Raw genomic sequence first — 55361 nt, forward strand, 5'->3', positions numbered from 1 at the left:
TGGCCCGTTGGTCAAGCGGTTAAGACGGCGGCCTCTCACGCCGCAAACGTGGGTTCGATTCCCGCACGGGTCACCAAACCTGCGCCTTTAGCTCAGCTGGTAGAGCAACTGATCTCAACCTGCGGTTGAGATCGGGATATGATTTCAGTCCTGTCCGCGGAGCGGACAGATGACAAAGAGTCAGTTGCTCCGTCAGCGTCCGCGCGAGGCAATGCAAGAACCACCCCAGATGCGCCTTTAGCTCAGCTGGTAGAGCAACTGACTCTTAATCAGTGGGTCCCCGGTTCGAATCCGTGAAGGCGCACCAATCTCTATGGAGCGTCTGAGGGCGCTCCATAGAGAGCCCTTAAAAATTGAGTGCTTATCGTTGAGAAGAACGGTAAGGAGAAGAAAGTTATTGAAGTTTCTTTTGCTTACTTTTCTTTTCAAAGAAAAGTAAGTTGGTGTTGATTGCGGTGAGGGTCCACCCGTTCCCATCCCGAACACGGAAGTTAAGCTCACCTGCGCCGAAAATACTTGTCTGGAGACGGACCGGGAAGATAGGTAACGCCAACACAAAGAGCGGACAGCTTAGGCTGTCCGCTCTTTGCTTTACAAAAAATCAGCAGCCGTCATAGACAGCTGCTGATATAGGTACTGACATCAAAGGAATCTAGGCTGCTGTCCTTCCGCAGGTACAGGGGATGGTGGGGATGTCCCTTTTTGGAGCGGGCACCGGCGGAATACCAACAGGCGCCCAAATCGTTCCCAATCTCCACCATGTCCCGCAGGCAGTCGGCCAGATAGCTGCGCTTCTCAATGATCGCGCCCCAGGCGGCCCAGACGGCAGGTGTGCCGGTTTTAGTCTGCTCCAGGGCCCAGCGGAAGGCCGCCATATTTTCCTGGTGCAGGGCGGGATTGCATACCTTCTCCATATCATCAGGGCGTGTAGCCCGCTGGGCGTATACATTGAACATGATAAAGCTGTCATAGCCATTGCCCAAAGCGATGCGCTCCACCGATTTCAGGGTGTTGTCTAGATCGTTGGGCGCGGCGGTGGAGGGATTGATGCCCACGCAGATCAGCGGACGGCTGCCCCGGATGCCCAGGATGTAACGGTAGTCGCAGTAGCGGTTGGGGACGTAGAGCCAGCGGTCCACGTCATAATCGGCCTGAGGCAGCAGAGCCTCCTCCAAGGCCAGGGAAAAGGACTGGATGTCCTGCTGGGCGGTGTCGCAGGTGGGAATATGCATATCAAAACCTCCTGAGGAAGAACGGCTTGTGAGGCGCGTCGCTCCATGGTATACTCACCCTATCAGGATACAGGCAGGAGAAACAGAATGCAATACCGAAGTGTGAAAAAGGGAATCTTCCAGGCCAGACCCAACCGCTTTATCGCCCATGTGGAGGTGGACGGCAGGCTGGAGGTAGTCCATGTGAAAAATACTGGCCGCTGCCGGGAACTTTTGGTTCCGGGGGCCACGGTCTATCTGGAGGAGAGCGGCAACCCGGCCCGCAAGACCAGATATGATCTGATCGCCGTGGAAAAGGGGCGGCTGCTGGTCAATATGGACGCTCAGGCCCCCAACAAGGTGTTTCAGGAGTGGGCGGAGGGGGGCGGCTTTCTGTCTGGCCTGACCCTCCTGCGGCCGGAGACCACCTGGGGTAGCTCCCGCTTCGACTTCTACTGGGAGGCGGGAGAGCGCCGGGGCTTTGTGGAGGTCAAAGGGGTCACCCTAGAGGAGAACGGCCACGCCCGCTTTCCCGATGCGCCCACGGAGCGTGGGGTCAAGCACCTGGAGGAGCTGATCCGCTGCCAGGCAGAGGGCTACGAGGCGGCTGTCTGCTTTGTGATCCAGATGGCGGGAATGAAGGATTTTGCCCCCAATGATGTGACCCATCCGGCCTTCGGCGCGGCGCTGCGGAAGGCCGCCGGGGCAGGTGTCCAGGTGCTGGCCCGGGGATGCAGCGTCACGCCGGATACGCTGACCATCGCGGAACCGGTAAAGGTATGCCTCTGAAATGAAAGTATTATATTAAAAACTTGCAAAAATGAATATTGTAAGTAGAAAAATTTCTGAATTATTTCCAAATGTGCAAGAACAATCTTGACGGATGCAGAAAAAGAGCATACACTGCATCCATCAAGCAGAGACGCTCGTTTCGCCGAGGAAGGCGAAGCGGGCGTTTTTGTTTTCAGGGAGGAATGAGTGTATGTATTCGTCAGTGAACACGATCTGGGTGCTGTTGGGCGCCGCGCTGGTCTTTTTCATGCAGGCCGGCTTTGCCATGTGTGAGGCGGGATTTACCCGGGCCAAAAACACGGGCAATATTTTGATGAAGAACCTGATGGATTTCTGCATCGGCACACCCATCTTCTGGATGCTGGGCTTCGGCCTGATGTTCGGAAGCGCGGGGGCGTTGGTAGGTGGCTTTGATCCCTTCGTACGGGGCGACTATTCCGCCATCCTGCCGGAGGGGGTCCCCTTCTTCGCCTTCTTCATTTTCCAGACGGTGTTTTGCGCCACCGCCGCTACCATCGTATCGGGCGCTATGGCAGAGCGCACCAAGTTTATTTCCTACTGCATCTATTCTCTGTTGATCTCCGCTGTGGTCTATCCCATCTCCGGCCACTGGATCTGGGGCGGCGGCTGGCTGTCCCAGCTGGGCTTCCATGACTTTGCCGGCTCCACCGCGGTGCATATGGTGGGTGGCGTGGCTTCCCTCATCGGCGCCAAGATCCTGGGGCCCCGCATCGGCAAGTATGACAGGAACGGCAAGCCCCGGGCCATTCTGGGACACAACCTCTCCATCGCTGCGCTGGGTGTGTTTGTGCTGTGGTTCTGCTGGTTTGGATTCAATGGCTGCTCTACCGTGTCCATGACCGGGGACGACACCCTGGTGGCCGCCGGCAGCATCTTCGTCACCACCAATATGTCGGCTGCTGTGGCTTGCGTGACCACCATGCTCTTTACCTGGATCCGCTTCAAGAAGCCGGACGTCTCCATGACCTTCAACGCCGCTCTGGGCGGCCTGGTGGCCATCACCGCCGGCTGTGACATGGTATCTGTGGAGGGTGCGGCCATCATCGGTATCTGTGCCGGCATCGTGCTTCCCCTGGCGGTGGAATTCTTTGATAAGGTGGCCAAGATCGACGATCCTGTGGGCGCCATTTCGGTCCACGGTGTGTGCGGCGCTATGGGCACCCTGCTTACCGGCCTGCTGGCGGTGGACGGCGGCCTGTTCTACGGCGGCGGTCCCAAGTTCTTTCTCACCCAGTGCCTGGGCGTGGTCAGCGTCATTGCCTGGGTGGCGGTGACTATGGTGATCATCTTTATGGTGATCAAGCACACGGTGGGTCTGCGGGCCTCCGCTATTGAGGAGCTGGAGGGCCTGGACATCCACGAGCACGGCCTGCCTACCGCTTATGCTGACTTCAGTCAGTCCACCAGCATGACGGCGGTGGCCAAGCCGGACGCCTATCCGGAGCCCTATGTGGCTGGTGAGAGCCCGGTGCCCGCGCAGGTCCCCGAGCGTGCTCAGCCTGCGGAGCGCACCAAGTCGGAAGCCAAGCTGACCAATGTGACCGTCATCTGCAACCAGTCCAGGTTTGAGGAGTTGAAGAGCGCCATGAACGGCATCGGCGTAACAGGTATGACGGTAACTCAGGTGCTGGGCTGCGGCATCCAGAAGGGCAAGACGGAGTATTACCGCGGCGTGCCCATGACCATGAATCTGCTGCCCAAGGTACAGGTGGAGATTGTGGTATCCAAGGTGCCGGTGGCACAGGTGGTGGATACCGCCAAGCAGGTGCTCCATACCGGTGGGATCGGCGACGGCAAGATCTTCGTCTATGATGTGGAGGATGTGGTCAAGGTCCGTACCGGCGAACACGGATATGACGCCCTCCAGGGCGAGGAGTAATGAGACAGCCCCCCGGACTTGTCAAAGTCCGGGGGGCTGTGGTATATTGGTAGAAATCATCACAGGGAGGAATGGGCATGGAGTCGGCCTATCAAATCTTCGCCGCAGAAATCACAGCCAAAGGGAAGGGCTATCTGGTCATCCAGCACTGCCGGACCGGAGAGCTGGACGAACTGCTGTGCCGGGGCCGACAGGAACTGCTGAGCCTGGGTGCAACGGAACTGCTTGTGACCTCTCGGGACCCCAGTGCACCGTTGGAGGAGGGCTGTCTGGGAGAGTGCCGCCTGGAGTTTGTTCGCGATCTGCTGGAGCTGCAGCGAGATCTGTCCCAGCTGCCCGGCCAGCCCCAGCGCCTCAGCCTGGAGCCCCTGACCCGGGAGCGGGGCGGGGCCTGGCTGGCCCTGCACAACGGATGCTTTTTTGAAATGCCCAATTCGGCTACTTACGGTCCCCGGGATCTGGACCGGGCCCTGGAGGAGGGCCACCGCTGCGGGTTTGCGGTGGTCAACGGGGTGCGAGTCGGGGTGTATGAGCTGGACCTGACCCAGGAGGTGCCGGAGATCGAGGGCATCGCGCTGCAAAAGGATGTCCGTGGACAGGGCCTGGGGCGGGAACTGCTCTGGGGGACTATGGCTCTGTTGGCGGAGGAAGGGTTTGACCGGTGTAAGCTGCTGGTGGCCAGCGACAATGAGAGCGCCTTTTCCCTCTACCGCCGGACGGGCTTCAAGGCGGCGGGTATCCGGAGCAAGTGGTTTCGGATGCTGCCCAACTGAATGGCAAAAGCGGTCGCCGTGCTATGCACGGCGGCCGCTTTTTATGCTGTCAGCGGTTGGCAGAGATCACCTGGTCCCACTGCTCCGCCGTCAGTGGCTGGGAGAGCCGCAGGGAGCAGGTGTGGCTGCCGTCGGTCCACAGAGCCAGCACATAGGACTGTTCTGCGTCCCCCTTCAGGGTAACGGCCAGGCCATCCAGGTCGTAGGAGGTCTGAGCGGCATAGGCGGTGTAATCGCCGGAGTTGTCTTCGGTCCCGGCGGATTTGCGGAAGAGAGCCCATTGGGAGTCACCCTCACAGCGAATTTGAGCCAAGGTATCACCGTAGGCGGTATAGGTGCTCTGCTCCACCAGGAAGGGCAGCGCATTCAGGTCGGATACGGAGAATCCAACCAGATCCGAGAGGGCCTGGGCGGAGGATACTTCCTGGAGATTTGGGACCACAGTGATTGGACCGGATGGGGTCTCCACAGGCTGGGGCGAGGCGATCCGGGGCAGGACCGAGATCCCTGCCAGCACTACGGCCAGACAGGCGGCGGTAGCAAGCGTACGCCGCAGAAGAAGCGGGGTGCGGGAGGAGGGGGCGGGCTGTCCGGCTGATTCCAACTGCTCCAGGATGCGGGACCGCATGGCATCGGTCACTACAAGGTGGGACATGATCTCGTCATATTTCCGGGCCAAAGTCATACGCCTCCTTCAAGATCTCTTTCAGCTGAATGCGGCCTCTGCGCAGATCGGAACGGATGGTGGACTCTTTCCGGCCCAGGATGGACGCGATCTGGGCGGTGGAGCAGCCCTCATGATAGAAAAGGTGGATGGCAGCCCGGGAATGTTGGGGAAGAGCCTTGACGGCCTCCCATACAAAGGAGAGGTCCTCCCGCTGTTCCGCGGCCAGCGTGTCCCGCAGCTCATCGGCGGAGCGAAGGCGGTTGTACTTCAACCGGTTTTTGCTCAGGTTGGCGGCCACTCGCAGCAGCCAGGCCTTTTCGTGCTGGGGGCTCTCCAGCACAGGAGCGGTACGCAGAAATTGCAGCAGGGTGTCCTGGAGTACCTCCTCGGCGTCACTTTGATTGTGAAGGTAGGAATAGGCCAGACGTAGAATACTGTTGCCATAGGCGTCCAGCATCCGGGCAGCCTGAGCGTTGGCAGTTTGCCGGACGGCCTCCTCCTCCGCCTTCCGGGCAAAGAGCAGTCGAAGAGCGTGCAGGATATGGGCGCGCAGGCCGGGCCGTCTCAGGCGGCAAGCAGCGGTCATTCCCATCGACTCCTCCCCCTTCTGTGGTAATGGAACGCTGGCGTCATGCCACGGATGCCACCAGTGTGAGCATAGCGTCCCGGCTCAGGCCGGCGGCGCTCTGAATGGCATAAGTATAGCCTTCCGTAGTCCAAACCGCAACCTTAACCGTGTCTCCGTCCCCCTTCAGGGTAACCTCTGTTCCGTGAGAGGAAAGGGTGTCCACCTGAGGATAGGCGGTATAGTCGCCGCTGATATCCTCCTGCCCCACCGCCTTACGGATAGTGAGGTTATCTTCACAGAGGACCTGGATCATCTGATCGGGCAGCACAGAGATGTGCTCCGGGGTGCAGCCGTCAGGCAGGGTCAGAGAGAAACCAGCCTGATCCTGGGCCTCCGCCAGCGTGCCGCATTCCACAAAGGGATTGGGGATCTGAGTGGAGGAATCAGTCTGGATGGAGATGGTGCCGCTGTCGCCGGTGATGGCGTCCTCCTGGTTGCCCAGCAGGGCGTCAAAGAGGGCCAGGGGTGCATAGGTAGTACCATTCACCGCATAGGGAGGGCAGCCCAGAGAGAAGGGGGCGCTCATACCCACCATATCTTCCAGACTGGTGGTAATCACATAGCGGTCCACCCCAAGGGTCACATCGGTGTGTACCTTGCCGGTGTCCACCCGGATCTGTTCTCCAGACCAGGTCACGGTGAAGCCCAGCTCTTCCGCCAGAGCACGGAGGGGAACCATCACGCTTCCCCGAATTTCGGTATCGGTGCCGTTGACCTGGATAGCATAGCCAGAGGGAGAGGCGGTCTCGTCCACAGCAACGGGAGCGGCCAGAACAGGCAGACAGAGGGAGCCGGCCAGGGCCAGGGACAGCAGAGTGGGAACAAGCTTTTTCATAGAAATCTTCCTTTCCGGTGAATTGCGGGAGAGCCTTTGCTCTCTCGTTGTGACACCCTAGATACAACTGGGCGAAAGGAAATGTTGCATGAAACGAAAAAATGTCCGCTGCGATAGGCAGCGGACATTTTGGAATATCAGAGTGTGAGCCGGATCTCATCGCCATCTTGGGTGTGGATATCCACCAGAGAGACGCCACGGCACTGTCGCCGCAGCCGCCGCGTCAGGCGGAATACCTCCGCACGCCGGTGAGGGGGAAGCGTCACATAGCGGCGGCAGGCCCACAGGGCAATGGTGAGCCCTGGTTTGCTCAGGATAAGCCAGGTGGGCAGAAGCAGGTGGAGGCGAAAGGCCTTGGTTTTGATGTGCAGACGCATTTATTCCACCACGACTTCCACCAGATCGCCATTGCTGCTCTCTACCTCCACCAGCTTTCCCAGTGCGCCGCCCTCAATGAGGGAGAGAAGGGCGTTCAGGTCCAGCTGACAGAGCCATTCGCTGCCCCGGAATTGAGGCAGGTCCAGGTTGAGCTGAGCGGCAATGCGGACCAATGCCAGGGGCAGATTGACATTGATTTTATCCCCCTCCCCTGTGTGGACCCGGACACGGAGGAACAGCTCCTCTGCGCTTTTCCGAGCCTCCGGGGGAACATACTGCACGTCGGTGCGCTGCCCTCGGATCAGCTCGTCCAGAGACAGGTGGAAGTAGTCGGATAGGGCGGTAAGGACGGAGAGATCGGGGACGCTCAGGTCATTTTCCCACTTGCTCACCGCCTGGGGAGAGACTCCCATCTGAGCGGCCAGTTCCTCCTGAGTCAGGCCGTCCCGCTTCCGAAGGGCGCTGATGCGCCCGCCGATGGTCTGGTTCATAGGTATCCTCTTTTCTGCGTGTGGTTTTCACAGGATGTATTATAGAGTGTTTCCGCAGAAAAGGGAAGGTAACGGCGGTTGGAACTTGCAACCAGCGGTAGAACAGCAGTACAACGAGCGGTTGAGAACGGTTAGGGTGTCTGCTCCCACCGGCAGCCACGGGCCTGCCCTGTGATGGTGCCCAGGCAGTCCAGGTGATCTTCCTCCGACACCTGAAGATCAGGATAAGCCAGACTGGGGGCCAGCAGCCGGGTGACGCCCCTGCGGCGGCAGAGCCGCCGGAGCAGGACTTCCTGATTATAGAGGTATATACCATATTCCTGCGCGGTAGGGGGGCGTTGGGCACACAACAGAACGGCGCCGGAGGGATAGACCGGTTCCATGCTGCCATCGCTGAGAAGCACGGCAAAGTCCGCCTCCCGAGCGGCGGCGTCAACCTCCGGGATCAGAATGGCCCGGACCGGCGGGGCATCGGTGGAGCCGGTGGTGTAGCAGAAGGTACGCTTCACCGATACGGTCCCGATGGATTTGACGCAGGCCGCACTCATCAGGGCCAACATGACCCCAGCAGTCCGCCGCCGTTGGGGCTCCAGCCGCCGCAGCGCCAGCAGCAGGCGGAGCTCCTCGGGGGAGAGCAGGACCACGCCGTCCTGGCTGTTGGCGGTGACGCAGCATTCCGGGGGCAGCTCGTCGTCCAGCAGATATCGGATGGGTACCCGCAGTACACGGGTGATCCGATCAATAGGCCCTATCGCCGGATTTTTCGTCTGTCCCGACAGAATTTTATTCAGCGTACCAAGAGGCACACCGGACAGACGGGAGATATCCTCCGACGTCAAGTGGCGCAGTTTTTTTACATAGGCCAGCTTTTCCACCATCAGAGACATGGGCGCACCTCCAGAGAACCCCCAACCGAATGCGGTCAAAACCTCCCGGTCAGTGGACAAAATAGTCTGTTGGCATTGACAATTTATGCAGAATACATTATATAGAATATGCAGAGGGACGAAAATACAAGATATAGACACAGAGGGGAGCGGATGTGGAAAATTACCGTAACAAACAGTATAATACCTTTTGATAGGGAAAAAGAGCGAAATATGTCGTGAAACCATGAAATCATAACCAAAAGCAGAGAAAATGAGGAGAGAGGAAACCATGAGTAATTGTCGTATAAAGTACCATGTATATCTGGACAGGGCTTCCCGCCCTCAGATGTATGGGATCCGGAGCCACAACGGAATCTGTGTCGGACGCATTTCCACCGACTTTCAGGAGGTCAACCGGCTGGCAGAATGCTGCAATAGTGCGGGGCTGTCTCCGGTCCATCTTGCTGATGTTGTGGAAGATTTTCGGCGCTCCTGAATGGGAGAAAATAGGTCCAGATACTTGACCGCCGCACTGGAATCAGGTAAACTGAGACCGGCAAACGGCAATCGAGTGAAGCAGAGTAAAAAGCCACCCGCCAGGGTGGCTTTTTCGTCGTGTTCAAAGGGGGAAAAGAAGCATGGAGCAAACACAGAAAAAATGCGCCCTGTTCCGCTTCTGGAAGCGGGAGCCGGTGCTGTGTATTGCCGCAGTGTGCGCGGCGGCCTCCATTTTACTCAATCCGCCGTCGGCGGACTATCTCAATTATATTGACTGGCGGGTGCTGAGCCTGCTGTTCTGTCTGATGGCGGTGGTGGCTGGCTTGCAGGAGTGCGGCGTGTTCGCGGTGCTGGCTCAGCGGCTGCTGGCCGGCGAACGGAGAATGCGGTTTGTGACCCTGGCACTGGTGCTGCTGCCCTTCTTTGTGTCCATGCTGGTGACCAACGATGTGGCCCTCATTACATTTGTGCCCTTTGCGGTGCTGGTGCTTGGACTGATTGGCAGAACGGAGCGGCTGATTTATATTGTGGTGCTCCAGACCATTGCCGCCAATCTGGGCAGCATGGCTACTCCGGTAGGCAACCCTCAGAATCTGTATATCTATGCCAACTATGAGCTGACCGCCGGTCAGTTCTTTGCCACCATGGTGCCCCTCACCCTGATTAGCCTGGTGGGGCTGGTCATTGCGGCCCTGTGTGTCAAGCCGGAGGGGATCCGGGTCACCTTTTCGGAAAAGGCCTCCATTCGCAGTCCTGGACGGTTGGGATTGATGGCAGGATTGTTTGTGCTGTGCCTGCTGTCGGTGTTCCGGGTGCTGCCCTATCCGGCCCTGCTGGCCGTGGTGGCGGCGGGTATGCTGATCTTTGACCGGCCTCTGTTCCGCAAGGTGGACTACGGCCTGCTGGCCACCTTCTTCTGCTTCTTCCTTTTTGCAGGCAATGTGGGAGCCTGTGCTCCCGTGCGGGAGGCGCTGACGGCGGTAATGGCGCAGAACACAGCTCTGGCCTCCGGCATTACCAGTCAGGTCATCAGCAACGTGCCGGCGGCGGTACTGCTGTCCAACTTTACCACCGACTGGCACGGGCTGCTCATCGGCACCAACATTGGCGGCCTTGGAACACCCATTGCATCTCTGGCCAGCCTGATCTCCATGAAGGCCTATCTCAAGTCCCCCGGCGCCCGGGCCGGCCGCTACCTGCTGGTGTTTACCCTGGCCAATGTGGCAGCCCTTGCCATTTTGACGGGCAGCGTGGTGCTGATGGGGCTGATTTTCCCCGGATAAGCGGATTTTGAACCCAATATAAGCGGATTATAGCTTGTATTTGATCAAAGAACATAGTATAATAATATACTGCTTCTTTTGCGTATTGCGGCGGGCCGGGGATCACCGGCAGCCTTGTTGGCCGGATCACCGGACCCGGCCCATATTCGATTAGAGAGGGTTCGGCATGACATGAATCGTACGTTGGAACATATCCTTCCCCGGGTGCAGAAGCCTGCACGCTATACCGGCGGCGAGTATAACGCGGTGGTGAAGGACCGGCGCCAAGTGGATGTGCGCTATGCACTCTGCTTCCCGGATACCTATGAGATCGGAATGTCCAATCTGGGTATGCGTATCCTTTATGGAGTTATGAACCAGATGGACGGCGTTTGGTGCGAGCGGGTGTTCGCACCCTGGGGCGATATGGAGGAGGAGATGCGCCGGGAGGGCATCCTGCTCTATGGCCTGGAGAGCGGCGACTCCATCGCAGACTTTGACCTGATTGGGTTCTCCCTGGGCTATGAGATGGCATATACCAATGTGCTTAATATGCTGGATCTGGCCGGACTGCCCCTGCGCTCCGAGGAGCGCTACGGTCTGTCTCCCATTGTGATCGCCGGCGGCACCTGCGCCTACAACCCGGAGCCCCTGGCCCCCTTCGTGGACATCTTTGTGCTGGGCGAGGGCGAGGACGTGAGCGTAGAGATCATTCAGCTCTACCGCAAGGCCCGGGAGGAGTGCTGGAGCAAGGATGAATTCCTGGCTGCCGCTGCTCAGATCCCCGGCCTGTATGTGCCCTCCCTGTATGAGGTGTCCTACCGTCCTGACGGCACTCTGGAGCAGGTTGTTTCCCATGAGGGCGCCCCTGCGGTGGTGACCAAGCGGATCGTCCAGGATTTTGACAAGAGTTACTTCCCGGTGAAGACCATTGTGCCCTCCACCGAGATCGTCCATGACCGGGTGATGCTGGAGCTGTTCCGGGGCTGTATCCGGGGCTGCCGGTTCTGTCAGGCGGGCTATGCCTACCGGCCGGTCCGGTCCCGTGACCCGGAGATCCTGCTGAAGCAGGGCATTGAGGCTTGTAAGGACTCCGGCTATCAGGAGATGACGTTGTCCTCCCTGTCTACCAGCGATTACCGGCCTCTGGAGCACCTGTGCGACGGGCTGCTGGACTGGTGTGAGCCCAACCGGGTGTCCCTGTCCCTGCCCTCCCTGCGGGCGGATAACTTCTCTCTGGGACTGATGGAGCGGGTGCAGCACGTCCGTAAGTCGGGCCTTACCTTTGCACCTGAGGCGGGCACCCAGCGCCTGCGGGACGCCATCAACAAGAACGTCACTGAGGAGGACCTGCTTCGGTCCTGCCGCACTGCCTTCTCCGGCGGCTGGTCCAGCGTAAAGCTCTACTTCATGCTGGGTCTGCCCACCGAAACTGACGAGGATGTGCTGGGTATTGCCGACCTGGCGGAGAAGGTCTACAAGACCTGGAAGGAGGTCACCCCCAACCCCAAGCGGGGTGTGACCATCACAGTGTCTACTGCCTGGTTTGTGCCCAAGCCCCACACCGCCTTCCAGTGGGAACCTCAGATCACCATGGAGGAGTATCAGCGGCGGGTCAAGCTGCTGCGGGAGCATATGCGGGGCCGGTCCATCAAGTACAACTGGCACGACTCCCAGACCAGCTTCCTGGAGGCGGTCTTTGCCCGGGGCGACCGGAAGGTGGCTGACGTCATTGAGACCGCCTGGCGGCAGGGCGCCAAGTTTGACGCCTGGAGCGAGTATTTTGACTTTGACCGCTGGCTGGCCGCCTTTGAGGCCTGCGGCGTGGACCCCGCTTTCTATGCCAACCGTACCCGTGAGAAGGACGAGCTGCTGCCCTGGGATGTGACCAGCGTGGGCGTGACCAAGAACTTTCTGTGGCGGGAGCGGGAGCGGGCCTATGAGGCTGTCATCACCCCCGACTGCCGGGTCCAGTGCACCGGCTGCGGTGCCAATAAGCTCTATCCGGGAGGAAAATGTGATGCATAGACTGGCATTTACCAAGGCGGACACCGCCAAATTCATTTCCCACCTGGATCTGATGCGTACCTTCCAGCGGTCCTTCCTGCGGGCGGGTATCCATATCAAGCATACCGAGGGCTTCAATCCCCACGCATTCGTTTCCATCCCCCTGCCCCTGTCGGTAGGCTACTCCAGTAGCTGTGAGGTGCTGGAGTGTCAGGTGCTGGACACGCCTCTGGAGGAAGTTCCCCAGCGCATGAACGCCGCCCTGCCCGCTGGTATCACTGTCCAGCGGTGCTATGAGGGTGTGCGCCCGGTGAAGGAGCTGTACTATGTCAACTATATCGTCACCCTGGAGTATGAGGCTGGCGCCCCCTTCGGGGCGGAATCCGCTATCCGGGGCCTGCTGAGCCGGGACAGCCTGGTGATGGAGAAAAAGAGCAAAAAGGCCAAGTCCGGCAAGGTGGAGGTAGACTTGATCCCCCTTATTGCCAAAGCGACCGTGGAGGAGCGGAGGGATACCATCGCGCTGGACCTGATCCTGAAGGCCCAGAATCCGGGCCTGAATCCGGAACTCATTGTGTCGGCTATCCGCACCTACTGTCCCGACGCTGCCCCCGATTATGCGGTGTTTCACCGCCGGGCGGTGCTGGATGAGAGATTCCAGAACTGGGAATAATTAAATCAAAAGGAAAACGGACTTTTCGCCTTTGGGCGGAAGGTCCGTTTTTGATGGGAAACGAGCGCTCATTTTTGAAGAATCGATAATTGACAAGGGCAGAGGGGAGGGCTACAATGAGGCCTGTTGTACCGGCAGGACTGTGCCGGTGTGGAAATCCCTGAAGCGAGGCGAGCGTAGCGATGAAAATACTGTGTCAATTCGGCGTTATTTTTGGGGTATGCTGGGTAAGCCAGATCCTGGAACAGCTGCTGCCCATTCCTTTCCCGGCCAGCGTAATCGGCATGGTGCTGCTTTTTGCGCTGTTGGCCACCGGCGTACTGAAGCTGGAGCACGTTCGGGAAAAGGCCGACTTCCTGCTGGCTAACATGGCCTTCTTTTTCCTGCCCGCCGGGGTCAGCGTCATGAACTACTTTGACGTATTGAGCAGTGCGTTGGTACCCCTGCTGGTGATCTGTCTGGTGACCACGGTGCTGGTGTTTGGAGCCACCGCTCTGAGCATCAAGCTGACTCTGCGGCTGATGGGAAGGGGGAAGAGCCATGGTTGAGTGGACCAATTCCCCTTTCTTCGGGGTGGCGCTGAGTGTGCTGGCCTTCTGGGTCGGGGTGAAGATCCAGAAAAAGACGGGGCTGGTGGTGTGCAATCCGCTGCTCATCGGCGTGATTCTGGTGATCGGACTGCTGCTGGCTCTGGGGATTCCCTACGAGAATTACGACCAGGGAGGCAGCCTTATCAATCTCTTCCTCTCTCCTGCCACTGCCTGTCTGGCGGTGGCCATCTACAGCAAAGTTCAGCTGCTGAAGGAGAATTGGCTGCCCATTCTGGTGGGCTGCGTGGTGGGCTCCCTGGTGTCCATGGGGAGCATCCTGGGGCTGTGCCGCCTCTTTGGGCTGGATGATGCTATGACGGCCTCTCTGCTGCCCAAGTCGGTGACTACCCCCATTGCGGTCAGCGTGGCCCAGGCTCACGGCGGCATTCCCTCTATTACCGTGGTGGCGGTGATCCTCACCGGTATCCTGGGCAGCATCCTGGCCCCCCTGCTGATCCGCCTGTTCCGGGTGAAGGACCCCATTGCCGCGGGCCTGGCCATCGGGGCCTGCTCCCATGCGGTGGGTACTTCCAAGGCTCTGGAACTGGGCGAGACCGAAGGTGCCATGAGCGGTCTGGCCATCGGGGTATGCGGCCTTGTGACCGTGCTCTTTTCTCTGATTCTGCTATAAAAAAAGATCGGGCGCATTGCGCCCGATCTTTTTTTACAGATCGATGGGGTCCACATCCACGGGATGGGTCTTGCGGTACTCCTTGGTCCACTGGGACAGCTGGAAGATGGTCCACAGATCGGACACGCCGGCATACAGCAGTACGATGCCGATGACCCGGAAGAGGGCAGCCTCAGCCAGCAGGGGGTGGAACACCACAAAGATGCCCAGGCCGGCGGAAACCAAAGAGAGGATCAGGTTGATATTCCAATGGGAGTAATCCATCCGCTGCAGCTCCAGGGTGCGCTTGACGCTGAGCAGAGCGTCAATGGCGATATACAGGCCCAGGATCACAGGAATAACGCCCTGAATCAGCGGGGGATAGATGACCATGACAGCGCCGATGGCGGCAGCCACGATGCCCAGGAACAGTCCCAGGAAAGCGCTTCCCTTCCGGTCCTCGCTGCGGTAGAAGCCCACAATGGCAAAGATACCGTAGAGCAGCAGAATGGCGCCGAAGGCATAGCAGATGATATCCATGACAATGGTGGGCCACAGGATGAGTACGATGCCCAGAATCAGGTAGAGGATGGAGAGAAAGACAAAGCTGACCGTCATATTTTTCAGACGTTCTTTCATAATAAGACCACCTTTCTCCAGTGTTACAGGCTTGGGGCCTGCCAGCCCTTGCATACATCGATCCAGCCGACGCTGTTGGACAGCTGGGCCAGCTCGTCACAGTTGAGCCTGACGGCGGAGGCTGCGTTGCCGGCGGCGGGGTAGATGGTGTCAAACCGCTGAAGGGAGATGTCCAGATAGGTGACGGTGTTGGGGTGGGTGATGCCAAAGGGACACACGCCGCCGATCTGATGGCCGGTAAAGGTTTCCACCTGCTCCGGAGTCAGCATAGTGGCCTTGTGGTGGAACTGAGCCTTGAATTTGGCATTGTCGATCTTGGCGTCACCGGCGCAGACGATGAGCACGGCGCCGTCCTCATGAACGAAGGAAAGGGTTTTTGCAATGCGGGCGGGCTCGCAGCCTACGGCCTGGGCGGCCAGCTCGACAGTGGCGCTGGACACGTCAAACTCCCGGATACGGTCCTCGTAGCCCCGCTGGCGCAGATAAGTGCGGCACACTTCAATGGACATTTTACTTGCCTTCTTTCTTGGCCTCAGCCTTGGCCAGGAACCGGTCAGCCTGAATCATGAAGCGCTGATGCTCTCCCTTGCCGATGGGACCGGCCTCGTCAAAGGCGGCCACGGTATAGGTGAGCTTGCGGCCCTCCACAGCGGTGACCTCTGCCTCGGCCCACACCTTCATACCCACAGGGGTGGCGGCGTCATGGCTGACGTTGAGCAGGGTGCCTACGGTACCCTGCCCCTCTTCCAGCTGGGCCTGCACCGCATTGACGGCGGCGTTCTCCATCAGGGCGATCATGGAAGGGGTGGCGAACACAGGGACCAGACCGCTGCCCACGGCGGCAGCTGTATTTTCAGGGGTGACCACGGTTTCGGCCCGGCCCTTCATACCTACAGTAATGGACATATGCGCGACTCCTTTTTTCTAAAATCAATTCGTGCGTGTACTATTTTACATCAATCCCCAGCATAAGGCAAGCAGAAAGCCGCACATTGCTGTGCGGCTTTCCGGAGATGAGATTTAGTTGGAGGCCAGCATGAGACGGGTCCACTCGGAGTCGTAGAGGGCCAGGGTCTCGGCGGGCAGGTTCTTGAAGCTCTCACACTTGGAGAGAATGCTCTCATCGGGGTAAGCGTAGGGATCACCGGACACCTCGGGGTCCAGCTCCTCACGGACGGAGAGCAGGGGGGAGGAGTACCAGATCTCCTCACAGTTCTTCAGACCAGCGGCGGTGGAGCACATATAGTTGATGAAGATCTCGGCGTTCTCCTTGTTCTCGGCGTTCTTGGGGATGCACATGGCGTCCACATACAGGTTGGTGCCCTCCTCAGGCAGGCAGAAGGCCAGATCGGGGTTGATCTCCTGCATGGTCAGGAAGTCGCCGTAGTAGTAGGCGCCGATGGCGGCAGAGCCACCCTGCATCTTCTCAAAGATCTCGTCCATGACGTAGGACTGGACCAGGGGCTTCTGCTGAATGAGCAGGTCCACGGCCTCCTTAATCTGAGCCTCGTCGGTGGTGTTGTAGGAGTAGCCCAGGTACTTCAGGGCCACGCCGATGGCGTCCCGGGAGTTGTTGAACATGAGGATCTGACCGGCATAGTTCTCATCGAACATGGTGCCCCAGCTGGTGGGGGCCTCCTCCACCATGGTGGTGTTGTAGATGATGCCCAGCAGGCCCCACATGTAGGGCACGCTGTACAGGTTCTCCGGGTCGTAGTCCGGGTTCTTCAGAGCGGGATCGATGTCCGCAAAGTTGGGAATGTTGTCGAAGTTCAAAGGCTCCAGCATATCCTCTTCGATCATACGGGAGATCATATAGTCGGAAGGGATGACCACGTCGTAGCTGGCACCGTCGTTTTTGAGCATACCGTACATGGACTCGTTGCTCTCGAAGGTGTCGTACACGACCTCAATACCGGTCTCGGCGGTGAAGTCCTCCAGCACGGACTCGTCAATATAGACGCCCCAGTTGTAGACGTTGACGACGCCCTTGTCGGCGGCGCCAGGTTCGTTGGCATCACCGGAGTTGGTGCCACCGCAGCCGGCCAGAACCAGACTGAGGGAGAGTGCGGAGGCGGTCAGAAGTGCGAGAGACTTTTTCAATTTCTTTCTTTATCCCCTTTCGGAAATGATGATTATAACAGCCCGGAGGGCGTGTTACCAGACAGCGGGCTTACCGGCCCGGGTTGAGCTTGGCCTTCCGGCGGGCGGCAGCGTTCTCCTGGCGCACCTGTCGGATGTTGACGGTCAACAGCAATGCAAACACACAGATAAACATGAGGGTGGACAGGGCGTTGATCTCGGGAGTCACCGGCTTTTTCACCGCGGTGTAGATCTCCACCGCCAGAGTGGTGACGCCGGAGCCCTTGGTGAAGTAGCTGATCACAAAGTCGTCGATGGACATGGTGAAGGCGATGATCAGGCCGTTGAGCACGCCGGGCATGATCTCAGGCAGGATGACTTTGCGGAAGGCGTAGAAGCCGGAGGCGCCCAAGTCCTGGGCCGCCTCATATACGTTGGGGTCCAGCTGCCGCAGTCGGGGCATCACCGACAAGATCACATAGGGTGCGTTGAAGGTGATGTGGGCCAGAAGCAGGGTGCCGAAGCCGGTGCGCCAGCGGACACCCAGCCACTGGCTGAGGAAGCTGTCGTTAAACACACCGATGGCGAACACGAAGAGCAGCATCATGGACACGCCGGTGATGATGTCCGCGTTGGTCAGGGGAATGTTGTTGATGGACATACACACACTGCGGGAGCGGCGGCGCATACTGTAGAAACCGATGGCGGCTGCGGTGCCCAGAATGGTGGCAATGAAGGCAGCCAGCACCGATAGGATAATGGTGGTCCGCAGGGCCCCCAGCAGGCGGGTGTTATGGAACAGCTCTACATACCAGTCCAGGGAGAAGCCGCCCCAAACCCGGTTGCTCTTGGTGGCGTTGAAGGAAAAGATGATGAGCAGGATGATGGGGGCGTATAGGAAAACATACACCAGCAGGGTAAATACCCGGGAGGGAATCCGATGCTTTCTCACAGCACAGCCACCCCCTCTTCACCTTCGCCGAAGCGGTTCATAATGGCCATCAGGATCAGCACGATCACCATCATCACCAGGGCGATGGCGGAGCCCAGATGGGGGTTGTAGGCGTTGCCCAAAAACTGCATTTCGATCAGGTCGCCCAGCAGCAGGGTCTTGCCGCCGCCCAGCAGGCGGGACAGGGCAAAGGTGGACACCGAGGGAATGAACACCATGGTCACACCGGAGAGCACGCCGGGGAGGGACAGGGGGAAGATGACCTTCCGGAACACCATGGAGCTGCTGGCGCCCAGGTCCTGGGCGGCCTCGATGACCTTGGGGTCAATCTTGTCGATGACCGAGAAGATGGGCAGCACCATAAAGGGCAGGAAGTTGTACACCATGCCCAGCACAATGGCGCCCTGGGTATTGATCATGTGGAAACAGGTCAGATTGGTGCCGAAGATGGCGTTCCACAGATCGAAAAAGCCGATGGCCGACAGGAACTGATTGATGAGGCCGTTGTCGTCCAGGATGGACATCCAGGCGTAGGTCCGCAGCAGGAAGTTCATCCACATAGGCAGCATGATAAGCATCATGGCTACCTTGCGTACCATCAGCTTTTCCCGGGACAGGAAGTAGGCCAGGGGGTAGCCGATGAGGATGCAGATGGCGGTAGCCACAAAGGCCAGGACAAAGGAGTTGCGGAAGGCGGGGACGTAGGTCCCCATGTTGCTGAAGTTGTCCAGGGTAATGCTGCCGTCCTGACCGGTAAAGGCAAACACCACCACCAGAATGAGGGGGGCCACCACGAAGATGGCCATCCAAACCACATAGGGCGCGGCCAGCCACTTATTCTTCATCGTCGCTGTCCTCCTCCAGCCGGTCCTCGTTGAGCTCGTCATACTCGGAGGAGTAGGAGCTGTAGTCGCCGAAGGTGCCGGAGTATTGGCTCTTCTTCATGATATGGAAGCCGTCGGGGTCGATCTTCACCCCAATCTTTGCCCCCACAGGGGAGTAGTCGGTGGTCTGGATGAGCCACTTGAAGCCCCGGAAATCCACGATGATGTCGTAGTGGATGCCTTTGAAGGTGACCTCGGTGACGGTGCCGGTGAGCTGGCCCTCGGCCTCGGGCACGATGTCGATGTCCTCGGGGCGGATGACCACGTCCACCGCCTCGCCGGGGGCGAAGCCCTTGTCCAGGCATTTGAACTTCCGGCCGTACATTCCAACCACATAGTCCTCGTGCATGATGCCGTCGATGATGTTGGACTCACCGATGAAGTCGGCCACAAAGGCGTTCTTGGGCTCGTTATAGATGTCCTCGGGGGTGCCGATCTGTTGAATCTTGCCCTCGTTCATCACCACGATGGTGTCCGACATGGTGAGGGCCTCTTCCTGATCGTGGGTGACATAGATAAAGGTAATGCCCACCTGCTGCTGGATGCGCTTGAGCTCGATCTGCATATCCTTACGCAGCTTCAGGTCCAGGGCGCCCAGAGGTTCGTCCAGCAGCAGAACCTGGGGGCGGTTGACGATGGCCCGGGCAATGGCGACGCGCTGCTGCTGGCCGCCGGAGAGAGAGTTCACCGACCGCTTGCCGTAGCCGGCCAGGTTGACCAGGGCCAGAGCCTCCTCCACCCGCTCCTTGATCTCGGACTCAGGGACCTTGATCATCTTTTTGGGGTCCTTGGGATCGGGCACTTTGTTGACCCGCAGGCCGAAGGCCACGTTTTCAAAGATGTTCATGTGGGTGAACAGGGCGTATTTCTGAAAGACGGTGTTGACCTTCCGCTTGTGAGGGGGAACGTCATTAATCCTCACGCCGTCAAAATACACGTCGCCGGAGGTAGGCTTCTGAAAGCCGCCAATGATACGAAGCGTCGTGGTTTTGCCGCACCCGGAGGGACCGAGCAGCGTGAGGAACTCCTTGTCATTGATATAAAGGTTGATGTGGTCCAAAATGACGTCGTCGTCAAATTTCATGAAGCAATCCGACAGGCGGATCAGTTCCTTGGACATTTATCCTCCCCCATTTCTAAACGGTAGTAAAGGGCGTACCCAAACCGGCGGTTGGGTACGCCCTTATGACGAAACAAATATATATGGAATTGCGAAAAATGTCAATAATAAAACCGCTTTTTTTTCAGGGATTTTACGGCCGCTAACTTTGATGCCGAGTATGGTGGCAACAAAGTTATCAGAGGATTATCATATGAGGTGAATAAAAGGGACATAGGCAGCTCTTTTGCTGTTAAAACAGATTGAACGGCCTGGGACAAACAGGTATAATAGAAGCTGAAAAAAACTTTTTTATGTGGCTGGAGCGGCAAAGATCCGGGGGATGGTAACTGTGAAAGAATGCTATCATGATAAAAAACGGATTATTGCCTGTTTTGCCAGTGTGATGTGCGGAATACTCATCCTGACCGGCGTATGGTGGGGGAGCCACGCCCAGGCATTCCGGGTCTTGCTGGAGCAGCTGCCGACGGCCGACGGCTGCGGAATGCAGTTTTATGTGAGCGATGAGGACGGAAAACGGGAGCGGAGGACCATTGACGATCCGCAGGACCGCGCGGCGGTACTGGCCGAGGTGGAACGGTTGGATTTTTCCAGGCCCAGGCTGTCAGACGATCTGTGGGACGCGGCGGAATATTATAGCTGCTTCTGGATAGAGATCTATGGGACGTCGTACCTTCTGGAGCTTCAGATCCCATTGGACGATCCGCAGCAGGCCCTTATCCGGGCCGACGGAAAGGCGTTCCATGTGGAGGGCGGCGAGGCGTTTTTGACGGCCCTGGAAGGCTGGTTGTACGAGTAGAGAGATGGAAACAAACAGTCTGCGGCGCCCTGACCGGGCGCCGCAGACGATTTTCTATTCTTATTCCCCAAAATATTCCGCCACAAAGTCCACGTTTTCCACCGTGAACACCTTACCTCTTAAATACTCCAGAAGTCCCGCGTCGGTGGGGAAGGTAAACTCCAGCTTGTAGGAGTACAGGGCCTGGAAGGAGCGGCCGTACTGCTTGTTGTCCCGCTCCCGGCCGTACTTGCCGTCCCCCAGCAGAGGGTGACCGGCGGCGGCGAACTGGGCGCGAATCTGGTGGGTGCGTCCGGTTAAAAGCTCGCACTCCACCAGGGACAGTCCCCGGTTGACCTTTAAAGTCTTATATAAGGTAGCGGCGCTCTTGCCGCCGGGCACCGGCTTGTGGAACACCTTCACCTGGGCGCGGCTCTCATCCTTCAGCAAAAAGCCCTCCAGCTTGCCCTGAGGCGGGGCCATGCGCCCGTGGATGATGGCCAGGTAGAACTTGGCGATCTCCCGATCCTTGATCTTCTGGTTGAGGATCCGCAGGGTCTCGGCGTTCTTGGCCGCCATAACGATGCCGCCGGTGTTCCGGTCGATGCGGTTGCACAGGGCGGGGGTGAAGGAGTGCTCGTCCCGGGGATTCCACTCCTTCTTTTGATAAAGGTAGGCCTGGATGTGGGTAATGAGGGTGTTGACCTTCTCGCGCTCGTCGGCGTGGCACAGCAGGCCGGGCCGCTTGTTGAGGAGCATCAGGTTCTCATCCTCATATACGATGTCCAGCTTGGGCTTGAACACCGCCAGGAAAGCATTATCTTCCCGGGGCTGGTCAAAGAACTCATCGTTGATGTATAATTGCAGCAGGTCCCCCACCTGGAGCCGCACATCCCGGGCGGAGCCCTTGCCGTTGACCTTCACTCGCTTGAGGCGGATGTATTTCTGAGCCAGGGGAGCGGGGAGGAGAGGCAAGGTCTTGCCCAGCCACCGGTCCAGCCGCTGCCCGGCGTCATTTTTTCCAATGGTAAATTCCCTCATAGTGACCTCCAGTACGTCAGAGACGTATCTTTTAAGCAGTCCCTATTATACTGAACAGGCTGCCCCAGCGCAAGTGGGGCGGGGATTTGGCCTGAAAAAAGTGGTAGAAAAAAGTTGAAAAAAAGATTTGACAACCGGAAGTATTTTCGCTATAATATTCCGCGTACCGTTATGAGGAGGGTATTATGCGCTTTCATCTGAAGGAGATACTTCACGTACCGGGCGCGTCTCTGCCCTTTGAGTCCCAGTTGGACCTGTCGGACTTGGATTTCTATGGGGAGCGGCCCTTTGCCCATCCCATCGTGATCCATGGGACGGTACGCAATATGGCGGGTGCGCTTATGCTGGAAGGAAGCGCGGACACCACCCTGGAACTGGTGTGTGACCGCTGCCTGAAGCCCTTCCGTCAGGAGTTGCGTCTGCCCGTCAGCACTCTGCTGGCAGAGACCCTGGAGGATGAGGAGAACGACGAGATCGTGCTTCTGGAAGACGGCGCCGTGGATCTGGACGAGGTGTTCACCACGGCTTTGGTGCTGTCTATGGATTCCAAGCACGTCTGCTCGGAGGACTGCAAAGGCCTGTGTGCCACTTGCGGCGCCAACCTGAACGAGGGCCCCTGCGGATGCAGAAAAGAGATCGATCCACGTTTGGCTGCACTTGCGCAGCTGTTGGATAAAGATGAGTAAGATTTGCCCGGCCAGGGCATGAACCTAAGGAGGTGTCATAGATGGCAGTCCCTAAGAGTAAAGTGTCCAAGCAGCGCCGGAATAAGCGCCGCAGCTCCGTGTGGAAGCTGGAGACTCCCGGCGTCACCACCTGCCCCAAGTGCGGTGCGTTCCGTCTGCCCCACCGGATGTGCAAGAGCTGCATGAGCTACAATGGCCATGAGCTGGGCAAGGTGGAAACCGCTGAGGCGAAGTAAATAGCCGAAAAAGAACGAGGGGAGACAAGCCCCTCTTTCTTTTTGCCCGGAAATCGGGTAAAATGAAGTGAAATGCCCTATATACCATAGGATCCCGGGAAGGAGCGTGCCCATGAGCCTGACAAAAATTGCATCGGTGGACCCCCACAGTCCGGCCCGAAAGGCGGGGGTGCGCCCGGGGGAAACCCTGACCCACATCAACGGCCATCCCATTGTAGATGTGCTGGACTATAAGTTCTACGCCTACGACCCCAAGCTGGAGCTGACCCTGACAGAGCCGGAGGGAGGCAGCCGTACCCTCCGCATCCGCAAGGCGGAGGGAGAGGATTTGGGGCTGAATTTTGAGACCTACCTCATGGACCGGGCCCGTTCTTGCGCCAACAAGTGCATCTTCTGCTTTGTGGATCAGATGCCCCCCGGAATGCGGGATACCCTTTATTTTAAGGATGACGATGCCAGACTGTCCTTTTTGATGGGCAACTATATGACCCTCACCAACCTGTCCAAGCGGGAAATTCAGCGGATCATCGATCTGCGGATCAGCCCCATCAATATCTCGGTCCACGCCACCGATCCCGAACTGCGCACCGCCATGCTGAAAAACCCCCGGGCGGGGGAGTGCCTGGACATCATGTCCCGGTTTGCCCAGGCAGGGATCGAGATGAACTGCCAGGTGGTGGCCTGCCCTGGCATCAATGACGGCTCCGCTCTGGCCCGTACCATGGAGGACCTGGGCCGGCTCTATCCTGCGGTGACCAGCGTGGCGGTGGTGCCGGTAGGTGTGACCAAGTTCCGGGAGGGACTGTGCAGCATCGAGCCCTATACCAAGGAACAGGCTGCTGCGCTGATCGACCAGGTGGAGGATTTTGCTGCCCGCTTTATGGAGAAAAAGGGTACCAATCTGGTGTGGTGCTCCGATGAGTTTTACCTCATTGCCGGACGGGCGCTGCCGGGGAAGGCTTATTATGAGGATATGGACCAGCTGGAAAACGGTGTGGGAATGCTGCGGCTGCTCCTCCATCAGGCCTCCATGGCCCTGGAGGAGGAAGAGCCGGAAGAGACGGAGCCCTTTTCCATTGCCACCGGCCTGTCCGCCGCCCCCTTTGTGCAGGAAATTGTTGACAACGCCCGGAATCAGTGTGGTAATATAAAAGGAACGGTCTATCCTATTATCAATCGTTTCTTTGGGGAGACCATCACGGTCTCCGGCCTGATCACCGGAACCGACCTGATCGAGCAGCTCAACGGCAAGGATTTGGGCAAGCGGCTGCTCATCCCGGATAATATGCTCCGGGCAGGAGAGCAGGTATTTCTGGACGACGTGACCGTGGAGCAGGTGGAGCAGGCTCTGGGCGTGACTGTGGTCCCGGTGCCTGCCGACAGCGGCTTTGACCTGGCGGATGCCATCCTGGGCCGGGAAGTAACAGCCCAATGCCCCGTTCTCCCACCGGAGGCGGAGTATTATCGATATAACCCGTAAAGGGAGGGAAAACTACCATGAAACCCTTAATTGCCATCGTGGGACGGCCCAACGTGGGCAAGTCCATGCTCTTTAATAAGCTGGTGGGCCAGCGGCTGTCCATTGTGGAGGACACCCCCGGCGTCACCCGGGACCGGCTGTATGCCGAGGCCGAGTGGCTCAACCGGAAGTTTGACCTGGTAGATACCGGCGGTATCGAGCCGGGCACCGACAGCGAGATCCTGGCCTTTATGCGCCAGCAGGCGGAGATCGCCATCCAGAACGCCACCGTTATTATCTTCCTGTGTGACGTCAAGACCGGCCTCACCGCCTCTGACCAGGAAGTGGCCAATATGCTGCTGCGCTCCGGCAAGCCGGTGGTGCTGGCGGTGAACAAGATGGACCAGGTGGGCCACACCAACCCGGACATCTACGAATTCTATAACCTGGGTCTGGGCGATCCCATCGCCGTGTCCGCCGTCCACGGCCACGGTACCGGTGATCTGCTGGACGAGTGCTTCAAGTACTTCCCCCCGGAGGACGAGGAGGAAGAGGACGACGACGTCATCAAGGTAGCCATTATCGGCAAGCCAAACGTGGGCAAGTCTTCCCTGGTCAACCGGATTTTGGGGGAGAAGCGGGTCATCGTCAGCGACATGGCAGGCACCACCCGGGACGCGGTGGACAGCTACTTTGAGAACCAGAAGGGCAAGTACCTGCTCATCGACACCGCCGGAATGCGGAAGAAGTCCAAGGTGGACGATCCCATTGAAAAGTTCTCCGTGCTCCGGGCCACCATGGCCATCGAGCGGGCCGATGTGTGCCTCATCCTGATCGACGCCAACGAGGGTGTGACTGAACAGGATACCAAGGTGGCCGGTCTGGCCCATGAGGCGGGCAAGGCCTGTATCATCGTGGTCAACAAGTGGGACTCCATCGAGAAGGACGACAAGACCATGGACCGGATGCGCCAGGATGTGCGCCGGGACCTGTCCTATATGACCTATGCTCCCATCGTCTTTATCTCCGCCCTGACCGGCCAGCGGGTGGACCGGCTCTTTGACCTCATCAACTATGTCAATGACCAGGCCTCCCTGCGGATCACCACCGGTATGCTCAACTCGGTGCTGGCTGACGCCACCGCTCGGGTGCAGCCCCCCACGGACAAGGGCCGCCGACTGAAGATCTACTATATGACCCAAATCGGCATCAAGCCTCCCCACTTCGTCTGCTTCTGCAACGATGCCAAGCTCTTCCACTTCTCTTACCAGCGCTATCTGGAAAATCAGATCCGCTCTACCTTCGGACTGGAGGGCACGCCGGTGCGGCTCACCATCCGGCAGAAGAGCGACAAGGAGGGGTAAGTCCATGCCGGCAGCTTCGATGGAAATGATCCTTTTGGTGGTGGCTGCAGTGGCGGTCATTGCCTACTTCTTCGGCTGTTTCAATGGGGCGGTCATTGTCTCCAAGTATATCCTGCGCAACGACGTGCGCAAGCATGGCAGCGGCAATGCGGGCCTGACCAACTTCTACCGTACCTTTGGCGGTCCCCTGACTCTGGTGGTCATCCTGACCGACGTGCTGAAGGCGGTAATCGCCATCCTGCTGGGTCAGTGGCTTTTCAGTATGGTTACTCCGCCCCAGGACTGGCAGGCCATCTGGCCGGTGCTGGGTAAATACTGGGCCGGTACCTTCTGCCTGCTGGGCCATATGTTCCCCTGTATGTTTGGTTTCAAGGGCGGCAAGGGTATTCTGTCCGGCGGTACCATCGCCATTATGATGGACTGGCGTATCGCGCTGGTGGTGTGGGGCGGGTTTATTATCCTGGCCGCCATTACCAAGTGGGTCTCCCTGGGTTCCATCTGGGCGGGGGCCTCTTTCCCCTTTGCCAGTTGGTTTGTCTATCAAAATCTGGTGATTCTGGTGATCGCCATTTTGATCGGTGGACTTGTGGTGTGGAAGCACCGGGGTAATCTGGTGCGTATTCTGAAGGGCACCGAGTCCAAATTCAGCCTGCATCATAAATTGAACGGGGGTACTTCGAAGTGAAGATCGCGGTACTGGGAAGCGGCGGCTGGGGCACGGCCCTGGCGCTGGTGTTGCTGGAAAATGGTCATGATGTGACCTTGTGGTCCTATACGGAGGAGGAGTCCGCCGTACTGCGTCAGACGGGAGAGAACCCCATGCTGAAGGGTGTAGCTCTGCCCAAGGAGCTGAAGCTGACCTCTGATCTGGTCTGTGTGAAGGGCTGCGGCGCGGTGGTGCTGGCCACCCCGTCCTTTGCCGTACGTACTACGGCTAAGGCCGCGGCGTCTCTGCTGGAGCCCGGTGCGGTGTTGGTATCGGTGTCCAAGGGCATTGAGAAGGATACCTCTCTCACCCTCACCGACGCCATTGAGCAGGAGGTGGGCGATGCCCATCCCATCGTAGCCCTCTCCGGTCCCTCCCATGCGGAGGAGGTGGGACGGCATATCCCCACCGTGGTGGTGTCCGCCTCCAAGGATCGCTCCGCCGCGGAGCAGGTCCAGGACCTCTTTATGAATGAGCGCTTCCGTGTGTATGCCTCCGACGACGTGGTAGGCGTGGAGCTGGGCGCAGCGCTGAAGAATGTCATCGCTCTGTGTGCCGGTATCAGCGACGGTATGGGCTACGGTGACAACACCAAGGCGGCCCTGATGACCCGGGGCCTTACCGAGATCGCCCGGCTGGGCGTGGCCATGGGCGGCCGCCGGGAGACCTTTGCCGGCCTGTCCGGTGTGGGTGACCTGATTGTTACCTGTACCTCCATGCACTCCCGTAACCGCCGCTGCGGTATTCTGATTGGTAAGGGCACTCCCACGCAGCAGGCGGTCAAGGAGATCGGTGCTGTGGTGGAGGGCTACTATGCCGCCGCCAATGCCCGTACCCTGGCCCGGAAGGTGGGTGTGGAGATGCCCATCACTGAGGCGGCCTATCAGGTGCTCTACGAAGGTAAGGACCCCCGCCAGGTGATCGTGGATCTGATGACCCGGGAGCGGAAGCACGAGCTGGAGGATAGCTGGGTTTAAGGCCTCCTAAAAAAATTTCAAAAAATCGAAAAAAGTACTTGCATTCCTCTAAGAGGTGTGGTAATATAATCAAGCCGTCTGAAACACGGCGGCGATCTCCGGGTGTGGCGAAGTTTGGTATCGCGCTTGAATGGGGTTCAAGAGGCCGCTGGTTCGAATCCAGTCACTCGGACCATCTAATGGTAATCCGAATTACATTATCCAAGTGGGTAATGTAATTCGGATTTATCATTTTTGTTGAAAATATGTTTTGGAGAAGCGATAGGGAATATTCCCTATCGCTTTCTATTTTATCACATATGTGTTATTCTTAATGAAACGGATATGTTTATAACTTAGAGGGGGAACTAACATGAGAAAGCACATGAAAAAGATCCTGATTGCTTTGCTGGCCTTAATTGTCCTTTGTGCTGGTGTGTGGCGTTTGCGGCCGCATTCTTTAGCGGATATCATTTCTGTTGATGAAAGTGCAATTATTAGTCTTGCCTGTACTGCAAATATCAGTGGAGTTAGCAAGGATGGAACGCCATTTATTGATAACTATGAATTGCAAGCGCTAACAGGCGGCAGCAAGGATTTTATCGCAATCATCGATATATTAAATCAATCTGGATACCAGCAGAACTTTCAAAATTTATTCCCCTGGGCAATCACATCTGTCAGTTCAAATGGCAGTTCTATGAATGCAAACATTTTCCTTGTATGGGGGAGCACAGAAAAGGAAACGTGTTTTTTGACGGTTTACGACGATGGAAAAGTAGTTGTTAGTTTGGGAGAGAATAATGGATTTTTAGTTTATCATGCAACGGATCGTTCTATGTTGGATCAGCTTGTGAACTATGTGCAAGAACATGGGACAAAAACTGATAAATGATATGATTAAGGCGGGAACATCGCTTCAGATGTTCCCGCCTCTTGTTGTTCCTGTTTTATCTTATTCCGTTCCTGGGATACGAAAGAGATCGATCACAGGAAAAGGCTGCTGCAGCCCTGAACCGCCAGGAACAGGACCCCGGCAGAGAGCAGGGGTGCGATCTTGCTTGCCGGACTGGAGGCCAGACGCTGACAGATGGCGGTAAACAGGAAGGTCAGCACCATAAACGCAGCCCAGCTCACCAGGGCAAACCGGAGCAGCTCCTGACCGGACATGAGACCTGCCGCCAGAGGCAGCAGAACGAAGGTCAGCGCGCTGAGCAGCGCTGTCACAGGCCAGCAGCGCCCCTCCACCGGCTTCCCGGAATAATGCTCGAGAATCAGGGCCACCAGGGAGATCCCGCTGACCAGCATCAGGTCCAGCGGCGGCAGGATGGCGGCGGGAGCAAAGGCGTGCTCTGCCAGATAGCCCAGAAATACCAGGCCCGCAACCACAGCCAGGAAGGTATTCAGACGATAGGTATTTTTCATCACATCAACCTCCCCATTCGGTGGCGCTGGAGCCAATATCCGCGCCGGTTACAAAGGCACTGGCTGAGGTAACAGCCTTGGCCACCGCCTTGGAGGTAACGGTGGCGCCGGTGAGGGCGTCCACATTTTCGCCTACGGTAAAGGTGGTGCCATTCCAGAGGAACTGAGACAGGAAGGATACATCGGAGAGGGCCTCCATGCCAAGCCCGTAGGTCTCCTGCATATCCCGCACCACCAGACTGGCAATGGTGCCGTCCAGATTGACGCCTACCAGCATGGTGATATCGCCGGCATATCCGGCGGTGACCGTTTCGATCACATAGCCGTTATCTGCCTTGTAGACCGCGGAGATAGCATCGTCCTCGCCGGTGTACTCCTCCTGGACAAAGGATTCTGCGCCGGGCAGAAGGCTGGAGAGGATGGACTGCAGCTCCTGTTCCTTGTTTTCCTGAGCAATGGGGGAGAGCACGGTGGTGCCCAGGAACAAAACCAGGGCGGCGATGAGAAGGGCAGCCACAGGCTGGATCAACTGTTTTACGTTCACTGTACGCCGCCTCCTTTCACAGTACCAAAGCGCTTGGGGGGTGTGAGCCGGTCCAGGCTCCAGGCACAGGCGTTCATCAGCAGGATGGCATAGGTGACCCCTTCCGGGAAAAGTCCGTAGTAGCGGAAGCAGACGGTCAGTACGCCGCATCCCACGCCGTAGATCAACTGGCCCATGGGGGTAACAGGGGAGGTGGCATAGTCGGTGGCCATAAAGAAGGCGCCCAGCAGCACGCCGCCGCCCATCAGGCTGTAGAGCATCCACAGGACGGGGTCCTGGCCTTTGGAGAAGATCAGGGTAAGCAGTGCCACAGAGCCCAGGTAGGCCACCGGAATGCGCCAGGAGATCACCTTGCGCAGCAGCAGGTATCCGCCGCCCAGCAGCAGGGCCAGGGCGGACACCTCGCCGATACAGCCGCCCATATTCCCCAGAAATACATCCAGCAGGGACTCCGTAGGCAGCGCAGGCATCTGCATATGGTGCAGAGGGGTGGCGGAGGATACGATGTCCACTGAGACCGACAGCGGGTCCAGGGAGGTACCAGGCGCCGCATAGCGGACCATCCAGCTGGGCCAGAACAGGACCAGGAAAGCCCGGGCAGCCAGGGCAGGGTTAAAGATGTTCTGTCCCAGACCGCCGATCAGCCCCTTGACCACCACAATGGCAAAGACACCGCCCACAGCCGCCAGCCAGTAGGGGGCGGAGGCGGGGAGGGTCATAGCCAGCAGAACGCCGGTCACCGCTGCGGACAGGTCCGGCAGGGTGTTGCTCTGCCGGGTGACCATGCGGTAGAGCCACTCAGAGAGCAGGCAGGCCAGCACGGTGACCGCAGTCAGGACCAGGGTTCTGATACCAAAGAACCACACACCGGCCACAAGGGCGGGAATCAGCGCGATCAGCACCGATCCCATCAGACGGCTGGTGCGGGACCCGCTGTGAATGTGCGGAGAGGATGTTACAAGCAGTTTCATGCTTTCTTTGCCTCCTTCAGCTGCTGTTTGCCCGCACGGAACCGCTCCACCAGCGGGAGCTGTGCCGGGCAGGTGTAGCTGCAGCTTCCGCACTCGATACAGTCCGACAAATGCAGCTTCTCAAGTTCCTTCCAGTTCCCGGCCTGTTCAAAACGGTACAGGTACAGAGGCTGCAGGTGCATGGGACAGACGGACACGCACTTGGCGCAGCGGATACAGGTCTGGGTTTTGGACTGGGGAACTGTGGCTTTCAGGCACAGAATGGCGTTGGTGCCCTTCAGCACCGGCACGGCCAGGTCCTTTTGGGCAAGGCCCATCATGGGGCCGCCGGACAGCACTTTTTGGGTGTCCTCCGCCATGCCGCCGGCAGCGTCAATGGCCTGCCCGAAGGAGGTACCGATGCGGAAAATCATATTCTTGGGCGCCGCAGCTCCGTCGCCGGTGACCGTCACGATGCGGCGGGTGACCGGTTTTCCCTCGTATACCGCCTGATAGACGGCGGCAGCGGTGGCTGCGTTGAACACGGCGCAGCCCACGGTGGCGGGCAGCTTGCCCGGAGGGACCTGTCGGTTGGTCACGGCCTGGATCAGCTGCTTCTCCGCGCCCTGGGGGTAGCGGGTGGGCAGTACCCGCAATTCGATGGATGAGTCCTTGGGCAGGGCGTCCCTCAGGATGCGGATGGCCTCCTGCTTGTTGTCCTCAATGGCGATCACCGTATGCTTGGGTGCGAGGGTATGGATCAGGGTCTCCGTTCCCCGGATCACCTGCTCCGGATAAGTACAGATGAGGGTATCGTCCGCCGTAATATACGGCTCGCACTCACAGGCGTTGATGATGACATAGTCCACCTGGCCCAGTGCGGAGAAGGCCTTCACGTCTGTGGGGAATGCGGCGCCGCCCATACCCACGATACCTGCATCCCGGATGATGCGGAGGATCCCGTCTCCAGAGAGATCCTGGTGGGTCAGATGGGGCTTTAAGGTGTCGTCCGGTGTGTCTGTATAGTCATTCTCGATCACCACGGACAGTGCTTCGCTGCCGCCGGGGTGCGGACGGGGCTCCACCGCCACCACTTTACCGGAGACAGAGGCATGGATGGGGGCGCAGATTCCTTCGCCATCGCCGATCTTTTGTCCCATTTTGACCTGATCGCCCACCTTGACCACGGGGGTGCAGGCTGCGCCGATATGCTGGACCATGGGCAGGACGACCTGCGCCGGCAGGGGTGCGGGAATGGGGGCCGCGCCCCGGGAGAGAGCTTTATGTCCCTCTGGGTGGATACCACCCCAAAACAATTTTCTCATTCTTTCCACCTCGATGATATGAGCGCTTTGGCTATATGCGGATATACGCCTGAAATCCGGGGCTGTACAGGATGGTTCCGTCCTGACGCACCCACATGGCTTCTGCCTGGAAGGCGTCCAGCAGGGCCTGTCCCTCCTCCTGGGGCAGGGTAAAAAGGGCGGTAGAGAGGGCGTCTGCTACACCGGAATCCCGGCACAGAATGGTGACCGAGCGCCAGTAGCCGGCAGGATAGTTGGTGTCAGGATCTATGATATGGTGGTATGGAACGCCGTCCACGGTAAAATACCGCTGGTAATCTCCGCTGGTGACCACAGAGACATCTTCCACATAGATGGTATGGAGATATTGCTCCGGATCTTCCGGGTCCTGAATGCCTACCACCCACGGCTGGCCGCTTTCCGGCTTTGGGCCGGTGGGACAGACGTTTCCGCCTACACTGATGAGCAGCCCAGAGGGGGTGTTCCGGCAGACCTGCTCCACCGCATAGCCTTTGGCAATGGCGCCAACATCCAGTTTGACCTCCGGATCAGACAGGAAAACGGTGCTTTCTTCCACGTCAATCTGGATGCTGTCGATATCCGTGTGGGCTGCGGCCTGTTCCAGGGCAGTCTGGTCCGGCAGCGCTGCCCGGCTGGGGTCGGCTATGCCGGTTTCCCGGGCGTCATGCCACAGGCGGAGTACGCTGCCCATGGCGATGTTGACCCTGCCTTCTGTCTGGGTATACAGCTCCTTGCTGAACAACAGCAGATCAATGATCCGCTGATCCACCTTGATGGGGTGTTCCCAGCCGTGATCGTTGATGGTCTTGATGTTGTTGATTCCCTCGTACTCGTTGTAAATGTCGTAGAGCTGATGATATTCCAGCAGTTCATCATGGAAGGCCTGGGCCGTGTCGGTAAAGGCCTCCTCGGTTTCGGCATATCCCACGATGGTGGTGACGGTGTCAAACAGAGTCAGAAATGTGGCCTCATAGCGGTTCAGCCCAGTGTCATTAGACTTTGCGGGGGCTGCTGTGCACCCGCAGAGCAGAACCAGCAGGAGGATCAAAGTGGCCGTTCGCTTCATATAACCTCTACTTTCCAAATAACAGGCGTATCAAGCTGCTGCCTGAAGAAAACTCAGGCGGCGGCTTTTGCAATCAGGGCCTGGAACTCCCCGATGGCAATGGTGACCGAGGCGGCCAGGTCTGCGTCGGCGGCAGCGCCCTTTTCGGTCACGGCGATCCCCGCTACCTGGTCCAGGGTCTTGCCGGTCACATACGCGCAGAAGGCAGCCACCTGCTCATTCCATTCCTTGCCGATGGGGCTGATCTGGCCCATGCCGTAGTTGTCGCCCAGCTCGTTTTTGGTGGGCGGTACCGCGGTCAGGTCGGTGGTGATCACGCCGGCAGCGTCAAAGTCCACGTTGGCCTGCACAGCGTCGATGTAGCAGCTGGTGATCACGTCGCCGTTCAGGGTAATGGCGGCCACAGTGGCGGAGGTCTGGACCTGGCCGGGCTCCTCAGCGGTGGCGCTCTTGCTGTTGGCAATGTTGGTGGAGGTGGTCAGAACCAGACGATCCCCCTGCATGGCGCCAAGATGAGTGGCGTTGGAAACCGCCTGCTCGATGGCATCCAGATAGCCGGCGATGGAGACGGTGACGGAGGCAGCCAGATCCGCATCGGCGGCCTTGCCCTCCTCGGTCACGGCGATGCCCTTGATCTCCTCCACCGTCTTGCCCTCTACGTAATCGGCCAGAGCCTGAACCTGTTCGTTCCACTCCTTGCCGATGGAGCTGACCTGGCCCATACCGTAATTGCTGCCCAGCTCGTTCTTGGAGGGAACCTGGGCAGTCAGGTCGGCAGTCAGGGTTCCGGTTGCGTCAAAGGTGGCTTTTGCCTGGATGGAGTCGATCACGCAGGAGTCGATGACCCCTTCGTCGGTCACAGTGACCGCCACCAGGTCAATGTTGGCCTGGCTGTATCCATCCTCGCCGTCCGCGGCATTTTTGCTGCTGGACAAGCTGGTGCCCAGATAGAGGCCTGTTTTGACCGCGGCATCCGATGTACCTTGAGTGTGTTCCGGAACCGGTTCGGTGACGGCGGGCGCAGATTCCTCAGGCTGAGGGACAGCTACCACTGCCGTGCTGCCGCAGGCGGACAGTGCGCCCATAGTCAGCGTACCGGACAGGATCAGTGCAAGCAGTTTCTTCATTTGTGATACCTCCTGAATTATGATTCGGTGTGATGTATCTGCTTCATTTCAAAGTGAATGGGAAATGATAACAGCGCACGCAAAAGGATGACCGCCCCCAATACCATCAGCTCATTGAGCTCATGCACCAGGACGGTTTTCAAGATCTCGGCGGCCATTTTGAATTCCAGACTGATGGCCAGCCCGTTGGCCAGAGCAAATTTGACGTCTGACCCGGAGTGGGTAACAAGCCCTTTCAGGTAACGGATAAATGCGCCGGTGGCCGAGACCACCACCACAAAGATGCCCATGATCTCCAGAATTGCGATGATGGTGGGCAGGGCAGTTTCAATCAAATTCTCCAGCATAGGAAACCTCCATGTTTGATGCAAAGGGCAGCTGTGCCGCGATCATGGCCCGGAAACAGGCGGCGGAGACTGCGCCGGTCAAAAAACCTGTGACAATGGAAATCAGCAGCAGCGCCGGAAGATATCCAGCCACATAGACAGAGCGCAGCAAAAGCACTGCCATCAGAACCTGACCGGTCTGGTGGGCGGCTGCGCCGCAGATGCTTACCCCGTAGATGGAGAGGAAGGGGAAGCGGCGGGTCAAAGCCATGGTGGCCATGGCCAGTACCCCGCCGGTGATGGAAAAGAAAAAGGCGGTAAGGCCGCCGCCAAACATGGCACCAAGGGCGCACCGTATGACAAGGATCTGAACGGCGCTTTTGCCGCCCAAAAAGTACAGGGCAAACAGGGTGACAATATTGGCCAGCCCCAGCTTTACCCCCGGCAGCGGGATCAGCAGCTGTAGGGGAAGAAAGCGCTCCATATAGGATAACCCCAATGCAAGTGCAATCAGCATAGCGCTTAGCGCAAGAGATCTTGTTTTTCCCATGTCAGCCTCCTATCTGGTTACACCGTCCACCTGGGGTTCCCCTTCGGTACCCACCAGACGAAGCTCCAGGCGGTTGGGCAGGCAAACGATGCTCTGTCTGGCATCTTCGTGCCAACCGCTTTTGACGCAGTCCTGGCCCGGACAGTTGGAATCAATGATGGCAGCCCGGCCATTTTGGATTTTGACCGTGTTCTGATAGCTGCCGCTGATCTGGATCTCCTGATCCTGCATCAGGTCATACTCGCCCTTCCAAATGCCGTCCTGCCAGATCTGGACAGAAGCGGCCTTTCCGCCTGAGCCCATACTCCAGCCGGCAATCAGAGCGGCCGCGGCCATAAGGACCAGGCACACCGCCAGAAGATCGCCCCGGCACAGAGTCAATCGAACTGTTTTGTATGTTTCTCTCATTTCACTGACCTCTGCGCTTGCGCATGACATTCAGCGCCACAAACTGACCCAGCAATTCCACAGTGCCGACTGTTCCCAACAGACTGCTGTTTACAGTCAGATCATACCGGTCCAGATTGGCCCATTTCTCGCCGGTATAGAGTCCGTACAGCCGGGCCCTCTCCCGGTCCTGGTAGAGGGCCTCGCGCTGGGCCTGTTCTCTGGAGAGATGATTTTCTTCCATGATCCGCTGGAGGCGATGCTCCATGTCACAGTGGATGAAGGTACGCATGAGGCCTTCCCGCCCGGCCAGCACATGATCGGCACAGAAGCCCACCATGACGCAAGGCCCGGCATCGGCCAGCCGGAGAATCTCTTCCTGCCAGTCCTCGATTCGAGTGTGGGGCAGGGTGTCCACATTGTAATAGGGAATATCCAGATGTTTGGCCAGCCTCTGGCCGATCTCCCGGCCGCCGCTGCCATATTTCCGTGCAATCGTTATAATCATCTGACTGCTCCACTTCGTGACAAGAATGAATTTGTCAAAATTATAACAATCTTTGCTTAATGGGAAATTACTGTACCCTTAATATTTGTTAAGAAAAGAGGATGGATGCCTCCCGACAGGAAAACATCCATCCTCTTTCTTATGATATGCTGTTGTCGCAGTGTTCATCCTCCTGGGCGGGGATGGGCAGTCGAACGGTGAATGTGGTTCCCTGTCCCAATTCGCTGTGGACACGGACCGTGCCGTGGTGTTCCTTTACCACCTGCTGTACGATGGCCAGACCCAGCCCGGTTCCTTTGCCTCGCTCCTTGGTGGTAAAGAAGGGCTCAAAGATGGTTTCCAGCAGTGCAGGGTCGATTCCAGGCCCTGTGTCGGCCACATGGAGGCAGATCCAGTCATCCTCAGGTTCGGTTGTGATGGTAAGGGTCCCGCCCTCTGTCTCCATGGCCTGGTAGGCGTTCAAAACCAGGTTGAGCAGCATCTGGGACAGCTGGATCTCGTTGCCGTGTACCCAGAGGTGCCGGCACTGAAGCTTGTGGCTGACCTCTACCTTGGGCGGTTTCGCCGGTGCGGCGATCTCCAGAACGCGGACCACCAGATCGTCCGGCGAGATATACTGGAAGGTGAGGGGAGTATTTTTGCGGGAGAGGTCCGAGAGGCGGGAGATAATGGTTTTTGCCTTTCTGGAGGCCTCGTAAATTTCCAGCACATTGTCATAGGTCTCTTCGGCGTCCGGAGGCAGTTTTTCCAGAACTAGAATGGAGTAACCCATAATGGGGGTCAGAAGGTTGTTGAATTCATGGGCAATGCTGGAGGTCAAGGTGCCGATGATCTCCAGCCGCTGATGGTGGGCCAGAGCCTGAGACTTCTTAGTGACCGCCTCCAGGGCAAGATTTTGTTCCCGAAGCATGAGTACTTCCTGCTGGGCTCGTGCGTTGCGCCGGGCCACCAGCAGGATGGAGCCAGCCAACAGCAAAATTCCAATCACGATCATGCTGCTGTAGGCGGTAAGCCGTATAGCGGACATATGGATGGGCCGTTTAATGGTTTCATAATTGAGGGAGGCACCCACTGTAAACACACCATTGTTTCCGTCGGCTGGGATGGCTGCCATGCGCGCCGTATAGGCTTTTCCATCTTCGCTGGTCTGAGCTTGGTAGAAAAGAGACACATTCTCGCCCTGGCTTTGGCAGTTCAGCAGCGCATTCAATTCGTCCTGATTGATTATGCCGCCTGTATCATCCTGGACCAGGGTCGCCACAGCGCCTTCATCTGTTTGATACAGCAGGGTTCGCCCACCTGCGTCCAGAAGCAGAATGCGGTCTTGGGTGCCGGAAATCAGATTTCCCGCCACAGCCTCATAAAATTCCGTAAGCTCGATCAGTACGGCGTATTGCAGCTCTCCTTCCATGCCTTTCTGGAACGAAAGATAGATGGTGCCGGAGGCATCCACGCAGGGCCTGATGTCAACGTCTCCCTCCAGGCCGGCATTGGGCGGAAACACATAGTCTGTTTTTCCGCGGGAGGAGTATAAAATACTTCCATTGTCGATACAAAGAATGTCGTATGTCAGAGGATGTTCTGATAGGATGGTCCCCTCCACCTGAAGGGCAAGTGCTTCCGTATTTCCAGTGTTTCGGTAAGCAGTCTCAGCCTCGTCCAGGTCGTTCCTCTGCAATGTGTGCTTCAGCTCCCGGGAAAATTGCTGAATATAGCTGGTGATACTGCGGTCCACCGAGCGGGACAGCCCCAAAAGCTGCCGGTCTTCGTTTTCGATTATAATGTTTTCATATTGGTGGAAAACCCGAAATACCATAAAAATTCCGGCAAATATGAGGGCGAAGGCCAACAGGATAATAACCAGAAATTTGCGCTCCAATTTGATGGGCGGCTTCAAGTAAATTCCCCCCTTGTCAAACATATACTCGTCTTTTATACTGGATATCATACTGGAAGAAGCAAGCCGTGTAAAGGGGGATGCACCTTGGCTGATCTTGTACTCATTGTTGATGACGACAAAGCCGTTCTTACCATGCTGTATAAAGTGATCAGCAGCAATGGCATTCAGGCAGATACCGCCGATTCCGGGGAGCAGTGCCTTGAAATGCTGACAAAGAAAACATACGATCTGCTTTTGCTGGATATCAATCTGTCCGGCATGGATGGGTTTCAGGTGATTCAGCATATTCGGCGAAACGGCAGCAAGATCCCCATTATGATCGTCAGCGGACGCAAAGAGGATTATGATACCCTCTATGGTCTGGATATCGGTGCAGACGACTATATCACCAAACCCCTCAACCCTGTTACCCTTGCGGCAAAGGTAAAAGCCCTGATCCGCCGCAGCCGGGGGAATTTGCCCGGAGCGGATCAGATCATCACAGCCGGTCCCTTTCAGTACAATACCAGCACCCTGCGGTTCTATAAAAATGGGGAAGAGGTGGTTCTCTCCTCCAAGGAAAACGCCATTATCAAGCTGTTTATGGACAATGTGAATCATATTTTTTCCAAGGATATGATCTACGACCTGGTATGGGAATCGGCTATCATTGACGAAAATGCCATTATGGTTTATATCAACCGAATCCGGGCAAAAATCGAAGAAAACCCATCCAAGCCCCAATATATCCAGACGGTCCGTGGATTGGGCTACCGCTTTGTAATTCCGTGAGGAGCGGAAGAATACGGGGCGGCCTTCCGTGGCGCATGGATGAGACTTCCAGCAAAGTATTTTAGAGGAGGCATTTTGTCTGAATCTGGATTTCTTTGTGAAAGAAAAGGCGGAGCGGCGGGAGTGCAGGCTTGCAATTCCGTGGGAAATAGCATATAATAAGGGGTAGCCCAACGGCTGGCAGTACCAGTCAGCCAGTTTTTAGGGGAAACAGATTATGTCATAAGGGAGTGATATGCGCCGTGAGCGGTGACCCTCTGAGTCGAGAATGCAACACAACTGGCACGGCGTATTGGATCGGCGTTTGACCGGTATAACCGGGAGCGCCCGCACGCCTGTGCCCTTTTTCGGTCCGCTGGTATAAGCGGAACGAATCAGCGAGACAATAGGTGTGCGGGGATTTTTATGCCTTTTTGGTCCCTGCGCCCAGAAAGGCGTGAGTGAATTGCTTTCCATCCATAAGACCATCAATGGGAAAATGACCAAGCTGGATGCCGTACAGGACGGCTGCTGGGTCAACCTGACTTATCCCAGCGAGGATGAACTGAACACAGTGGCGGTGACCCTGGGCGTGGAGCCCACCTTCCTGCGGGCCGCGCTGGATGAAGAAGAGACCTCCCGTATCGACACGGAAGAGGGACAGACCCTCATCATCATTGACGCTCCTTCAGTGGAGAAGGATGATGCGGTGGTATATTCCACCCTGCCTCTGGGCATTATCGTCACGGAAAAGCACATCATTACTGTCTGCCTGAAAGAGACTTCCATTCTGAAGGATTTCCAGGACGGGCTGGTGCGCAACGCAGACACCCAGAAGCGGACCCAGTTTATTCTCTATATGCTGCTCCAGGTGGCCAAGCGCTTCCTGCAATATCTGAAGCAGATCGACAAGATCTACAACTATATGGAGCGGCAGCTCTACAAATCCCAGCGGAACAAGGAGCTTATCCAGCTGCTGGACCTGGAGAAGTCGCTGGTTTACTTTAATACCTCACTGAAAGCCAATGAGGTCACGTTGGAGAAGATCCTCCGGGGACGCATCATTACCCTTTATGAGGAGGACCACGATCTGCTGGAGGACGTGCTCATCGAGGTGCGCCAGGCTATCGAGATGGCCAACATCTATTCCTCCATCATTTCCGGCATGATGGACGCCTTTGCCTCCGTAATCTCCAACAACCTGAACGTGATCATGAAGGTGCTGACCTCCATCACCATCCTGCTCACCATCCCCAATATTTTCTTCAGCTTCTACGGCATGAACGTAGCCAATCTGCCCCTGGATCATTTCTGGTGGTTCCCCCTGGTGCTGTCCCTGGGCGTGATTCTGGTGACCGGCATCATCCTGAAGAAGAAAGATCTGTTCTAAATTTCGACCCGCTGTCCGGCGCTGCCGCAGCGGGTCTTTCTTTTATAAGCTGACAAATATTTCAAAGAAAAAATAAAGTGCGATTCATACTGTGGTAACATTTTCATGGCATAATAGTTAGCAATGAACTAATTGGCAAAGGGGTTGTCCCCTGGGTATGTGAAGAGAATGGAGGTTTTTCATGGCAAGCAATCCGAATTACTGTAATATTACGCCTGAAATCGAGAGCCTGGCGACTATGGCAAAAGAAAACAGCCGCATCGATCCAGGCGATTTTGTAAAGTATGATGTGAAGCGGGGCCTGCGTGATCTGAACGGTAAGGGTGTGCTTGCCGGACTGACCGAGATCTCCGATATTGTGGCCAAGAAGATCGTGGACGGACAGGAGGTTCCCTGTGAGGGCAAGCTGTATTACCGCGGCGTGGACGTGGAGCAGCTGGTGGCAGGCGCTCTGAAGGAGGGGCGCTTTGGCTTTGAGGAGACCGCCTATCTGCTTTTGCTGGGCAAACTGCCCACCAAGGAGGAACTGGACGGCTTTACCAAGCAGCTGTCTTACTATCGTTCCCTCCCCAACAATTTTGTGCGGGACGTAATTTTGAAGGCGCCCAGCCATGACATCATGAACTCTCTGGCCCGCAGTGTCCTCAACCTGGCCTCCTACGATGACCGGGCCGACGATATCTCTCTGCCCAATGTCATGCGCCAGTGCGTCCAGCTTATTGCCCTGTTCCCCATGCTCAGCGTCTACGGCTATCAGGCCTATAACTATAAGAGCGGCAGCAGCCTGTACATCCACGCGCCCCGGCCGGAACTGTCGGCGGCGGAGAACATCCTCTCCCTGCTGCGGGCGGATTCCTCCTATTCCTTCTGGGAGGCCCATGTGCTGGACATCTGTCTGACCCTCCATGCCGAGCACGGCGGCGGTAACAACTCCACCTTTACCACCCATGTGGTTACCTCCTCCGGCACCGATACCTACTCCTGTATGGCGGCGGCCCTGGCCTCTCTGAAGGGTCCCAAGCATGGCGGTGCCAATATCAAGGTGGTGCAGATGTTTGAGGACATGAAGGAGCACGTAAGGGACTGGAAGGATGAGGACGAGGTGCGGCAGTATCTCCAGGATCTGCTGGACAAGAAGGCCTTTGACAAAGCGGGCCTGATCTACGGTATGGGCCATGCCGTTTACTCTCTGTCCGACCCCCGCGCCAACATCTTCAAAACATTTGTGGAAAAGCTGTCCCGGGAGAAAGGCCGCAACGAGGAGTACGAACTCTACTCCATGGTGGCCCGTCTGGGCCCCGAGGTCATTGCCGGGGAGCGGAAGATGTACAAAGGTGTGTCCGCCAATGTGGACTTCTACTCCGGATTTGTGTACCATATGCTGGATCTGCCTCTGGAGCTGTATACGCCTATCTTTGCTATGGCCCGTGTGGCAGGCTGGTCCGCCCACCGCATCGAGGAGCTTATCAATATGGGTAAAATTATCCGTCCTGCCTATAAGTATGTGGGCAGCCATGCGGATTATGTGCCTATGGATCAGCGCTGAACAACAACAAAAGAGCCGCCCTTTAGGGCGGCTCTTTTTTTCTCAATTGGCTCTGCGGACCTCCAGGTAGTAGTGTTCGGTCGACGGATCCAGAGAGACAGTTTTGATCCCCTTTTTCAGGTCGAAGCCGAAATTCTGACGGGCGATCTGAATCAAACCCCGGTCCTCCAAAGTGGCGGTCTGTTGGGTACAGGTCAGGTTGGAACCCAGCTGAGTCAGAAGATCATAGCCGTAGATTCCGCGGTTCTCCGTGTGGGCGCACACGAAGTCGTAGCTGCCTTCCTTGGTAAAGGAGGCCTCCACCGTGACACGCTCCCCGGCGGGGATGGTGAGGGTAGCCTCCCCGTAAAAAATGCGTTCCTGGATGTTGCACCATTCAAATACCATCTCCAGCATCGTCATGTTGGACGGGATGGAGGTTCCAAAGCTCTTGCAGAGGGTGTCAAAGAATGCTGCTCGGGGAAGTGCAAGAACACCCATTGGTTTTCCGTACTTTTGATCCAGGGTGTCTGGAGCCTGGCAGAGAGAATCCAGTACGTCACCCAGAGTGGACTGGTACTGGGTGACGTGGGCCGAGACGCCTGCCAGCTCCTCCCCGGGGGTACAGCCGCCGTCCTGGTAACCCTGAATGGTGTATTCCTCCAACGGATCTCCCACTACGATGAGTAGTCGGGGATCCTCGGCATGGGGCGAGTTGGAATTGGGCAGAGAGAAATGGCGTTGGGCCCAGCCTGCCTCCTCGTCAATCCCGCTGCCGTCGAAGCCATAGGTCAATACGGCGGGGGCGTCCTCCGACCAGGGGTAGGTCACCGCCAGGGTGGGGGCGATGGCATCGCTTTCCGGAAGGACAAAGTCGGTAAAAGAATAGACAGTCACCGGAGTGTCCAGGGTGGGAGCCTCCTGGTGGGCGGCTGTCAGATCTCCACCCTTGATGATGGCCGCGTATTCCTCCCAGGACTCCACGCTCTGGTTCCCGCCCACGCCGGGGTAAATGGCGGTCTCCAGCTCCGTGCCGTTTGCCGTCAAGGTAACGGGATAGAGTTCATAGAAACTCCCGGCAAAGGGATAGACCAGGGTAACGGTCAGGTCGGTGTCTGTGGGATTGGTGAGTACATAGGAGTCTTTGATCTGGATTTTAGTGCTGTTTCCGTCTTGCCATGGGGTAAAGTCCAGGGTGATGTGCCGCTCAGCGGTCAGATTGACGTCCTCCAGTGTGGTCAGAGGAAAGACCGGCCCGGCGTAGGACATGAAGGTGGAGGCCTCGTCGTGACCGGCGCCGGCGCCGCCGCTGCTGCCTCCGATCCGGGGCAGCAGCCAGAATCCGCCCAGTACCACCACGGCCAGACCAGCGCATACCCCCATCCAGGGTTTGAATCGCCGGGACTGCCTGCGGGCGGCGGGAAGGGCGGCAATCCGCTCCCGCAGCTGCTGAGAGGCGTGGAGGTTCTCAACTTGGGCCAGATAATCTGTCTTATTCATCCTCAAAGCCTCCGATCATCCGTTCCCGCAGGGCCTGCCGCCCCCGGGAGAGCCAGGACAGTACCGTGTTCCGCTTGGCCCCTAAGATCACCCCGATCTCAGCAGCGGTGTACCCCTCAAAATAGTGCAGGTAGATGGTGTTGCGGTAGGGCTCCGGCAGGGTCCGCACCTCGTCCAGTACCGAGCCGTCCGCACCCGGAGGAGCGGGGAAATGTTCGGACAGAGGCACCTCGCTGCTGCGCTTGGCCCGGCGGAGATTTTTGCACTTGTTGATGGTCACCCGCAACAACCAGGCCTTCAGATGTTCACTGTCCTGAAAGCCCTTGCCGCTGCGCAGCAGGGCCTCAAAGACCTCCTGGGTTACATCCTCCGCGTCCTGTAAGGTGGGGGCGTTGTGGCAGGCCGCCCGGTATACGGTGTCCAGATGGTGTTCCATTGCGTAGGAGAAGGGGGCATCCCCCTGGAGCTGCATGGCCATAGCGCTCTCTCCTTTCTGCCCTGTACACACCTGAGCGGGGCAAATGATTGCATCGAAAATAAAAAAGTTCGCCGCAGCAGTGCGGCGGCGAACTTCGCTTTAAGGCTGTGCGGCTACCGCTTCGGCCACTCGGATGCCGTCCACGGCGGCGGAGGTGATGCCGCCGGCGTAGCCAGCACCCTCACCGCAGGGATAGAGGCCCCGGACGGTGGACTGGCAGTCCTCCCCCCGGAGAATGCGTACGGGGGAGGAGGAGCGGGTCTCCACACCGGTGAGCAGGCTGTCCGGTGCGGTGAAACCGTGGAGCTTTCGGTCAAAGACGGGTAGAGCCCCCCGTAGCGTGTCAGTAACATAGTCAGGCAGGCAGCGGTCCAGGTCGGTAGGGGTGACGCCGGGACGGTAAGTGGGTTCCACAGTGCCCAGAGTTTTGGAGGCTTGCCGGGCCAGGAAATCCTTTACGGTCTGGGCAGGGGCATGATAATTTCTGCCGCCCAGTTGGAAGGCAGCCTCCTCCCAGTGTCGCTGGAAAGCAACTCCGGCCAGAGGGTGGTCGGAGCCGAAGTCGGCGGGACCCACCCCCACCAAAAAGCCGCCGTTGATATTTTTGCCGTCTCTGGCCCGATGGCTCATGCCGTTGGTTACCAGCCGCCCCTCCTCCGAGGCGGCGGCTACCACCTGGCCGCCGGGACAGACGCAGAAGGTAAAGGCGGAGCGGCCGTTAGGCAGGTGGCAGGCCAGCTTGTAGTCGGCGGCGGGCAGTTTCTCCCATGCGGGGCCAAACTGAGCCAGAGAGACGGCACTCTGGGGATGCTCGATGCGCACGCCGATGGCAAAGGGCTTCTGTTCCATGGGCACACCCGCCTCCAGCAGCATCTGGAAGGTGTCTCGGGCGGAGTGGCCGGGGGAGAGGATCAGTGCGTCACAAGGCAGATCATAGCTTCCCTGAGGGCCTTCTACGGTCAGTCCGACTACTGCCCCATCCCGGAGGATGAGACCGGTGAGCTGATGGCTGAAGCGCACGTCGCAGCCCAGGCGAATCAGTTCCTGTCGAATATTTTTGACCACGTCCCGCAGCACATCGGTACCGATGTGGGGCTTGTGCTGGTAAAGGATGTCCGCAGGAGCTCCCGCCTCCACCAGGGTGCGGAACACGGTGGAGATCCGGGGATCGTGGGTGCCGGTGGTCAGCTTACCGTCCGAAAAGGTACCTGCCCCTCCCTCACCAAACTGGACGTTGGAGGATGGGTTCAGTACGCCGGTGGTCCAGAAGCGTTCCACATCGGCAGTTCGCTCCTCCACCGGGCGGCCCCGCTCTAGGACAATGGGAGCCAGACCGTTGCGGGCCAGAAAGAGGGCGGCAAACAGCCCGGCGGGGCCCATGCCTACCACCACCGGCGGCAAGGAAGAGGTCCGCCGCACGGTTGGGAAAACGTAGGGGGCGCTCTGGTAGAGGGAGACATTTTTGTCCCTGCACCGGGCCATAACCTTGCTTTCATCGGCCACGGTTACATCCACAGTGTAGACGTAGTGGACGTCGCTCTTTTTCCGGGCGTCGATGGACTGTCGGGCCAAAGACAGCCCGGTGATGACCTCCGGTTTCACGCCCAGAATGCGGGCGGCCTTTTTTTTCAGCTGCCCTTGGCTGCCGTCAAGGGGCAGGGAAATATTTTGGATGCGGAGCATAGAGTAATCCTCGTATTTCTCAGAATGCTGGTATTATATCATAAATAAAGAAAAATGGCATCCATCCGTTGTAAAGGATGGATGCCATTTTTGTTTTAAGGTTAGTAGGAAACGCCCTGCCAGATCATGGCGTCGGCCAGCCCCAACCTGCGGAGCAGGTTGGGGACCCCCGTGATTGAATCTGCTCGGGCGGAATGAATCCGCCCGGCATCAAGGTTTTGCCTGTGGGCAAAACGCTTGTACGGCGCTTGCGCGCCGCCCCATCTGCAATGGGGCCCGGTGGCCGACACGAAAGGAGGGATACGGCATGATGCCGCATCCCTCCTCAATAGGCTGGTTTATTATTTTGGCGTCAGCTTAGTAAGAAACGCCCTGCCAGATCATGGCGTCGGCCACCTTCATGAAGCCGGCGATGTTGGCGCCCGCCACCAGGTTGCCGGGCATACCATACTCCTCGGCAGCCTTGGCGGCGTTGTGGTAGATGTTGGTCATGATGTCGTGGAGCTTCTGGTCCACTTCCTCGAAGGTCCAGCTCAGGCGCATGGAGTTCTGGCTCATCTCCAGACCGGAGGTGGCTACGCCGCCGGCATTGGAAGCCTTAGCGGGAGCAAACAGCACACCGTGCTGCTGGAACCAGGCAACCGCCTCGGGGGTGGAGGGCATATTGGCACCCTCGGCCACGGCGAAGCAGCCGTGCTCCACCAGAGCCTTGGCGCCCTCCAGGGGCAGCTCGTTCTGGGTGGCGCAGGGGAGGGCAATGCCGCAGGGAACGGTCCAGATGCCCTGGCAGCCCTCGTAATACTTGGCGGTGGGGACATAATCCAGATAGGTCTTAATGCGGTCCCGCTTGACCTCCTTGATCTCCTTGATGACCTTGTAGTCGATGCCGTTCTCGTCCACGATGTAGCCGTTGGAGTCGCTCATGGCGATGACCTTGCCGCCCAGCTGGGTAGCCTTCTGGTTGGCGTAGATGGCCACGTTGCCGGAGCCGGAGATCACCACGCTCTGGCCCTGGAAGGACTTGCCGGCGGCCTTGAGCATCTCGTTGGTGAAGTAGCACAGGCCGTAGCCGGTGGCCTCGGTGCGGGCCAGAGAGCCGCCGTAGGTCAGACCCTTGCCGGTGAGCACGCCGTTGAACTCGTTGCGGATCCGCTTATACTGGCCAAACAGGTAGCCGATCTCACGGGCGCCTACGCCGATGTCGCCGGCGGGCACGTCGGTGTCAGGGCCAATGTGGCGCTGCAGCTCAGTCATGAAGGACTGGCAGAAACGCATGACCTCGTTGCTGCTCTTGCCCTTGGGGTCAAAGTCGGAACCGCCCTTACCGCCGCCCATGGGCAGGCCGGTGAGGGAGTTCTTGAATACCTGCTCAAAGCCCAGGAACTTGATGATGGACAGGTTGACGGAGGGATGGAACCGCAGGCCGCCCTTGGAGGGGCCGATGGCGGTGGAGAACTGCACCCGGTAGCCGCGGTTCACCTGGACCTGGCCATGGTCGTCCACCCAGGACACGCGGAACAGCAGGCTGCGCTCAGGCTCCACCATACGGTCCATAATGCCCATCTTGGCCAGCTCGGGCTTCTGATTGTACACGGGCTGGAGGGATTCCATAACCTCGCCTACAGCCTGGAGGAACTCGGGCTCATGGGCGTTCTTCTTGCAGACGCCTTCGTACACGTTCTGAAGGTAAGAATTGGTGATCGTAAATGCCATAATGCCAAACCCCTTTGCTTGGCGGCCCTAGGGGGACCGACCGAAATTTGATTGTGTTCAGCTGTTCAGAGGAACACTTTGCTGTGTTGAAGTTATTATAATTCATAGCGCCATGAAATGCAAGAGAAAAAAGAAGAATTGCATATTTGACGAAAAACACCCGATCCGACCGGTAGGAAGTGCACCAGTTTGACTGCCAGGTTGCAAAGAGGAACGGGCGGTCGCATTGGCGACCGCCCGTGGCATATGTAATACCTTAGTTCTTCTTTTTGCCGACCACGCACAGGATGATGCCGACCACCAGCAGGATCACGCCGATGACGATGAACATGGTGCCGGGGTTAGCGGTACCGCTGCTCATGATGCTGGTGAACTGGGCCTCCAGGCTGTTGTTCTGCATAAAACCGTAACCGGCGCAGCCGATACCGGCGATGATCAGAATGATACCCAAGATAAACATATGGACACTCCTTTCTCTTTGTACTCTCTTTTTTAGTTCCCATTGAGGCGGGAAAAGATCATCTGGGCGCAGGGTCCAGATGGCAATTATTATACTCAAGTTCGACGGAAAGTCAATCGAAAGCCGTAATAAATTTTGCGTGTTAACATAGGATAATAAATATAAGGTATGAAAAACTCTTTGACGGAAGGTGGAAAAAGCATTATACTAAAATCAGGATAGGAGGTGTCCTTATGAAGCATATCGTCATCACCATCGGCCGTGAATATGGCTCCGGCGGACGGCTCATTGCCAAGCAGTTGTCCGAGGAGATGGGCATCACGTTCTACGACAAGCAGCTGATCTCCGATGTGGCCAAAAAGACCGGCTTTTCCGAGCACTTTATCCGCAACGCCGAGCATCAGCGCCCCACCAACAGTTTTCTCTATGATCTCTATACCAGCGTACAGACGCCGTCGGTACCCGACCAGGTGTTTATCGCTCAGGCCAAGGTCATTAAGGAGGCTGCTGCCAGAGAGTCCTGCGTCATTGTAGGCCGCTGTGCCGACTATATTCTCCGGGATCAGCCCCGCTGCCTGAAGGTGTTTGTCAATGCGCCTCTGGATCAGCGAATCCGTCGCGCCCGGGAGGAGTACGGTGTACAGGAGAACAATCTGGAGAGCTATGTGATCCGGCAGGATAAAGCCAGGGCCTCCTATTATAACTATTTTGCCACCGGCCGCTGGGGACAGAGCCGGGAATACGATTTGTGCGTCAACAGCCGCATCGGTATCGACGCCTGTGTGGCTGTGATTCGTGCCGCAGCCCAGGCGATTGCCAACAGCTGATTTTTTGAAAAAGCCGGGACCCGTTGCACCGCAACGGGTTCCGGCTTTTTTGCGGAAAAAATCGTATAAATTGTGAACAATATTGAGTGATTGTGTGAACATTAGCACTCTCCTATTGACAGTGCTAATTCTGGTGTTATAATAAGACTGTGCTTAGGAAAGAGGACCGAAAGGGAATCGGACCGAGGTACGGTTACAAGAAAACAAAGCAGGTAACAAAAGCTCGCCACCGAGAGGTCCCACTCCCCAGCTACGAGCCGCAGAAGACGAATGGAGGTATGACTTATGTTACCTAGCATTTTTGGTGAGAATTTGTTTGATGAGTTTTTCCAGGACCCCTTTGACCGGATGTCGGTTTTTTCCGATCACAACCCGCTCTATGGTAAGCACGGCAAGAATCTGATGAAGACCGATGTGCGGGAGACTGAGAATACCTATGAGCTGGATGTGGATCTGCCCGGCTTCAAGAAGGATGAGGTCCAGCTGGAACTGAAGGATGGCTGCCTGACTATCAGCGCCGCCAAGGGCCTGGACAAGGACGAGGAGGAAAAGAACGGTCGCTATCTGCGCCGTGAGCGCTATGCGGGCCAGTGCAGCCGCAGCTTCTATGTGGGCGATCATGTGGAAGCCAAGGATGTCTCCGCTAAGTTTGAGGATGGCATTCTGAAGATTACCCTGCCCAAGATGGTTCAGCAGCTGCCTGTGAACCACACCATTGCCATCGAATAAGCAAGTATTAAAAACGGGCGCGCTGCATATTGCAGCGCGCCCGTTTTTTTGACATACGGGATCTTTACCAAGGAGCCCTTGAATCTGTTCTGCCGGCTATGGTATGATGATTTCGCTTGAAAAGCCCTTTGGCAACCAGCGGTTGCGGAAGTTCAAGCCAAACTTTATGGCGAAAAACCGGATGGTTTGATAGGCTGAACCTGTCCGGTAAGGCCGGAAGAAAGGATGGCGAGAAAGAATGACCTTGGGAGAGCGGATTCTGAATTACCGCAAGCGAGCAGGCTTATCTCAGGAGAGACTGGCCGAACTGCTGGGAGTGTCCCGCCAGGCGGTGAGCAAGTGGGAAGGTGACGCTGCCCAGCCGGAACTGGATAAGATTGTGGCACTGGCCAGGTTGTTTGGGATTACCACGGACCAGCTGCTGCTGGGAGAGATGCCAAATCCGGGGCCGCCCACAGAGGCTGCGCCTGAGAAGAGAGAACCCAGATGGTATCTGCTGGGGATTTTGCCGCTGGCGGTGGGCGCGTATTTACTGATCCGGGGAGTGCTGCAGCTTTCTGCGGTGAGCGGCTTGTGTGAGTTTATGAAGTTACCCGGATTCCTGTCATAGGGGGATAAGAGAATGGATCTTGATCTTTATAATAGTAGTATGGACCGTGTGATGTCTTTTATGTATGGTCCTATCATTACTCAGATCGTACTGGGCGGAATCCTGGTAGCGGCAGGGGTGTTAATCCTGGTCTTGGGACACCGCCGTTATCGACGGAAATATGGAAAGTAAGAGGAAGTAAAAAAGTTTTTTGAATTTGAAAAAAACACTTGACGGCAGAGTTAAGTTGTGCTATCTTAATATCAGAAATGATAATCATTACTGATTAGCACTTCCGGCTAACCCGAAATGAAATAAAATGAATGACAAATTAGGAGGAAAATCACATGAAAAAGTGGGTCTGCTCTGTTTGCGGTTATGTTCACGAAGGGGATTCCGCCCCTGATTTCTGCCCCATCTGCAAGGCTCCCAAGGAGAAGTTCGTGCTCCAGGGCGGCGATAAGACCTGGGCTTCTGAGCACGTGGTAGGCGTGGCCAAGGGCGCTCCCGAGGAGATCATCCAGGGCCTGCGTGAGAACTTCCAGGGCGAGTGCTCTGAGGTTGGTATGTACCTGGCTATGGCCCGTGTGGCTCACCGCGAGGGCTATCCCGAGATCGGCCTGTACTGGGAGAAGGCTGCCTACGAAGAGGCTGAGCACGCCGCTAAGTTTGCTGAGCTGCTGGGCGAGGTCGTGACCGACTCCACCAAGAAGAACCTGGAGATGCGTGTGGACGCCGAGAACGGCGCTACCCAGGGCAAGACTGACCTGGCTAAGCTGGCCAAGCAGCACAACCTGGACGCCATCCACGACACCGTGCACGAGATGGCTCGCGACGAGGCCCGCCACGGCAAGGCTTTCGAGGGCCTGCTGAAGCGCTACTTCGGCTAATTGAAACCGCATAAATAGGCACTTTTTGAGAGGGAATGGGGAAACCTGTTCCCCTCTCTTTTTGCGCTTGTGCCGCCAAGGTGTGCAAGTTGGTGTGCAACTTTTCCCCGTTTCACACTTTTTTGACTTTCACATGTGCAACTCCCTTGAATTGCACCAATATCAAGCGGTTTTTACCGCTTAATACCGAAAAATGAAGAGAAATTAACAACTTTTGAGAAGTTTTTGCTTTGTCGGGACAAAAATCAAGAAGTTTTGAAGTGTTTTCCTTGACTTTCACCGATTTTTTGAGCCGCCAGAGCAAAAAATTCCCGCCGCTGATTGCTTTTCACCGCGATCCTTTCATCTTGCAGCCGTTTTCCGGCTGCTTTTTTCTTGCTCCCATTATACCGCATGTTCCGGTTAAAGTACAGGTTTTACGATAACCTTCGCATTGCTGGAGGCGGGATCAAAGAGCTGAATCGCTTTGGTGAAGGCGTCTGCATGATTGGTAGTGCCTCCGGCGGTCAGGCTGTCCACTGCGCTTTTCAGTGTGTCCACCGAGGTGATAAGCTGCGTGTTTGCCACAGCGGTATTGGAGAAGCTGACGATGCCGATCCGGCTGCCGGAACCGATTTGACCGTCTTGCGTGTTATCGGTGGCTTCATCGATGATGTCGATGAATGTCTTTGCACCCAGCTTCATATTGGTCAGTGGTATGCCTGCCATACTACCGGAGCGATCCAGAATCAGCACGATATCGGTTGGATTGGTGATAATATCCGGCGCGGCAGTCAGTGTCAGACTTACACGCAGCGAACCGTCGCAGGCAATGCGGTCGGTATTGATTACCTTGTTGGAATTTGTAACACCCATTCGTGTTACCTCCTTCTGGGAAAGGATCCCACAACATATTATGCGCGAAAGAGATCGGTGGCACAGGCCTGAGGAGTGCGGAGGGCACAGCGAAATAATCCGGGCTTTTTTGCAAAGCAAAAAGGTGGCAGGCACAAAAGTGCCTGCCACCTTTTCTTGTTTTTCTAAAAAGATAGAGGTGAATTACACGGTGGGTGTGCCGCAGTCGGGACAGAATTTGCCCGCCACCATTTTACGGCAGTTGGGGCAGAAACGGTCGCCGGCCGGCTGAGGCTGGCCCATGGGCTTGCCGCACTGAGGACAGAATTTGACCTGGGTGGGGCTGGCATAGCCACAGGAGGCACAGACACAGGCGGCCTGCTGAGGCTGGGCGGCCTGGGGCTGTGTCATCTGCCCCATCTGACCCATCATCTGGGCGGCCATCTGCATTCCCATGGCCATTCCCATACCAGAGGCGGCGGCCGAACCAGCGCTGCCGGGGGTGGACATACTGTCGGCCATACTGACGGAGGTATATTTGCCCATGTCGGTAACGAAGGACTGGGCGGCCACCTTCTCCGCCATCTTTTGGACCTCAGGCGGATAGTTAAAGGCCAGGATATTGACGTCCGCCACGCCCAGACCAAAGTCGCTGAGCTCTTTGTCCAGCTCCTCCTGAATGGCTTTTCCCAGCTTCCGGCTGTTCTGCTGAAGCCCCACCAGCGCGTTAAGCCCCATCTGCTGCTGTCCGCCCAGGATGGCCTCGGCTACCACCGGGTTGAGCTCGCCCATGATCCGGTCGGCCACATCCTCCAGAGAATAGGTGGCTTTGACTCCGGCCACCTTGTTGATAAAGGTCTGGTAGTCCCGGAACTCAATGACCAGATTGCCGTTGCATCCAACGGGGATACCGCTGGGTACCTCGGGCGTGGGGATCATGATCCGCTGACGGGTGCCCCAGGGCAAAGTCAGTTCCTTCGCGTTGACAAAGTAGACCTCCGCGCGCAGGCCGGAGTCCCCCCGCAGGGACAGCCAGCCCTTCAGTGTGGAGAAGAAGGGAACAATATCGGTGTAGATATCAAAATTGCCCTGATTTTCAAAGACCGCGCCTACAATACCGTCGGAGTAGAAAATGGCCTTCTGTCCCGGCCGCACAATGAGGCGGGAGCCCCGCTTGATCTCCTTGGCGGGCCACTTGTAAAAGAGTACGTCATCCCGGAATTCTTCCCATTCAATGGTATCTTTTCCTTGACCAAACCATGCCATGGCTTTTCCGTCCTTTCTATGTCTCAGAGATTGTCCTCCCAGGCCGTCCAGGGAGAATCCTCCTGGATGACAATAGCCTGAGGCTGTGCGTTTTCCTCCGCCTGAAGAGCGGGCGGAGCGGCTGCGCCGGTGAGCAGAATGACCGCGGCGGTGATGACTGCCGCTGCCGCGGCTACCGCCGCCACGATTTTGGGAACACTGTAGGGTCGCTGGCCGCCTACTCTGCCGCTCTCACCGTTGATGATGTACATATACTGCTTGCCGTTGTAGGCAAAGGCCGAGGACCAGGCGGGCAGCAGCACGTGTTTATAGGTGATCTTGTGATATTCAATGTTGATATTGCTGACCCGGGCATGGCTGAAGCCCCGGGACAGGATGTCGCTTTCCGCCTGATTGATCTGATCGGTGCGGACCTGCTCTTTGGCGGTATCCACCGCCTGGGTGGCGGGGATGGCATAGTGCTCCGCCAGAAAACCGGACAGATAGCTGGGGGAGAAAGGAAGGGTGTTGTCGCAGGTATTGTAGGGCAGGACCTTTTCCACCACCTGGCTGGCTGAATTCATGGTTGCGCATACCTGCAAATCGTCATAAAAGCCGCCAACGGTACCGCTTACCGGCCGCCAGCGAATCTCCGTGCGGGTGTTGCCCTTGCTGTCCCGAACGGTATGGGTGTTGCCGCCTTGTCCCCAGTATGTACTGGTTACCTGGGCGTCAAAGGTCCAGAAGGGAAGGTAAATGCCCTGGAGTTTGCCTGCCTGATAGGCCTGTTTCAGACGGTTGGGGGCAAACCAGCGGCTTTTGACCCACTTGGCAAAATTCTGCTGGGCGGTTTCCCGATCCACCCGGAAGGGAATTACACCGTCGGGGGGAACGCCGGCCTCCTGGCGGCTCTCCAAAAGCTGCGTGGAGCCGCACATGGGACAGACCGTGGCAGTGCAGTGCTCGTCCACAGCGATCTGTGCGCCGCAGGTACCGCAGACGATAATGGCGGTGTCGGGGAAGGACACCCTCTGGCCCTCCCGCTGGACGTATCCCTCAAAATCATGCTCCTCCACCCGCTGAACGGTAGTCTCCGCGATGTAGGGAGTCCGGCAGGCGGAGCACTCCAGACGCTGCTTGGCGATGTTCCATTTGATGGTTCCGCCGCAGTTGGCACATACCTGGCGGTCCACTTTTTCCTGATGTTCTGTCTGCATACCGTGAACCTCTTTCGTAACTGGATACCGGACAGGGCCGGCGTTGGTGAAGCGTATAGCTGATTATACCTTGTAACTGACTCGGATTTCAACTCTTTCATTGTGAAATGCCAAACAGGCTGATAACTGGCGAAATCTGTTAAATGTGCAGGAGGGGAGGAGGTTGGACCCGCCGGCTTTTTATACATAAGGTAGGAAATTCAGGGTGGGGGTATAATAATCGTTGACTTGAATATCTTTGGAGGGTATGCTATAGTTACCTTTGTATGATTCCACGGGAGTGTTCCCCGGGAAAATGTGGAAAGATGAGGGACGACCTATGTACCCCTGTGCAGCGGATCAGGTATGCTTTATTGCAAACAGGTGGAGCCTGGAAGCCGGTAAATCGGCGGGCTCCGGTCGGAGAGAGAATGGGCATACCGAAGGAATGAGCTTCCTTCGGTATGCTTTTCTGCGTCCAACAGACCGTTCGGCGGGCGCCGACTTTTGGGGGAGGGCCCAGCTGTGATCAAACAATTTGCTCTTTGGCTGCGGGATATGTTTATCCGCAACCGAAGCCTGAATGCTACCCGGATCGTGGCGGCCTCTTTTGCCGTGATCATTTTGGTGGGTGCTTTGCTGCTCACCCTGCCCATTGCATCCCGGGACGGCCAGAGCGCCGGATTCTTTACGGCGTTGTTCACTGCCACCTCGTCCACCTGCGTTACAGGCCTGATCCTGGTGGATACCTGGGTCCAGTGGTCCTTCTTCGGCCAACTGGTGATTATCCTTATGATTCAGTTGGGCGGCCTGGGCTTCATGACGGTGATTACCCTGGTGTCCTTTGCCCTGCGCCGCCGCATCGGCTTGTCTGAGCGGCTTATTATGGTATCCACTCTGAACCTGAACGATCTGGATGGTGTGGTACGGATGGTGCGCCACGCTCTGATGGGTACCTTCCTGATCGAGGGAACAGGGGCGGTGCTGCTGAGCATTGCCATGATCCCCCATTTTGGTATCCTGGGCGGCATCTGGCGGGGGATCTTCCATTCCATCTCCGCCTTCTGTAACGCCGGCTTCGATTTGCTGGGCGGAAAATTCGGTGCATTCAGCAGCCTGGCCGGATTGCAGAACAATCCGTTGGTGCTGGGCACCATCGGAGCCCTCATTGTAGTGGGCGGCCTGGGCTTTTTTGTGTGGGAGGATATCCTGGAAAAGCGCTGCTGGCACAAACTTTCGGTGTACAGCAAAATGGTGCTTATCGTTACCGGAGTGCTGATTATCGGCGGCGCGCTGTTCTTCCTGGTGGAGGAATACTCCAATCCCGCCACCCTGGGGAATATGCCTCTGTGGGAGAAGATCATGAACTCCATCTTCCAGTCCATTACCCTGCGTACCGCCGGCTTTGACGCCATCGGACAGGGAGGACTCAGCGATACCAGCAAGGCATTTTCTTCTATCCTGATGCTGATTGGCGGCTCCTCCGGCTCCACTGCCGGCGGCCTGAAAACGGCTACTGTGGCGGTGCTGCTGCTGGCCCTCCGGTCCGGACTGGCAGGACGGGAGCAGGTCACCTTCCGAGGCCGCACCATTCCCTACCGCCGGGTACTCAACGCCATGACGCTGGCGCTGGTGATGCTGTTTTTGTTCCTGGTGGGGTCTATGACGATCTCTACGGTGGAAAATTTGCCCTATCTGGACTGTGCCTTTGAAGTAGCCTCCGCCATGGGTACGGTGGGTCTGACCACTGGTATCACACCGGGACTGAGTGTGTTTTCCCAGTCTCTGATTATTCTGCTGATGTATATGGGCCGGGTGGGTGTGCTCTCCTTCTCCATTGCCTTTATCACCCGCGGCGGCCGGACGGCCAAGATCAAATATCCGGAAATGAATGTGATGATCGGGTAACCACCCGGTTGGAAGGATGTGTAACCGAATGAAAACCTTCGTTGTCATCGGCCTGGGCCGGTTTGGCAGCGCCGTGGCCACCGAGCTCAGCTCCCTGGGCCACGAGGTGCTGGCCCTGGACGACTCCGAGGAGAATGTACAGAAGGTGGCCGACAAGGTCACCCATGCCGTTACCGGCGACGCCAGAGATCCGGCGGTGCTCCGGGCTCTGGGCGTACGCAACTACGACTGCGCCGTGGTGGCGGTGGGCGTGGATGTGGGCACTTCCGCCCTCATCACCCTGAACCTGAAGGAACTGGGCGTGCGTAAGGTAATTTGTAAAGCCCAGAGCCATGTCCACCGCAAAGTGCTGGAGAAAATCGGCGCCGACCGGGTGGTGTTCCCCGAGCATGAGATGGGCGTCAAGCTGGCCCAGGGCCTGTCCAGCTCCAATGTCCTCAATTTTATTG

General features: G+C 57.4%; 60 protein-coding genes, 3 tRNA genes and 1 rRNA gene (1 of these 64 running past the window's edge). 30 read left to right on the forward strand and 34 right to left on the reverse strand.

Going from position 1 to position 55361, the window contains the following annotated elements:
• The first annotated feature begins 1 nt into the window (after nucleotide 1).
• The 3 genes from B5G40_RS09015 to rrf all read left to right on the forward strand — a co-directional run bounded on the left by B5G40_RS09015 (nucleotide 2) and on the right by rrf (nucleotide 555).
• Nucleotides 2–76, forward strand: a tRNA-Glu gene (locus B5G40_RS09015).
• Between the two features lie 155 nt (nucleotides 77–231).
• Nucleotides 232–307, forward strand: a tRNA-Lys gene (locus B5G40_RS09020).
• A gap of 132 nt (nucleotides 308–439) precedes the next feature.
• Nucleotides 440–555 (forward strand): 5S ribosomal RNA (gene rrf / locus B5G40_RS09025).
• Nucleotides 556–611: 56 nt separating this feature from the next.
• On the opposite strand, the gene B5G40_RS09030 is transcribed toward rrf, so the two are convergent.
• Nucleotides 612–1232, reverse strand: a complete 621-nt coding sequence (locus tag B5G40_RS09030) for a DUF1643 domain-containing protein (RefSeq protein ID WP_087399399.1) — start codon at nucleotides 1230–1232, stop codon at nucleotides 612–614.
• An 87-nt stretch (nucleotides 1233–1319) separates the two neighbouring features.
• Here B5G40_RS09030 and sfsA point away from each other — a divergent pair, with 87 nt between their 5' ends.
• From sfsA to B5G40_RS09045, 3 genes are all read left to right on the forward strand, one after another.
• A complete protein-coding gene (gene sfsA / locus B5G40_RS09035; RefSeq protein ID WP_087399400.1) occupies nucleotides 1320–2000 on the forward strand; it encodes a DNA/RNA nuclease SfsA in 681 nt (226 codons plus the stop codon).
• A gap of 193 nt (nucleotides 2001–2193) precedes the next feature.
• Nucleotides 2194–3903, forward strand: a complete 1710-nt coding sequence (locus tag B5G40_RS09040) for an ammonium transporter (RefSeq protein ID WP_087399401.1) — start codon at nucleotides 2194–2196, stop codon at nucleotides 3901–3903.
• A 77-nt stretch (nucleotides 3904–3980) separates the two neighbouring features.
• Nucleotides 3981–4676, forward strand: coding sequence for a GNAT family N-acetyltransferase (locus B5G40_RS09045; protein ID WP_158099509.1), 696 nt, complete (start codon nucleotides 3981–3983; stop codon nucleotides 4674–4676).
• A gap of 49 nt (nucleotides 4677–4725) precedes the next feature.
• Here the strand turns inward: B5G40_RS09045 and B5G40_RS09050 are convergent, their stop codons facing one another.
• From B5G40_RS09050 to B5G40_RS09075, 6 genes are all read right to left on the reverse strand, one after another.
• Nucleotides 4726–5355 (reverse strand): hypothetical protein, encoded by a 630-nt coding sequence (locus B5G40_RS09050; RefSeq protein WP_087399403.1) that lies wholly within the window; start codon nucleotides 5353–5355, stop codon nucleotides 4726–4728.
• Nucleotides 5339–5929, reverse strand: a complete 591-nt coding sequence (locus B5G40_RS09055) for an RNA polymerase sigma factor (RefSeq protein ID WP_087399404.1) — start codon at nucleotides 5927–5929, stop codon at nucleotides 5339–5341. The genes B5G40_RS09050 and B5G40_RS09055 overlap by 17 nt, the downstream gene beginning before the upstream one ends.
• Nucleotides 5930–5972: 43 nt before the next feature.
• Nucleotides 5973–6806, reverse strand: a complete 834-nt coding sequence (locus tag B5G40_RS09060; RefSeq protein WP_087399405.1) for a stalk domain-containing protein — start codon at nucleotides 6804–6806, stop codon at nucleotides 5973–5975.
• Nucleotides 6807–6943: 137 nt separating this feature from the next.
• On the reverse strand, nucleotides 6944–7183 hold the full coding sequence (locus B5G40_RS09065) for a hypothetical protein (RefSeq protein WP_087399406.1): 240 nt from the start codon (nucleotides 7181–7183) through the stop codon (nucleotides 6944–6946).
• Nucleotides 7184–7675: a helix-turn-helix domain-containing protein gene (locus B5G40_RS09070; RefSeq protein ID WP_087399407.1), complete on the reverse strand. Its 492-nt coding sequence runs from the start codon at nucleotides 7673–7675 to the stop codon at nucleotides 7184–7186.
• Between the two features lie 131 nt (nucleotides 7676–7806).
• The gene (locus tag B5G40_RS09075) at nucleotides 7807–8562 is read right to left on the reverse strand and encodes an XRE family transcriptional regulator (protein ID WP_087399408.1); all 756 of its coding nucleotides are present in this window, start codon (nucleotides 8560–8562) and stop codon (nucleotides 7807–7809) included.
• 253 nt (nucleotides 8563–8815) lie between these two features.
• On the opposite strand from B5G40_RS09075, the gene B5G40_RS17335 reads away from it, so the two are divergent.
• From B5G40_RS17335 to B5G40_RS09105, 6 genes are all read left to right on the forward strand, one after another.
• Nucleotides 8816–9040: a DUF6514 family protein gene (locus B5G40_RS17335; RefSeq protein ID WP_255396453.1), complete on the forward strand. Its 225-nt coding sequence runs from the start codon at nucleotides 8816–8818 to the stop codon at nucleotides 9038–9040.
• Between the two features lie 142 nt (nucleotides 9041–9182).
• A complete protein-coding gene (locus B5G40_RS09085) occupies nucleotides 9183–10325 on the forward strand; it encodes an SLC13 family permease (protein WP_087399409.1) in 1143 nt (380 codons plus the stop codon).
• A 171-nt stretch (nucleotides 10326–10496) separates the two neighbouring features.
• Nucleotides 10497–12332 (forward strand): TIGR03960 family B12-binding radical SAM protein, encoded by a 1836-nt coding sequence (locus B5G40_RS09090; protein ID WP_087399410.1) that lies wholly within the window; start codon nucleotides 10497–10499, stop codon nucleotides 12330–12332.
• Complete coding sequence (locus tag B5G40_RS09095; RefSeq protein WP_087399411.1) at nucleotides 12325–12984, forward strand: TIGR03936 family radical SAM-associated protein; 660 nt, start codon at nucleotides 12325–12327, stop codon at nucleotides 12982–12984. The genes B5G40_RS09090 and B5G40_RS09095 overlap by 8 nt, the downstream gene beginning before the upstream one ends.
• A 182-nt stretch (nucleotides 12985–13166) precedes the next feature.
• A complete protein-coding gene (locus B5G40_RS09100) occupies nucleotides 13167–13532 on the forward strand; it encodes a CidA/LrgA family protein (RefSeq protein ID WP_087267058.1) in 366 nt (121 codons plus the stop codon).
• Nucleotides 13525–14205 carry an LrgB family protein gene (locus B5G40_RS09105; protein WP_087399412.1) on the forward strand — a complete coding sequence of 227 codons (681 nt, stop codon included), beginning with the start codon at nucleotides 13525–13527 and terminating at the stop codon, nucleotides 14203–14205. The genes B5G40_RS09100 and B5G40_RS09105 overlap by 8 nt, the downstream gene beginning before the upstream one ends.
• Before the next feature lie 33 nt (nucleotides 14206–14238).
• Here B5G40_RS09105 and B5G40_RS09110 read toward each other — a convergent pair whose 3' ends face one another.
• From B5G40_RS09110 to B5G40_RS09140, 7 genes are all read right to left on the reverse strand, one after another.
• Nucleotides 14239–14823, reverse strand: coding sequence for an HdeD family acid-resistance protein (locus B5G40_RS09110; RefSeq protein WP_087267054.1), 585 nt, complete (start codon nucleotides 14821–14823; stop codon nucleotides 14239–14241).
• 23 nt (nucleotides 14824–14846) lie between these two features.
• Complete coding sequence (locus tag B5G40_RS09115; RefSeq protein ID WP_087399413.1) at nucleotides 14847–15332, reverse strand: YbaK/EbsC family protein; 486 nt, start codon at nucleotides 15330–15332, stop codon at nucleotides 14847–14849.
• Between the two features lies 1 nt (nucleotide 15333).
• Nucleotides 15334–15729, reverse strand: a complete 396-nt coding sequence (locus B5G40_RS09120) for a thioesterase family protein (protein ID WP_087399414.1) — start codon at nucleotides 15727–15729, stop codon at nucleotides 15334–15336.
• 114 nt (nucleotides 15730–15843) lie between these two features.
• Nucleotides 15844–16926 carry an ABC transporter substrate-binding protein gene (locus B5G40_RS09125; RefSeq protein WP_087399415.1) on the reverse strand — a complete coding sequence of 361 codons (1083 nt, stop codon included), beginning with the start codon at nucleotides 16924–16926 and terminating at the stop codon, nucleotides 15844–15846.
• Between the two features lie 70 nt (nucleotides 16927–16996).
• Nucleotides 16997–17857, reverse strand: a complete 861-nt coding sequence (locus tag B5G40_RS09130; protein WP_087399416.1) for an ABC transporter permease — start codon at nucleotides 17855–17857, stop codon at nucleotides 16997–16999.
• Nucleotides 17854–18702: an ABC transporter permease gene (locus B5G40_RS09135; RefSeq protein ID WP_087388425.1), complete on the reverse strand. Its 849-nt coding sequence runs from the start codon at nucleotides 18700–18702 to the stop codon at nucleotides 17854–17856. The genes B5G40_RS09130 and B5G40_RS09135 overlap by 4 nt, the downstream gene beginning before the upstream one ends.
• A complete protein-coding gene (locus tag B5G40_RS09140) occupies nucleotides 18692–19861 on the reverse strand; it encodes an ABC transporter ATP-binding protein (protein ID WP_087189156.1) in 1170 nt (389 codons plus the stop codon). The genes B5G40_RS09135 and B5G40_RS09140 overlap by 11 nt, the downstream gene beginning before the upstream one ends.
• A gap of 385 nt (nucleotides 19862–20246) precedes the next feature.
• Here B5G40_RS09140 and B5G40_RS09145 point away from each other — a divergent pair, with 385 nt between their 5' ends.
• Nucleotides 20247–20660 (forward strand): hypothetical protein, encoded by a 414-nt coding sequence (locus B5G40_RS09145; protein WP_143383397.1) that lies wholly within the window; start codon nucleotides 20247–20249, stop codon nucleotides 20658–20660.
• A gap of 60 nt (nucleotides 20661–20720) precedes the next feature.
• Here the strand turns inward: B5G40_RS09145 and B5G40_RS09150 are convergent, their stop codons facing one another.
• Nucleotides 20721–21680, reverse strand: a complete 960-nt coding sequence (locus B5G40_RS09150) for an RluA family pseudouridine synthase (protein ID WP_087399418.1) — start codon at nucleotides 21678–21680, stop codon at nucleotides 20721–20723.
• Between the two features lie 185 nt (nucleotides 21681–21865).
• Here B5G40_RS09150 and B5G40_RS09155 point away from each other — a divergent pair, with 185 nt between their 5' ends.
• The 8 genes from B5G40_RS09155 to B5G40_RS09190 all read left to right on the forward strand — a co-directional run bounded on the left by B5G40_RS09155 (nucleotide 21866) and on the right by B5G40_RS09190 (nucleotide 27982).
• Entirely contained in the window at nucleotides 21866–22366 is a 501-nt protein-coding gene (locus tag B5G40_RS09155) for a YceD family protein (RefSeq protein ID WP_087399419.1), read from the forward strand.
• Nucleotides 22367–22407: 41 nt separating this feature from the next.
• Nucleotides 22408–22602: a 50S ribosomal protein L32 gene (gene rpmF / locus B5G40_RS09160; protein WP_087189152.1), complete on the forward strand. Its 195-nt coding sequence runs from the start codon at nucleotides 22408–22410 to the stop codon at nucleotides 22600–22602.
• 112 nt (nucleotides 22603–22714) lie between these two features.
• A complete protein-coding gene (locus B5G40_RS09165; protein ID WP_087267029.1) occupies nucleotides 22715–24082 on the forward strand; it encodes a DUF512 domain-containing protein in 1368 nt (455 codons plus the stop codon).
• A 17-nt stretch (nucleotides 24083–24099) separates the two neighbouring features.
• Nucleotides 24100–25425 (forward strand): ribosome biogenesis GTPase Der, encoded by a 1326-nt coding sequence (der, locus tag B5G40_RS09170; RefSeq protein ID WP_087189150.1) that lies wholly within the window; start codon nucleotides 24100–24102, stop codon nucleotides 25423–25425.
• 4 nt (nucleotides 25426–25429) lie between these two features.
• Nucleotides 25430–26110, forward strand: coding sequence for a glycerol-3-phosphate acyltransferase (locus B5G40_RS09175; protein WP_242955467.1), 681 nt, complete (start codon nucleotides 25430–25432; stop codon nucleotides 26108–26110).
• On the forward strand, nucleotides 26107–27108 hold the full coding sequence (locus tag B5G40_RS09180) for an NAD(P)H-dependent glycerol-3-phosphate dehydrogenase (protein WP_087329640.1): 1002 nt from the start codon (nucleotides 26107–26109) through the stop codon (nucleotides 27106–27108). Before B5G40_RS09175 ends, B5G40_RS09180 begins: the two co-directional genes overlap by 4 nt.
• A gap of 98 nt (nucleotides 27109–27206) precedes the next feature.
• A tRNA-Pro gene (locus B5G40_RS09185) sits at nucleotides 27207–27283 on the forward strand.
• Between the two features lie 177 nt (nucleotides 27284–27460).
• A complete protein-coding gene (locus B5G40_RS09190) occupies nucleotides 27461–27982 on the forward strand; it encodes a hypothetical protein (RefSeq protein WP_087329638.1) in 522 nt (173 codons plus the stop codon).
• 92 nt (nucleotides 27983–28074) lie between these two features.
• Here the strand turns inward: B5G40_RS09190 and B5G40_RS09195 are convergent, their stop codons facing one another.
• The 11 genes from B5G40_RS09195 to B5G40_RS09245 form a co-directional block, all read right to left on the reverse strand.
• Complete coding sequence (locus B5G40_RS09195; protein ID WP_087329636.1) at nucleotides 28075–28512, reverse strand: hypothetical protein; 438 nt, start codon at nucleotides 28510–28512, stop codon at nucleotides 28075–28077.
• Nucleotides 28513–28516: 4 nt separating this feature from the next.
• Nucleotides 28517–29056 (reverse strand): FMN-binding protein, encoded by a 540-nt coding sequence (locus tag B5G40_RS09200; RefSeq protein ID WP_087329634.1) that lies wholly within the window; start codon nucleotides 29054–29056, stop codon nucleotides 28517–28519.
• Nucleotides 29053–30027: an RnfABCDGE type electron transport complex subunit D gene (locus tag B5G40_RS09205; RefSeq protein ID WP_087399420.1), complete on the reverse strand. Its 975-nt coding sequence runs from the start codon at nucleotides 30025–30027 to the stop codon at nucleotides 29053–29055. Before B5G40_RS09205 ends, B5G40_RS09200 begins: the two co-directional genes overlap by 4 nt.
• Nucleotides 30024–31331 (reverse strand): electron transport complex subunit RsxC, encoded by a 1308-nt coding sequence (gene rsxC / locus B5G40_RS09210; RefSeq protein ID WP_087399421.1) that lies wholly within the window; start codon nucleotides 31329–31331, stop codon nucleotides 30024–30026. The genes B5G40_RS09205 and rsxC overlap by 4 nt, the downstream gene beginning before the upstream one ends.
• A 31-nt stretch (nucleotides 31332–31362) precedes the next feature.
• Complete coding sequence (locus B5G40_RS09215) at nucleotides 31363–32397, reverse strand: FAD:protein FMN transferase (RefSeq protein WP_087399422.1); 1035 nt, start codon at nucleotides 32395–32397, stop codon at nucleotides 31363–31365.
• Between the two features lie 53 nt (nucleotides 32398–32450).
• A complete protein-coding gene (locus B5G40_RS09220) occupies nucleotides 32451–33524 on the reverse strand; it encodes a hypothetical protein (protein ID WP_087399423.1) in 1074 nt (357 codons plus the stop codon).
• A 17-nt stretch (nucleotides 33525–33541) separates the two neighbouring features.
• Nucleotides 33542–33871 (reverse strand): DUF1622 domain-containing protein, encoded by a 330-nt coding sequence (locus B5G40_RS09225; protein ID WP_087399424.1) that lies wholly within the window; start codon nucleotides 33869–33871, stop codon nucleotides 33542–33544.
• Nucleotides 33852–34367: a Gx transporter family protein gene (locus tag B5G40_RS09230; protein WP_087399425.1), complete on the reverse strand. Its 516-nt coding sequence runs from the start codon at nucleotides 34365–34367 to the stop codon at nucleotides 33852–33854. Before B5G40_RS09230 ends, B5G40_RS09225 begins: the two co-directional genes overlap by 20 nt.
• Before the next feature lie 42 nt (nucleotides 34368–34409).
• Nucleotides 34410–34808, reverse strand: a complete 399-nt coding sequence (locus B5G40_RS09235; RefSeq protein WP_158099510.1) for a NusG domain II-containing protein — start codon at nucleotides 34806–34808, stop codon at nucleotides 34410–34412.
• Between the two features lies 1 nt (nucleotide 34809).
• Nucleotides 34810–35295: an AAA family ATPase gene (locus tag B5G40_RS09240; RefSeq protein ID WP_087399426.1), complete on the reverse strand. Its 486-nt coding sequence runs from the start codon at nucleotides 35293–35295 to the stop codon at nucleotides 34810–34812.
• A gap of 139 nt (nucleotides 35296–35434) precedes the next feature.
• Nucleotides 35435–37192, reverse strand: a complete 1758-nt coding sequence (locus B5G40_RS09245) for a sensor histidine kinase (RefSeq protein ID WP_158099511.1) — start codon at nucleotides 37190–37192, stop codon at nucleotides 35435–35437.
• 87 nt (nucleotides 37193–37279) lie between these two features.
• Here B5G40_RS09245 and B5G40_RS09250 point away from each other — a divergent pair, with 87 nt between their 5' ends.
• From B5G40_RS09250 to B5G40_RS09260, 3 genes are all read left to right on the forward strand, one after another.
• Nucleotides 37280–37966: a response regulator transcription factor gene (locus B5G40_RS09250; RefSeq protein WP_087399428.1), complete on the forward strand. Its 687-nt coding sequence runs from the start codon at nucleotides 37280–37282 to the stop codon at nucleotides 37964–37966.
• 445 nt (nucleotides 37967–38411) lie between these two features.
• The gene (locus B5G40_RS09255; protein WP_242959364.1) at nucleotides 38412–39335 is read left to right on the forward strand and encodes a magnesium transporter CorA family protein; all 924 of its coding nucleotides are present in this window, start codon (nucleotides 38412–38414) and stop codon (nucleotides 39333–39335) included.
• Between the two features lie 181 nt (nucleotides 39336–39516).
• Nucleotides 39517–40881, forward strand: a complete 1365-nt coding sequence (locus B5G40_RS09260) for a citrate/2-methylcitrate synthase (RefSeq protein WP_087189393.1) — start codon at nucleotides 39517–39519, stop codon at nucleotides 40879–40881.
• Between the two features lie 42 nt (nucleotides 40882–40923).
• Here B5G40_RS09260 and B5G40_RS09265 read toward each other — a convergent pair whose 3' ends face one another.
• The 5 genes from B5G40_RS09265 to B5G40_RS09290 all read right to left on the reverse strand — a co-directional run bounded on the left by B5G40_RS09265 (nucleotide 40924) and on the right by B5G40_RS09290 (nucleotide 46694).
• The gene (locus tag B5G40_RS09265) at nucleotides 40924–42360 is read right to left on the reverse strand and encodes a hypothetical protein (RefSeq protein WP_087399429.1); all 1437 of its coding nucleotides are present in this window, start codon (nucleotides 42358–42360) and stop codon (nucleotides 40924–40926) included.
• Nucleotides 42353–42838, reverse strand: a complete 486-nt coding sequence (locus B5G40_RS09270) for an RNA polymerase sigma factor (RefSeq protein ID WP_087399430.1) — start codon at nucleotides 42836–42838, stop codon at nucleotides 42353–42355. The genes B5G40_RS09265 and B5G40_RS09270 overlap by 8 nt, the downstream gene beginning before the upstream one ends.
• Nucleotides 42839–42937: 99 nt before the next feature.
• Nucleotides 42938–44521: an NAD(P)/FAD-dependent oxidoreductase gene (locus B5G40_RS09275; protein ID WP_087399431.1), complete on the reverse strand. Its 1584-nt coding sequence runs from the start codon at nucleotides 44519–44521 to the stop codon at nucleotides 42938–42940.
• Nucleotides 44522–44878: 357 nt separating this feature from the next.
• Complete coding sequence (gdhA, locus tag B5G40_RS09285) at nucleotides 44879–46234, reverse strand: NADP-specific glutamate dehydrogenase (RefSeq protein WP_087189329.1); 1356 nt, start codon at nucleotides 46232–46234, stop codon at nucleotides 44879–44881.
• A gap of 256 nt (nucleotides 46235–46490) precedes the next feature.
• Nucleotides 46491–46694: a DUF3185 family protein gene (locus tag B5G40_RS09290; RefSeq protein ID WP_087189328.1), complete on the reverse strand. Its 204-nt coding sequence runs from the start codon at nucleotides 46692–46694 to the stop codon at nucleotides 46491–46493.
• Nucleotides 46695–46927: 233 nt separating this feature from the next.
• On the opposite strand from B5G40_RS09290, the gene B5G40_RS09295 reads away from it, so the two are divergent.
• The 4 genes from B5G40_RS09295 to B5G40_RS09310 all read left to right on the forward strand — a co-directional run bounded on the left by B5G40_RS09295 (nucleotide 46928) and on the right by B5G40_RS09310 (nucleotide 49729).
• Nucleotides 46928–47521: an AAA family ATPase gene (locus B5G40_RS09295; protein WP_087399432.1), complete on the forward strand. Its 594-nt coding sequence runs from the start codon at nucleotides 46928–46930 to the stop codon at nucleotides 47519–47521.
• Between the two features lie 285 nt (nucleotides 47522–47806).
• Complete coding sequence (locus B5G40_RS09300) at nucleotides 47807–48250, forward strand: Hsp20/alpha crystallin family protein (RefSeq protein WP_087329610.1); 444 nt, start codon at nucleotides 47807–47809, stop codon at nucleotides 48248–48250.
• Between the two features lie 238 nt (nucleotides 48251–48488).
• Entirely contained in the window at nucleotides 48489–48860 is a 372-nt protein-coding gene (locus tag B5G40_RS09305) for a helix-turn-helix domain-containing protein (protein WP_087399433.1), read from the forward strand.
• 326 nt (nucleotides 48861–49186) lie between these two features.
• The gene (locus B5G40_RS09310) at nucleotides 49187–49729 is read left to right on the forward strand and encodes an NADH peroxidase (RefSeq protein ID WP_087266976.1); all 543 of its coding nucleotides are present in this window, start codon (nucleotides 49187–49189) and stop codon (nucleotides 49727–49729) included.
• A gap of 402 nt (nucleotides 49730–50131) precedes the next feature.
• On the opposite strand, the gene B5G40_RS09315 is transcribed toward B5G40_RS09310, so the two are convergent.
• The 3 genes from B5G40_RS09315 to B5G40_RS09325 form a co-directional block, all read right to left on the reverse strand.
• Nucleotides 50132–50584: a VWA domain-containing protein gene (locus B5G40_RS09315; RefSeq protein WP_087399434.1), complete on the reverse strand. Its 453-nt coding sequence runs from the start codon at nucleotides 50582–50584 to the stop codon at nucleotides 50132–50134.
• A 183-nt stretch (nucleotides 50585–50767) separates the two neighbouring features.
• The gene (locus tag B5G40_RS09320; RefSeq protein ID WP_087399435.1) at nucleotides 50768–51829 is read right to left on the reverse strand and encodes an SPFH domain-containing protein; all 1062 of its coding nucleotides are present in this window, start codon (nucleotides 51827–51829) and stop codon (nucleotides 50768–50770) included.
• 23 nt (nucleotides 51830–51852) lie between these two features.
• Nucleotides 51853–53025 (reverse strand): hypothetical protein, encoded by a 1173-nt coding sequence (locus B5G40_RS09325; protein ID WP_087399436.1) that lies wholly within the window; start codon nucleotides 53023–53025, stop codon nucleotides 51853–51855.
• 504 nt (nucleotides 53026–53529) lie between these two features.
• Here B5G40_RS09325 and B5G40_RS09335 point away from each other — a divergent pair.
• On the forward strand, nucleotides 53530–54912 hold the full coding sequence (locus B5G40_RS09335; RefSeq protein WP_087266966.1) for a TrkH family potassium uptake protein: 1383 nt from the start codon (nucleotides 53530–53532) through the stop codon (nucleotides 54910–54912).
• Between the two features lie 28 nt (nucleotides 54913–54940).
• Nucleotides 54941–55361: the 5' portion of a potassium channel family protein gene (locus B5G40_RS09340; protein ID WP_087399437.1), read on the forward strand. It continues 233 nt past the right edge of the window; the window shows 421 of its 654 coding nt (coding positions 1–421); its start codon is at nucleotides 54941–54943; its stop codon lies beyond the right edge, outside the window.

Origin of the sequence: Flavonifractor sp. An9 (genome assembly GCF_002161245.1) — a bacterium.
In the GTDB taxonomy this organism is placed as follows: Bacteria; Bacillota; Clostridia; order Oscillospirales; family Oscillospiraceae; genus Flavonifractor; species Flavonifractor avicola.

Coding starts and splice junctions, on each gene's coding strand:
- B5G40_RS09135 (WP_087388425.1), bottom strand. CDS start 18,702: ATGAAGAATAAGTGGCTGGCCGCGCCCTATGTGGTTTGGATGGCCATC.
- B5G40_RS09315 (WP_087399434.1), bottom strand. CDS start 50,584: ATGGGTGTTACAAATTCCAACAAGGTAATCAATACCGACCGCATTGCC.
- B5G40_RS09230 (WP_087399425.1), bottom strand. CDS start 34,367: ATGCTGATTGCACTTGCATTGGGGTTATCCTATATGGAGCGCTTTCTT.
- B5G40_RS09115 (WP_087399413.1), bottom strand. CDS start 15,332: ATGTCCATTGAAGTGTGCCGCACTTATCTGCGCCAGCGGGGCTACGAG.
- B5G40_RS09045 (WP_158099509.1), top strand. CDS start 3,981: ATGGAGTCGGCCTATCAAATCTTCGCCGCAGAAATCACAGCCAAAGGG.
- B5G40_RS09030 (WP_087399399.1), bottom strand. CDS start 1,232: ATGCATATTCCCACCTGCGACACCGCCCAGCAGGACATCCAGTCCTTT.
- B5G40_RS09225 (WP_087399424.1), bottom strand. CDS start 33,871: ATGCTGGAGAATTTGATTGAAACTGCCCTGCCCACCATCATCGCAATT.
- B5G40_RS09090 (WP_087399410.1), top strand. CDS start 10,497: ATGAATCGTACGTTGGAACATATCCTTCCCCGGGTGCAGAAGCCTGCA.
- B5G40_RS09290 (WP_087189328.1), bottom strand. CDS start 46,694: ATGTTTATCTTGGGTATCATTCTGATCATCGCCGGTATCGGCTGCGCC.
- B5G40_RS09105 (WP_087399412.1), top strand. CDS start 13,525: ATGGTTGAGTGGACCAATTCCCCTTTCTTCGGGGTGGCGCTGAGTGTG.
- B5G40_RS09215 (WP_087399422.1), bottom strand. CDS start 32,397: ATGAAGCGAACGGCCACTTTGATCCTCCTGCTGGTTCTGCTCTGCGGG.
- B5G40_RS09055 (WP_087399404.1), bottom strand. CDS start 5,929: ATGACCGCTGCTTGCCGCCTGAGACGGCCCGGCCTGCGCGCCCATATC.
- B5G40_RS09325 (WP_087399436.1), bottom strand. CDS start 53,025: ATGCAGACAGAACATCAGGAAAAAGTGGACCGCCAGGTATGTGCCAAC.
- gdhA (WP_087189329.1), bottom strand. CDS start 46,234: ATGGCATTTACGATCACCAATTCTTACCTTCAGAACGTGTACGAAGGC.
- B5G40_RS09100 (WP_087267058.1), top strand. CDS start 13,167: ATGAAAATACTGTGTCAATTCGGCGTTATTTTTGGGGTATGCTGGGTA.
- B5G40_RS09265 (WP_087399429.1), bottom strand. CDS start 42,360: ATGAATAAGACAGATTATCTGGCCCAAGTTGAGAACCTCCACGCCTCT.
- B5G40_RS09060 (WP_087399405.1), bottom strand. CDS start 6,806: ATGAAAAAGCTTGTTCCCACTCTGCTGTCCCTGGCCCTGGCCGGCTCC.
- B5G40_RS09220 (WP_087399423.1), bottom strand. CDS start 33,524: ATGAAGAAACTGCTTGCACTGATCCTGTCCGGTACGCTGACTATGGGC.
- B5G40_RS09040 (WP_087399401.1), top strand. CDS start 2,194: ATGTATTCGTCAGTGAACACGATCTGGGTGCTGTTGGGCGCCGCGCTG.
- B5G40_RS09150 (WP_087399418.1), bottom strand. CDS start 21,680: ATGAGGGAATTTACCATTGGAAAAAATGACGCCGGGCAGCGGCTGGAC.
- B5G40_RS09305 (WP_087399433.1), top strand. CDS start 48,489: ATGACCTTGGGAGAGCGGATTCTGAATTACCGCAAGCGAGCAGGCTTA.
- B5G40_RS09275 (WP_087399431.1), bottom strand. CDS start 44,521: ATGCTCCGCATCCAAAATATTTCCCTGCCCCTTGACGGCAGCCAAGGG.
- B5G40_RS09205 (WP_087399420.1), bottom strand. CDS start 30,027: ATGAAACTGCTTGTAACATCCTCTCCGCACATTCACAGCGGGTCCCGC.
- B5G40_RS09320 (WP_087399435.1), bottom strand. CDS start 51,829: ATGGCATGGTTTGGTCAAGGAAAAGATACCATTGAATGGGAAGAATTC.
- B5G40_RS17335 (WP_255396453.1), top strand. CDS start 8,816: ATGAGGAGAGAGGAAACCATGAGTAATTGTCGTATAAAGTACCATGTA.
- B5G40_RS09270 (WP_087399430.1), bottom strand. CDS start 42,838: ATGGCCATGCAGCTCCAGGGGGATGCCCCCTTCTCCTACGCAATGGAA.
- B5G40_RS09235 (WP_158099510.1), bottom strand. CDS start 34,808: ATGAGAGAAACATACAAAACAGTTCGATTGACTCTGTGCCGGGGCGAT.
- rpmF (WP_087189152.1), top strand. CDS start 22,408: ATGGCAGTCCCTAAGAGTAAAGTGTCCAAGCAGCGCCGGAATAAGCGC.
- B5G40_RS09120 (WP_087399414.1), bottom strand. CDS start 15,729: ATGTCCATTACTGTAGGTATGAAGGGCCGGGCCGAAACCGTGGTCACC.
- B5G40_RS09155 (WP_087399419.1), top strand. CDS start 21,866: ATGCGCTTTCATCTGAAGGAGATACTTCACGTACCGGGCGCGTCTCTG.
- B5G40_RS09175 (WP_242955467.1), top strand. CDS start 25,430: ATGCCGGCAGCTTCGATGGAAATGATCCTTTTGGTGGTGGCTGCAGTG.
- B5G40_RS09195 (WP_087329636.1), bottom strand. CDS start 28,512: ATGAAAAATACCTATCGTCTGAATACCTTCCTGGCTGTGGTTGCGGGC.
- B5G40_RS09260 (WP_087189393.1), top strand. CDS start 39,517: ATGGCAAGCAATCCGAATTACTGTAATATTACGCCTGAAATCGAGAGC.
- B5G40_RS09165 (WP_087267029.1), top strand. CDS start 22,715: ATGAGCCTGACAAAAATTGCATCGGTGGACCCCCACAGTCCGGCCCGA.
- B5G40_RS09300 (WP_087329610.1), top strand. CDS start 47,807: ATGTTACCTAGCATTTTTGGTGAGAATTTGTTTGATGAGTTTTTCCAG.
- B5G40_RS09140 (WP_087189156.1), bottom strand. CDS start 19,861: ATGTCCAAGGAACTGATCCGCCTGTCGGATTGCTTCATGAAATTTGAC.
- B5G40_RS09190 (WP_087329638.1), top strand. CDS start 27,461: ATGAGAAAGCACATGAAAAAGATCCTGATTGCTTTGCTGGCCTTAATT.
- B5G40_RS09095 (WP_087399411.1), top strand. CDS start 12,325: ATGCATAGACTGGCATTTACCAAGGCGGACACCGCCAAATTCATTTCC.
- B5G40_RS09075 (WP_087399408.1), bottom strand. CDS start 8,562: ATGTCTCTGATGGTGGAAAAGCTGGCCTATGTAAAAAAACTGCGCCAC.
- B5G40_RS09110 (WP_087267054.1), bottom strand. CDS start 14,823: ATGAAAGAACGTCTGAAAAATATGACGGTCAGCTTTGTCTTTCTCTCC.
- B5G40_RS09310 (WP_087266976.1), top strand. CDS start 49,187: ATGAAAAAGTGGGTCTGCTCTGTTTGCGGTTATGTTCACGAAGGGGAT.
- B5G40_RS09295 (WP_087399432.1), top strand. CDS start 46,928: ATGAAGCATATCGTCATCACCATCGGCCGTGAATATGGCTCCGGCGGA.
- B5G40_RS09240 (WP_087399426.1), bottom strand. CDS start 35,295: ATGATTATAACGATTGCACGGAAATATGGCAGCGGCGGCCGGGAGATC.
- der (WP_087189150.1), top strand. CDS start 24,100: ATGAAACCCTTAATTGCCATCGTGGGACGGCCCAACGTGGGCAAGTCC.
- B5G40_RS09085 (WP_087399409.1), top strand. CDS start 9,183: ATGGAGCAAACACAGAAAAAATGCGCCCTGTTCCGCTTCTGGAAGCGG.
- B5G40_RS09065 (WP_087399406.1), bottom strand. CDS start 7,183: ATGCGTCTGCACATCAAAACCAAGGCCTTTCGCCTCCACCTGCTTCTG.
- B5G40_RS09070 (WP_087399407.1), bottom strand. CDS start 7,675: ATGAACCAGACCATCGGCGGGCGCATCAGCGCCCTTCGGAAGCGGGAC.
- sfsA (WP_087399400.1), top strand. CDS start 1,320: ATGCAATACCGAAGTGTGAAAAAGGGAATCTTCCAGGCCAGACCCAAC.
- rsxC (WP_087399421.1), bottom strand. CDS start 31,331: ATGAGAAAATTGTTTTGGGGTGGTATCCACCCAGAGGGACATAAAGCT.
- B5G40_RS09145 (WP_143383397.1), top strand. CDS start 20,247: ATGTGCGGAATACTCATCCTGACCGGCGTATGGTGGGGGAGCCACGCC.